56 protein-coding genes, 1 tRNA gene and 1 rRNA gene (1 of these 58 running past the window's edge) are annotated in these 57,671 nt (G+C 33.2%); 49 read left to right on the forward strand and 9 right to left on the reverse strand.

Annotation, left to right across the window (positions count from 1 at the left end):
* The first annotated feature begins 134 nt into the window (after positions 1–134).
* The 4 genes from rrf (at position 135) to ATO12_RS15960 (ending at position 3,838) form a co-directional block, all read left to right on the forward strand.
* Positions 135–242 (forward strand): 5S ribosomal RNA (gene rrf, locus ATO12_RS15945).
* 211 nt (positions 243–453) lie between these two features.
* A complete protein-coding gene (locus ATO12_RS15950; RefSeq protein WP_034243657.1) occupies positions 454–1,818 on the forward strand; it encodes a Gfo/Idh/MocA family protein in 1,365 nt (454 codons plus the stop codon).
* Between the two features lie 58 nt (positions 1,819–1,876).
* Positions 1,877–2,950, forward strand: coding sequence for a mevalonate kinase family protein (locus ATO12_RS15955; RefSeq protein ID WP_034243659.1), 1,074 nt, complete (start codon positions 1,877–1,879; stop codon positions 2,948–2,950).
* A gap of 15 nt (positions 2,951–2,965) precedes the next feature.
* Positions 2,966–3,838 carry a sugar phosphate nucleotidyltransferase gene (locus ATO12_RS15960; RefSeq protein WP_034243661.1) on the forward strand — a complete coding sequence of 291 codons (873 nt, stop codon included), beginning with the start codon at positions 2,966–2,968 and terminating at the stop codon, positions 3,836–3,838.
* A 218-nt stretch (positions 3,839–4,056) separates the two neighbouring features.
* On the opposite strand, the gene ATO12_RS15965 is transcribed toward ATO12_RS15960, so the two are convergent.
* Positions 4,057–5,199: an acyl-CoA dehydrogenase gene (locus tag ATO12_RS15965; RefSeq protein ID WP_034243663.1), complete on the reverse strand. Its 1,143-nt coding sequence runs from the start codon at positions 5,197–5,199 to the stop codon at positions 4,057–4,059.
* Between the two features lie 471 nt (positions 5,200–5,670).
* On the opposite strand from ATO12_RS15965, the gene ATO12_RS15970 reads away from it, so the two are divergent.
* From ATO12_RS15970 to ATO12_RS16000, 7 genes are all read left to right on the forward strand, one after another.
* The gene (locus ATO12_RS15970; RefSeq protein ID WP_034243665.1) at positions 5,671–6,897 is read left to right on the forward strand and encodes a Glu/Leu/Phe/Val dehydrogenase dimerization domain-containing protein; all 1,227 of its coding nucleotides are present in this window, start codon (positions 5,671–5,673) and stop codon (positions 6,895–6,897) included.
* Positions 6,898–6,924: 27 nt separating this feature from the next.
* Positions 6,925–8,394, forward strand: a complete 1,470-nt coding sequence (nhaB, locus tag ATO12_RS15975; RefSeq protein ID WP_034243668.1) for a sodium/proton antiporter NhaB — start codon at positions 6,925–6,927, stop codon at positions 8,392–8,394.
* Between the two features lie 67 nt (positions 8,395–8,461).
* Positions 8,462–9,163: a MotA/TolQ/ExbB proton channel family protein gene (locus tag ATO12_RS15980; protein WP_081802091.1), complete on the forward strand. Its 702-nt coding sequence runs from the start codon at positions 8,462–8,464 to the stop codon at positions 9,161–9,163.
* A gap of 1 nt (position 9,164) precedes the next feature.
* Positions 9,165–9,557 carry an ExbD/TolR family protein gene (locus ATO12_RS15985; RefSeq protein ID WP_025667309.1) on the forward strand — a complete coding sequence of 131 codons (393 nt, stop codon included), beginning with the start codon at positions 9,165–9,167 and terminating at the stop codon, positions 9,555–9,557.
* A 2-nt stretch (positions 9,558–9,559) separates the two neighbouring features.
* Positions 9,560–10,450, forward strand: a complete 891-nt coding sequence (locus tag ATO12_RS15990; protein ID WP_034243670.1) for a hypothetical protein — start codon at positions 9,560–9,562, stop codon at positions 10,448–10,450.
* An 8-nt stretch (positions 10,451–10,458) separates the two neighbouring features.
* Positions 10,459–11,676 (forward strand): bifunctional folylpolyglutamate synthase/dihydrofolate synthase, encoded by a 1,218-nt coding sequence (locus tag ATO12_RS15995; protein WP_034243672.1) that lies wholly within the window; start codon positions 10,459–10,461, stop codon positions 11,674–11,676.
* A 69-nt stretch (positions 11,677–11,745) separates the two neighbouring features.
* Positions 11,746–11,823, forward strand: a tRNA-Val gene (locus tag ATO12_RS16000).
* A gap of 141 nt (positions 11,824–11,964) precedes the next feature.
* Here the strand turns inward: ATO12_RS16000 and ATO12_RS16005 are convergent.
* Positions 11,965–12,552, reverse strand: coding sequence for an RNA polymerase sigma factor (locus ATO12_RS16005; RefSeq protein ID WP_034243675.1), 588 nt, complete (start codon positions 12,550–12,552; stop codon positions 11,965–11,967).
* A 138-nt stretch (positions 12,553–12,690) separates the two neighbouring features.
* Between ATO12_RS16005 and ATO12_RS16010 the strand changes: the two genes are divergently transcribed.
* The 10 genes from ATO12_RS16010 to ATO12_RS16055 all read left to right on the forward strand — a co-directional run bounded on the left by ATO12_RS16010 (position 12,691) and on the right by ATO12_RS16055 (position 27,354).
* On the forward strand, positions 12,691–13,809 hold the full coding sequence (locus ATO12_RS16010; RefSeq protein ID WP_034243678.1) for a FecR family protein: 1,119 nt from the start codon (positions 12,691–12,693) through the stop codon (positions 13,807–13,809).
* Between the two features lie 259 nt (positions 13,810–14,068).
* Positions 14,069–17,500, forward strand: a complete 3,432-nt coding sequence (locus ATO12_RS16015; protein ID WP_165583401.1) for a SusC/RagA family TonB-linked outer membrane protein — start codon at positions 14,069–14,071, stop codon at positions 17,498–17,500.
* Between the two features lie 21 nt (positions 17,501–17,521).
* The gene (locus tag ATO12_RS16020) at positions 17,522–19,087 is read left to right on the forward strand and encodes a SusD/RagB family nutrient-binding outer membrane lipoprotein (protein WP_034243682.1); all 1,566 of its coding nucleotides are present in this window, start codon (positions 17,522–17,524) and stop codon (positions 19,085–19,087) included.
* Between the two features lie 281 nt (positions 19,088–19,368).
* Positions 19,369–21,417, forward strand: a complete 2,049-nt coding sequence (locus tag ATO12_RS16025) for a beta-N-acetylhexosaminidase (RefSeq protein WP_081802093.1) — start codon at positions 19,369–19,371, stop codon at positions 21,415–21,417.
* 4 nt (positions 21,418–21,421) lie between these two features.
* The gene (locus ATO12_RS16030) at positions 21,422–22,294 is read left to right on the forward strand and encodes an SMP-30/gluconolactonase/LRE family protein (RefSeq protein ID WP_240486145.1); all 873 of its coding nucleotides are present in this window, start codon (positions 21,422–21,424) and stop codon (positions 22,292–22,294) included.
* Positions 22,295–22,359: 65 nt separating this feature from the next.
* Positions 22,360–23,184: a carboxylesterase family protein gene (locus ATO12_RS16035; protein WP_165583402.1), complete on the forward strand. Its 825-nt coding sequence runs from the start codon at positions 22,360–22,362 to the stop codon at positions 23,182–23,184.
* Positions 23,185–23,445: 261 nt separating this feature from the next.
* Positions 23,446–24,417 carry an aldo/keto reductase gene (locus ATO12_RS16040; RefSeq protein WP_034243687.1) on the forward strand — a complete coding sequence of 324 codons (972 nt, stop codon included), beginning with the start codon at positions 23,446–23,448 and terminating at the stop codon, positions 24,415–24,417.
* An 11-nt stretch (positions 24,418–24,428) separates the two neighbouring features.
* Positions 24,429–25,325, forward strand: coding sequence for a sugar phosphate isomerase/epimerase family protein (locus tag ATO12_RS16045; RefSeq protein ID WP_034244439.1), 897 nt, complete (start codon positions 24,429–24,431; stop codon positions 25,323–25,325).
* Positions 25,322–26,080 (forward strand): SDR family NAD(P)-dependent oxidoreductase, encoded by a 759-nt coding sequence (locus ATO12_RS16050; RefSeq protein WP_034243690.1) that lies wholly within the window; start codon positions 25,322–25,324, stop codon positions 26,078–26,080. Before ATO12_RS16045 ends, ATO12_RS16050 begins: the two co-directional genes overlap by 4 nt.
* Before the next feature lie 185 nt (positions 26,081–26,265).
* Positions 26,266–27,354, forward strand: coding sequence for a DUF2652 domain-containing protein (locus ATO12_RS16055; protein ID WP_034243692.1), 1,089 nt, complete (start codon positions 26,266–26,268; stop codon positions 27,352–27,354).
* Here ATO12_RS16055 and ATO12_RS16060 read toward each other — a convergent pair.
* Positions 27,351–28,628 (reverse strand): UDP-N-acetylmuramoyl-tripeptide--D-alanyl-D-alanine ligase, encoded by a 1,278-nt coding sequence (locus ATO12_RS16060; RefSeq protein ID WP_034243695.1) that lies wholly within the window; start codon positions 28,626–28,628, stop codon positions 27,351–27,353. The two genes, ATO12_RS16055 and ATO12_RS16060, sit on opposite strands and share 4 nt — an antisense overlap.
* A 77-nt stretch (positions 28,629–28,705) precedes the next feature.
* Positions 28,706–30,382 (reverse strand): gliding motility lipoprotein GldJ, encoded by a 1,677-nt coding sequence (gldJ, locus tag ATO12_RS16065; protein ID WP_034243696.1) that lies wholly within the window; start codon positions 30,380–30,382, stop codon positions 28,706–28,708.
* Between the two features lie 515 nt (positions 30,383–30,897).
* Here gldJ and porV point away from each other — a divergent pair.
* The 6 genes from porV (at position 30,898) to ATO12_RS16095 (ending at position 37,338) form a co-directional block, all read left to right on the forward strand.
* Positions 30,898–32,067 carry a type IX secretion system outer membrane channel protein PorV gene (gene porV / locus ATO12_RS16070; RefSeq protein WP_034243697.1) on the forward strand — a complete coding sequence of 390 codons (1,170 nt, stop codon included), beginning with the start codon at positions 30,898–30,900 and terminating at the stop codon, positions 32,065–32,067.
* A 225-nt stretch (positions 32,068–32,292) separates the two neighbouring features.
* Positions 32,293–32,775, forward strand: a complete 483-nt coding sequence (locus ATO12_RS16075) for a cytidine deaminase (protein ID WP_034243699.1) — start codon at positions 32,293–32,295, stop codon at positions 32,773–32,775.
* A gap of 148 nt (positions 32,776–32,923) precedes the next feature.
* On the forward strand, positions 32,924–33,925 hold the full coding sequence (gene pdhA, locus ATO12_RS16080; protein ID WP_034243701.1) for a pyruvate dehydrogenase (acetyl-transferring) E1 component subunit alpha: 1,002 nt from the start codon (positions 32,924–32,926) through the stop codon (positions 33,923–33,925).
* Between the two features lie 3 nt (positions 33,926–33,928).
* Positions 33,929–35,539 carry a pyruvate dehydrogenase complex dihydrolipoamide acetyltransferase gene (locus tag ATO12_RS16085; protein WP_034243703.1) on the forward strand — a complete coding sequence of 537 codons (1,611 nt, stop codon included), beginning with the start codon at positions 33,929–33,931 and terminating at the stop codon, positions 35,537–35,539.
* 80 nt (positions 35,540–35,619) lie between these two features.
* Entirely contained in the window at positions 35,620–36,591 is a 972-nt protein-coding gene (locus tag ATO12_RS16090; RefSeq protein WP_034243706.1) for a M28 family metallopeptidase, read from the forward strand.
* Between the two features lie 66 nt (positions 36,592–36,657).
* On the forward strand, positions 36,658–37,338 hold the full coding sequence (locus ATO12_RS16095; protein WP_034243708.1) for an SDR family NAD(P)-dependent oxidoreductase: 681 nt from the start codon (positions 36,658–36,660) through the stop codon (positions 37,336–37,338).
* Between the two features lie 144 nt (positions 37,339–37,482).
* Here ATO12_RS16095 and ATO12_RS16100 read toward each other — a convergent pair whose 3' ends face one another.
* On the reverse strand, positions 37,483–37,671 hold the full coding sequence (locus ATO12_RS16100; protein WP_034243711.1) for a hypothetical protein: 189 nt from the start codon (positions 37,669–37,671) through the stop codon (positions 37,483–37,485).
* Positions 37,672–38,054: 383 nt separating this feature from the next.
* On the opposite strand from ATO12_RS16100, the gene ATO12_RS16110 reads away from it, so the two are divergent.
* On the forward strand, positions 38,055–38,846 hold the full coding sequence (locus ATO12_RS16110) for a hypothetical protein (RefSeq protein ID WP_131248848.1): 792 nt from the start codon (positions 38,055–38,057) through the stop codon (positions 38,844–38,846).
* Positions 38,847–38,928: 82 nt separating this feature from the next.
* Here the strand turns inward: ATO12_RS16110 and ATO12_RS16115 are convergent, their stop codons facing one another.
* On the reverse strand, positions 38,929–39,387 hold the full coding sequence (locus ATO12_RS16115) for a hypothetical protein (protein WP_034243718.1): 459 nt from the start codon (positions 39,385–39,387) through the stop codon (positions 38,929–38,931).
* Positions 39,384–39,953 carry a hypothetical protein gene (locus ATO12_RS16120; protein WP_034243721.1) on the reverse strand — a complete coding sequence of 190 codons (570 nt, stop codon included), beginning with the start codon at positions 39,951–39,953 and terminating at the stop codon, positions 39,384–39,386. The genes ATO12_RS16115 and ATO12_RS16120 overlap by 4 nt, the downstream gene beginning before the upstream one ends.
* Before the next feature lie 470 nt (positions 39,954–40,423).
* Between ATO12_RS16120 and ATO12_RS16125 the strand changes: the two genes are divergently transcribed.
* The 18 genes from ATO12_RS16125 (at position 40,424) to ATO12_RS16210 (ending at position 53,651) form a co-directional block, all read left to right on the forward strand.
* Positions 40,424–41,311, forward strand: a complete 888-nt coding sequence (locus ATO12_RS16125; protein ID WP_034243723.1) for a DUF4349 domain-containing protein — start codon at positions 40,424–40,426, stop codon at positions 41,309–41,311.
* Positions 41,312–41,395: 84 nt separating this feature from the next.
* Entirely contained in the window at positions 41,396–41,992 is a 597-nt protein-coding gene (locus tag ATO12_RS16130; RefSeq protein WP_034243726.1) for a SprT-like domain-containing protein, read from the forward strand.
* Positions 41,993–41,994: 2 nt separating this feature from the next.
* Positions 41,995–43,074: a mannose-1-phosphate guanylyltransferase gene (locus ATO12_RS16135; RefSeq protein WP_034243728.1), complete on the forward strand. Its 1,080-nt coding sequence runs from the start codon at positions 41,995–41,997 to the stop codon at positions 43,072–43,074.
* A gap of 6 nt (positions 43,075–43,080) precedes the next feature.
* Positions 43,081–44,526: a DUF389 domain-containing protein gene (locus ATO12_RS16140; protein ID WP_034243730.1), complete on the forward strand. Its 1,446-nt coding sequence runs from the start codon at positions 43,081–43,083 to the stop codon at positions 44,524–44,526.
* A gap of 190 nt (positions 44,527–44,716) precedes the next feature.
* Complete coding sequence (locus tag ATO12_RS16145) at positions 44,717–45,163, forward strand: hypothetical protein (protein ID WP_034243732.1); 447 nt, start codon at positions 44,717–44,719, stop codon at positions 45,161–45,163.
* Position 45,164: 1 nt separating this feature from the next.
* Positions 45,165–45,377, forward strand: coding sequence for a helix-turn-helix transcriptional regulator (locus ATO12_RS16150; protein ID WP_025667350.1), 213 nt, complete (start codon positions 45,165–45,167; stop codon positions 45,375–45,377).
* A 5-nt stretch (positions 45,378–45,382) separates the two neighbouring features.
* Complete coding sequence (locus tag ATO12_RS16155; RefSeq protein ID WP_034243734.1) at positions 45,383–46,090, forward strand: DUF4386 domain-containing protein; 708 nt, start codon at positions 45,383–45,385, stop codon at positions 46,088–46,090.
* A 28-nt stretch (positions 46,091–46,118) separates the two neighbouring features.
* Positions 46,119–46,673, forward strand: coding sequence for a GNAT family N-acetyltransferase (locus ATO12_RS16160; RefSeq protein ID WP_034243736.1), 555 nt, complete (start codon positions 46,119–46,121; stop codon positions 46,671–46,673).
* Between the two features lie 336 nt (positions 46,674–47,009).
* Entirely contained in the window at positions 47,010–47,720 is a 711-nt protein-coding gene (locus ATO12_RS16165; protein WP_051575889.1) for a DUF4386 domain-containing protein, read from the forward strand.
* Positions 47,721–47,966: 246 nt separating this feature from the next.
* Positions 47,967–48,416 (forward strand): hypothetical protein, encoded by a 450-nt coding sequence (locus tag ATO12_RS16170; protein ID WP_034243738.1) that lies wholly within the window; start codon positions 47,967–47,969, stop codon positions 48,414–48,416.
* A gap of 168 nt (positions 48,417–48,584) precedes the next feature.
* Positions 48,585–49,109: a DUF4269 domain-containing protein gene (locus ATO12_RS16175; RefSeq protein ID WP_034243740.1), complete on the forward strand. Its 525-nt coding sequence runs from the start codon at positions 48,585–48,587 to the stop codon at positions 49,107–49,109.
* A 57-nt stretch (positions 49,110–49,166) separates the two neighbouring features.
* Positions 49,167–49,949, forward strand: coding sequence for an alpha/beta fold hydrolase (locus ATO12_RS16180; RefSeq protein ID WP_034243742.1), 783 nt, complete (start codon positions 49,167–49,169; stop codon positions 49,947–49,949).
* Between the two features lie 35 nt (positions 49,950–49,984).
* A complete protein-coding gene (locus ATO12_RS16185) occupies positions 49,985–50,860 on the forward strand; it encodes an AraC family transcriptional regulator (protein ID WP_051575890.1) in 876 nt (291 codons plus the stop codon).
* Between the two features lie 164 nt (positions 50,861–51,024).
* Positions 51,025–51,333 (forward strand): hypothetical protein, encoded by a 309-nt coding sequence (locus ATO12_RS16190; protein WP_034244451.1) that lies wholly within the window; start codon positions 51,025–51,027, stop codon positions 51,331–51,333.
* Between the two features lie 203 nt (positions 51,334–51,536).
* Complete coding sequence (locus tag ATO12_RS16195) at positions 51,537–51,869, forward strand: winged helix-turn-helix transcriptional regulator (RefSeq protein WP_034243747.1); 333 nt, start codon at positions 51,537–51,539, stop codon at positions 51,867–51,869.
* Positions 51,866–52,783, forward strand: a complete 918-nt coding sequence (nudC, locus tag ATO12_RS16200) for an NAD(+) diphosphatase (protein ID WP_051575891.1) — start codon at positions 51,866–51,868, stop codon at positions 52,781–52,783. Before ATO12_RS16195 ends, nudC begins: the two co-directional genes overlap by 4 nt.
* A complete protein-coding gene (locus tag ATO12_RS16205; RefSeq protein WP_051575892.1) occupies positions 52,780–53,352 on the forward strand; it encodes a DinB family protein in 573 nt (190 codons plus the stop codon). Before nudC ends, ATO12_RS16205 begins: the two co-directional genes overlap by 4 nt.
* Positions 53,353–53,363: 11 nt before the next feature.
* Positions 53,364–53,651 carry a YciI family protein gene (locus ATO12_RS16210; RefSeq protein ID WP_034243748.1) on the forward strand — a complete coding sequence of 96 codons (288 nt, stop codon included), beginning with the start codon at positions 53,364–53,366 and terminating at the stop codon, positions 53,649–53,651.
* Positions 53,652–53,683: 32 nt separating this feature from the next.
* Here the strand turns inward: ATO12_RS16210 and pdxR are convergent, their stop codons facing one another.
* Positions 53,684–55,099 (reverse strand): MocR-like pyridoxine biosynthesis transcription factor PdxR, encoded by a 1,416-nt coding sequence (gene pdxR / locus ATO12_RS16215; protein ID WP_034243750.1) that lies wholly within the window; start codon positions 55,097–55,099, stop codon positions 53,684–53,686.
* A gap of 99 nt (positions 55,100–55,198) precedes the next feature.
* On the opposite strand from pdxR, the gene ATO12_RS16220 reads away from it, so the two are divergent.
* The 3 genes from ATO12_RS16220 to ATO12_RS16230 all read left to right on the forward strand — a co-directional run bounded on the left by ATO12_RS16220 (position 55,199) and on the right by ATO12_RS16230 (position 57,352).
* Complete coding sequence (locus ATO12_RS16220) at positions 55,199–55,660, forward strand: cupin domain-containing protein (RefSeq protein ID WP_034243753.1); 462 nt, start codon at positions 55,199–55,201, stop codon at positions 55,658–55,660.
* 21 nt (positions 55,661–55,681) lie between these two features.
* Positions 55,682–56,587 (forward strand): dihydrodipicolinate synthase family protein, encoded by a 906-nt coding sequence (locus ATO12_RS16225; protein WP_034243755.1) that lies wholly within the window; start codon positions 55,682–55,684, stop codon positions 56,585–56,587.
* 135 nt (positions 56,588–56,722) lie between these two features.
* The gene (locus ATO12_RS16230) at positions 56,723–57,352 is read left to right on the forward strand and encodes a LysE family translocator (protein WP_034244460.1); all 630 of its coding nucleotides are present in this window, start codon (positions 56,723–56,725) and stop codon (positions 57,350–57,352) included.
* Between the two features lie 29 nt (positions 57,353–57,381).
* Here the strand turns inward: ATO12_RS16230 and ATO12_RS16235 are convergent, their stop codons facing one another.
* Positions 57,382–57,671, reverse strand: the end of a protein-coding gene (locus ATO12_RS16235; protein ID WP_034243757.1) for an ABC transporter ATP-binding protein. It continues 475 nt past the right edge of the window; only the last 290 of its 765 coding nucleotides appear in the window; its start codon lies off the right edge, out of view; its stop codon occupies positions 57,382–57,384.

Genomic DNA, 57,671 nt, shown 5'->3' on the forward strand with positions numbered 1-57,671 from the left:
TTTGCAAGCTATATTTAGTGTTCTTTTATCGTATATTAAATCAATATGTCAACAATATTGGTTGTTAGTTAGGTAGTTGTTAGTTGATAGTAAAAATCTATCAACAGTCAACTAAAAACTCTCAACAAACGACTTAAGGTGGTTATAGCATCGGGGCTCACCTCTTACCATTCCGAACAGAGAAGTTAAGCCCGTTAGCGCCAATGGTACTACAATCGTGGGAGAGTAGGTCACCGCCTTCTTTAAAACCCTTCATTACTAATGAAGGGTTTTTTTTATGATTAAATTGTAATTCAGTATACTTCAGAGATTACTATATCTAGCCTGTAACATAATGCCAAATAGAAAGTAAAAGCCTATAGTCTGCAGAGATGAAAAAAAGAAATGCATAGATTTTTTTAACTGTACGCTTTTCTATTATATTTAAAGAATGTAATAGAAAAACTAAACATCATGAGTACACACAAATCTAGACGAAACTTTATTAAAAAAACAGCAATAGCAGGAGCTGGTATTTCTGTGCTACCTAACTTAACTTTAGGGAAGGGGTATAGTCAAAAAGAAAAGCTTAAATTAGGGCTAATTGGTGTTGGTTTAAGAGGAACAAATCATTTAAGAAATGTACTTTTAAGGGATGATGTGTTAGTAACAGCAATTTGTGATATTGATCAAGCTAGAATAGACCTTTCTTTAGAAGCAATTAATAAAGCAGGAAAAACTAAACCGAAAGTATTTAGCAAAAATGAGTATGATTACAGAAATCTGCTGAGCCTGGAAGATGTAGATGCAGTGATTATATCTACTCCCTGGTTGTGGCATACCAGGATGGCTAAGGATTCGATGGTAGCAGGTAAATATACTGGCCTTGAAGTTTCTGCTGCGAATACTCTCGAAGAATGTTGGGACCTGGTAAATACCCATGAAGCTACAGGTACGCATCTTATGATTTTGGAAAATGTTAACTACAGGCGAGATATTCTGGCAGTCCTAAATATGGTTAGGCAAAATGTATTTGGAGAGTTGGTGCATTTTAGATGTGGATATCAACATGACCTGAGGTTTGTAAAACTAAATGATGGAAAAACTGCATATGGAAAAGGAGTGGAGTTTGGTGAAAAAGGTATTTCTGAATCAAAATGGAGAACACAGCACTCGGTAGCAAGAAATGCAGATGTATACCCTACCCATGGTGTAGGCCCTATGGCTACAATGTGTAATATTAATAGAGGTAATCGTTTTTCATCAATTACTTCTAACGCGACAAAAAGTATAGGTTTACATAATTATATTGTGAAAAATGGAGGCGAAAACCATCCAAATGCAAAAGTTAAGTTTAAACAAGGAGATGTTATTACTTCAACTATTGAGACTACAATGGGAGAAACCATCATAGTTACTCATGATTGTAACTTGCCTCGTCCGTATTCATTAGGGTTTAGAGTTCAGGGAGCCAATGGTTTATGGGAGGTTGATGGAAATAGAATATATATAGAAGGAAAATCAGAATCCCATAAATGGGATCAGGCAGATGAATGGCTGGCAAAATATGACCACCCTTTATGGAAAAAATACGGAGAACATGCGATGGGCGCTGGTCATGGTGGGATGGACTTTTTTGTTATTAATGCTTTTGTAGAATCTGCAAAACAAAATATAGCACCACCATTAGATGTGTATGATGCGGCTGCATGGAGTGCCATTACACCACTATCAGAAGTTTCTATAGAGAATAATGGAGAACCGCAGGATTTTCCGGATTTTACAAGAGGATTGTGGCTCAAAAGAAAACCTTACAATTGGATTAAGGATACCTATTAATTTTGATAGAGGTTATTGAGTTGGTTTACTATAAAACATACATTATTTAAAAGCAATTTTGAAAAAAATAAATATAATATCTCCGGGAAGAACTTGCTTGTTTGGAGATCATCAGGATTATCTTGGACTACCCGTTATTGCATGTGCGATAGATAAATATATCACACTAAATGCTATTGAAAATACAACCACGCTTTTCAGGATAAAATTACCTGATATTGGAGAAGAGAGAGAGATTCTTATAGATGAAAAATTTGAACAGATCGAGCATAGGGATTATTTTGCTTCATCTCTTAGAGTGCTAAGACGATATGGCTGCGTCCCAGATCAAGGTTATGATATAGAGATAAAAGGAGATTTACCACTTAATGCTGGGGTTTCAAGTTCTTCTGCACTAATAGTAGCATGGATAAGATTTCTGCTGAAAGCATTTGGAGCAAGCCAGGAAGTAACCCAAATACTGGTTTCCAGAATTGCTTATGAAGCCGAAGTTTTGGAACATAACGAACCTGGGGGATTGATGGATCAATACTCAATTGGTTTAGGAGGAGTTTTGTTTATCGATACCAGTGAGGAAACATCTTATGAAAGGATACAGAATACGGTACCGGGATTAATTGTAGGAGAATCCGGGGTGAAAAAAGAAACCATAGGTACACTAGGAGATAGAAAAGAAAAAGCACTTAAAGCTATAGAATACGTAACACTAAAAAAACCTGATTTCAGTATTAAATCTACATTGCTGGAAGAATATGACGAATATGAAAAATACATTCCATCTGATTTAAAACCTTATTTTTTTGCGGCCCTAAAAAATCATTCTATAACGCTTGAAGCTTTACAGGAATTAAAAAAAGAAGTTCCGGATATGAAGTATTTGGGAGATTTGATGAATCAACATCACCATATTCTAAAAGATATCCTTAAAATAACGGTTCCTGTAATAGATAAAATGGTAGATAGTGCAATCCAAGCTGGGGCTTATGGAGTTAAGATTGTTGGGTCTGGGGGAGGAGGTAGTATTGTGACTATAGCCCCGAAAGATAAGGAACAACAAGTTGTTGAAGCTATTAAACGAGAAGGTAAAACAGCCTATGTTGTAAATGTAGACTCTGGAGCAAGAGTTTTGTAATGAGAAAATAGAAATATGCACGAAAATTTAATCATTTTGGCAGGAGGAGCGTCTTCGAGAATGAAGAAGGCGATAAAAACCGAATTAAGTACCGATTTGACAGCGCAAGCAAATACGCGGTCAAAATCTCTTATTAGTATAGATGCAACTGGGAGACCTGTAATGGATTATCTTTTGTATAATGCTAAACAGGCAGGATATAAACATGTATTCATTGTTATCGGAGAAAAAGAAAACCTGATAAAAGAGTTTTATGGGGATAATCTTAAGGGGAATAGTTTTTATGGCCTCACTATTAATTATGCAATCCAATATATTCCAAAAGATAGAGAGAAACCTTTTGGAACTGCAGATGCTCTCCATCAGGCAATTACACAATATCCAGAATTGAATTCTAAAACCTATACCGTTTGTAACAGTGATAATCTGTATTCTGAGGTTGCTTTAAAGGCTTTACGCTCTACAGATCATGCAAATGCTTTTGTGAGTTATGATAGAGATGCATTACAGTTTAGTTTAGAACGTATAGCTCGGTTTGCTCTGGTGTCTTTGAATGAAGAAGGATTTTTGAAGAATATAATTGAAAAACCATCAGTCGAGGACAGCGAACTCTATAAAGATGGGGCAGGTAAACTTAGGGTAAGTATGAACATTTTTAAATTTAATGGAGCCATGTTTCAGGAATATGTAGTGAATTGCCCGGTTAATGAAAAAAGGAATGAAAAAGAACTTCCTACAGCACTATTAAATATGGTAAAAGAACACCCTGCATCAGTAATTGGGATACCGATATCAGAACATGTACCGGATCTAACATCAAAAGAAGATATTACTATCCTTAAAGAATATATTGAGAAACACTATGTCAACATGGATTGGAACCGATAGGGTATTTTATATGATCTTAAAAAAAATGTTTTAAAAGAGGTACAAAGGATTCTTCTTTTTGAAATGTTCTAATTAAAGAATGATATTGGGATGTAGCGTAAATGACTTTATTTCAAAACGGTATTGATCAAGCTTGACTATCAATAAAATTTAATAAAAAAAGCCCAGTTTGTACAATGTAAACTGGACTTTCTTTTATATTAGAGAGTTTTAACTAATTAATCTCTAAGAATACTTCTTGATATTACAATTTTTTGTATTTCGCTGGTACCTTCATAAATCTGTGTAATTTTTGCATCCCTCATTAATCGTTCTACGTGATATTCTTTAACAAAACCATTACCTCCATGAATTTGTACCGCTTCTATACTCACATCCATTGCAGCTTGAGACGCAGCTAGTTTTGCCATAGCACCAGATAAATCATAGTTTTCATGGTTATCTTTGTCCATTGCTGCTTTATAAACTAACATACGAGCAGCTTCAATCTGTACATGCATATCGGCAAGCTTAAAAGCAATTGCCTGGTGATTCATAATTTCTGTTCCAAAAGCTTTACGAACCTTAGCATATTCTTTTGCCAATTCATAAGCTCCCGAAGCGATTCCTAATGCTTGTGCTGCAATTCCTATACGGCCACCAGCCAATGTTTTCATAGCAAACTTAAACCCGAAACCATCTTCTCCAATTCGATTTTCCTTAGGAACTTTTACATCATTAAAGATAAGAGAATGTGTGTCACTTCCTCGTATCCCTAATTTATCTTCTTTTGGTCCAACTTCAAATCCTTCCCATCCTTTTTCAACTATAAAAGCATTAATACCTTTGTGCTTTTTTTCTTTGTCGGTTTGAGCAATAACTAAGTAATAATCAGCAGAATTACCATTGGTAATCCAGTTTTTTGTTCCGTTCAGTACATAGTGATCCCCTTTGTCAATAGCCGTTGTTTTTTGAGAAGTAGCATCACTACCAGCTTCTGGTTCAGATAAACAAAAAGCACCTATAGATTCACCTGTAGCAAGCTTAGTTAAATACTTTTCTTTTTGCTCAGCGTTTCCGTAAGTATCAAGACCCCAACATACCAAAGAATTGTTTACTGATACAATTACAGAACAAGAAGCATCTACTTTGGATAACTCTTCCATGGCTAAAACATAAGAAATAGTATCCATTCCACCACCACCATACTCTGGAGAAGCCATCATGCCTAAAAATCCAAGCTCTCCCATTCTTTTTACCTGTTCTTTAGGAAATTCTTGTTTGTTATCGCGTTCGATTACACCTGGTAATAGTTCTGTTTTAGCAAAATCACGAGCTGCGTCGCGTATCATTAACTGCTCTTCGGATAATTTGAAGTCCATAATTTTCTTTATAATTTACTGTGCGTGCATAACACGAAATTTTCACTTTCAATGAAAATAAATCGAGATAATCACGATTTTGTTATTAATTCTACAAATATAAGCTATAATATGATAGTTTTACTGTTTTTTTGATTTTTTGAGAAAATCATTTTTCAAGATAAAGTTTAGAAGATTTTTATCAGAGATATAAAAATACCATGGATTATTTTTTTTGAAGCGAAAAAACTGTTACTTAATTACCATAATTTTATTTTTATTTAAGCTTTTGCCATGTTTAGTTTTTTATATTTGTGAAGTCGAATTTTGACGATAGTTCGATTTATTGTAATATCTGGTAATATGACTCAACTCTAACCTCCGTAATGGAGGATTATTTTTAATTAAAAAGATAGGATAAAATAAGTATGTTGTTTTTTGAAATGTTTTTTAAAAACACAATTGGTTATTCAATAAATTGAAATTTTAAAAATGAAAGAGTTATTAAATAAATACGAAAATAAAACACCCGAAATAGTTTTTAATTGGAAAGATGCTGAAACTGAAGCAGAAGGGTGGACAGTTATAAATTCATTGAGAGGCGGTGCTGCAGGCGGGGGAACCAGAATGCGTAAAGGATTAGATATGAATGAGGTCCTTTCTTTGGCAAAAACAATGGAGGTTAAATTTACAGTATCTGGCCCTGCAATAGGAGGAGCTAAATCTGGTATTAATTTTGATCCCGATGATCCACGTAAAAAAGGAGTTCTTAAACGATGGTATAAAGCTGTATCTCCTTTATTAAAGAGTTATTACGGTACAGGAGGAGACCTTAATGTAGACGAAATTCATGAAGTTATACCTATAACCGAAGAATGTGGAGTTTGGCACCCGCAAGAAGGAGTATTTAATGGTCATTTTCAGCCTACCGAAGCCGATAAAATAAATAGAATAGGGCAACTGCGTCAGGGGGTTATTAAAGTATTAGAAAATACTATGTTTTCTCCCGATGTTACCCAAAAATATACTGTGGCAGATATGATTACAGGATATGGAGTTGCAGAGGCTGTACGACACTATTATACTATTTATGGGGGTGAAGTAAAAGGAAAAAAAGCAGTAGTACAAGGCTTTGGTAATGTAGGATCTGCAGCAGCATACTATCTTTCTGAGATGGGAGCAAAGATTGTGGGGATAATTGATCATGCCGGAGGACTTATAAACGAAGATGGTTTTTCATTTGAAGAAATAAAAGAATTGTATTTAAATAAAAGGGGAAATAAGCTGTATAGCGAACAGCGTATTCCTTTTGATGAAATGAATGAAAGAATATGGTCTTTGCAAACCGAAATCTTTGCTCCTTGTGCAGCATCCAGATTGATTACTAAAGATCAAATCACTAAAATGATTGATTCTGGCTTGGAAGTGATTTCATGTGGAGCCAATGTGCCTTTTGCAGATAGTGAAATATTTTTTGGTCCAATAATGGAATATACCGATGAGCGTGTAAGTTTGATTCCAGATTTTATTTCTAACTGTGGAATGGCAAGAGTTTTTGCTTATTTTATGGAGCGAAAAGTACAAATGACTGATGAAGCTATTTTTAAGGATACCTCAGAAACTATAAAGAAGGCGATTCAGGATACGTATAATGAAAAACAAACAGAAACCAATATCAGTAAAACAGCGTTTGAGATAGCTCTCAGACAGCTGATATAATATTAATTGTATTAACCAAGTAAAATTATGTTTAAGTATTTTTTAGGGAGTAGTCCGAAATGGTTTAAAACCGTAATGATCGGATTTTTGATTTTTAATATATTTTCTTATTTCCTTTTAGGACCCATGGTAACCGCATGGTTGTTTATAGGGGAGTTCATTTTTACCCTTGCGATGGCACTTAAATGCTATCCATTACAATCAGGAGGATTATTAGCAATAGAAATTTTGGCATTAAATCTTACTACACCAAAAAAAGCGTATCACGAAGTAGATCAGAACTTAGAGGTAGTTTTACTATTGGTTTTTATGGTTGCAGGGATTTATTTTATGAAGCCCTTACTGATGTATATTTTTAGTAAAGTATTTACCAAAATAAAATCTAAGATGGTATTGTCGCTATTATTTGTATTTCTAGCGGCAGTACTTTCTGCATTTTTAGATGCCTTAACAGTAACAGCTGTTTTAATAAGTGTTGCTGTAGGGTTTTATGGCGTATATCATAAAATTCATTCCGGATCTGGAGATTTTGATGAGAGTGGGGTTTTGGATAGAAAGGAGTTGAGTGGAGAAACCTTAGAACAGTTTAGAAGTTTCTTAAGAAGTTTAGTAATGCACGGGGTAGTAGGAACAGCATTAGGAGGTGTGTGTACCTTGGTAGGAGAGCCGCAAAACTTACTTATCGGAGAACGAATGGGGTGGGATTTTATACAATTCTTTTTAAAAATGGCACCAATTTCAATACCTGTTCTGGGAGCAGGATTGGTTACAACAATGGTTTTAGAAAGTACAAAAACATTTGGTTTTGGAGAAAAATTACCAGAAGTAGCAAGAAAAATTATAGAAAGCTACACAGAAGATGAAGATGCAAACAGATCTGATAAATCTAAATATGGATTAATTGTACAAGCAGTATCTGCAATCCTTTTGATTATAGGTTTAGCATTACACTTGGCACCTGTTGGTTTTATAGGTTTGGCATTGATTATTGTTCAGACTGCATTTATGGGGATTACAGAAGAACATCAACTAGGGAAAGCTTTTGAAGAAGCACTTCCGTTTACCGGCCTGATAGTGGTTTTCTTTGTGATCGTAGCGATGATCCATGATCAGCATCTTTTTAAACCAATTATTGATTGGGCATTATCTTTAGACCCAGGTCAGCAACCTTCTATGTTTTATGTTGCTAATGGGGTTTTATCGATGATTAGTGATAACGTTTTTGTCGCAACGGTATATATAGGTGAAGTAGAACAAGCATTTACTAATGGAGCAATATCACGAGAACAGTTTGAGAAATTAGCAATTGCAATTAATACAGGAACAAATTTGCCTAGTGTTGCAACACCTAATGGTCAAGCAGCGTTCTTATTTTTACTAACCTCTTCCTTGGCACCGTTAATTGGATTGTCCTATACTAAAATGGTAAAAATGGCTTTTCCGTATACAATAGTACTGGGAGGTATTGGTTTATTAGGAATTATATATGTATTATAAGAATAAAGAATATACTTAACCTACAGAAATAACGTTAGTATACTAACACTAAATTAACAAAATCAAAATGACGTATTTATCAATACTTGGTGCTTTAGCCCAAAATACCCCAGAAATTGATCCGCAAGTAGAAGAAAATACATTATCCATTATGGACCTTTTACTTAGTGGCGGAACAGGAGCAATCGTAATCATATCGATTCTTTTTGTATTACTATTTGTCGCTGTGTATATTTATTTTGAAAGAATTTTTGCAATTAAAGCAGCTTCAAAATATGATGAAAGTTTTATGGATAAGATTAGAGATAGCGTGGTGAATGGTAAAATTGAAGCCGCAAAAATTTTGTGTGCACAGACGAATAATCCCATAGCGAGATTAACAGAAAAAGGAATTTCGAGAATAGGTCATTCATTAGAAGATATTAATAAGGCGATCGAAAATGCTGGTAGACTTGAAGTATATAAATTAGAAAAAAATGTAAGTATTCTAGCCACGGTAGCAGGAGCTGCTCCTATGATTGGTTTCCTGGGAACAGTAATTGGTATGATTTTGGCATTCCATAATCTGGCATCAAGTTCAGGAACAGCAGATATGGGGGTCTTAGCCGAAGGTATTTATACGGCAATGACAACAACTGTTGGTGGACTAGTAGTTGGGATTGTAGCTTATATAGGATATAATCACTTGGTGGTTCGTACAGATAAGGTGATCCACAGTATGGAAGCTAATGCTGTAGATTTCTTAGACTTGTTAAACGAACCTGCGTAATATGAATTTAAGAGGAAGAAATAAAGTTAGCCCAGAGTTTAGTATGTCTTCTATGACAGATATTGTATTTCTGTTATTAGTTTTCTTTTTACTAACATCTCCAGCGATTACTCCAGAAGCCTTGGATTTAATATTACCAAAAGCCAAAGGAAAGAGTTCTAATGCACAAAATATATCGGTAAGTATTACTAATAAATTACAATACTATATCGATGAAGAACGTATAAGTCAAAGTAGTTTAGAATCTACATTATTATCACGATTACAAGGAAAAAATGAACCTACTATTATTCTAAGAGCAGAAGAAGGGGTTCCTATAGAAAAGGCAGTTGGAGTCATGGATATTGCCAATAGAAATAAATTTAAAGTAATATTAGCCGTTAGGCCCGAATAAAAATGATAAAGCTCGATACAAAACATAAAAAGAAATCCTTTGTACTTACGATACTGGTACACGTAGCGATTATCTTTTTATTGTTTTATCTAAGCTTAAATTATATGGAGCCCGAAGAAGAAGGTGGTATTGCTGTAAACTTTGGGACTACAGCAACCGGTTCGGGTAAAATCCAACCTAATAAACCTATTAAATCATCACCCAGGCAAACTACTCCAGAAACTACATCGTCGACTCCAGAGCCACAAGAAGAATCACCTCAAATAAAAGATAAAGTGGTTACCCAAGAGCTCGAAGATGCACCGGTGATAGAAAAAAAACCAAAAAAGAAACCAAAAAAGAAAACAGAGAAGCCTAAAGAAAAACCGAAACCTTCGGATCAGAAGCCTTCAAAAAATACAACAGAAAAACCCGTTAAAAAGGTAGAAGAAAAAAAACCAGATCCAAAACCAGATAAATCTACTTTGGATATCCTAAATAGTTTTTCTAATGGCCCAAAGAATGATGGCAAAGCAAAGGGAGGAGAAGGGGATGACAAATCGCCAGGAGATAAAGGAAGCCCGAATGGAGATCCTAACGCCAGATCGTACTATGGAACCGGTAAAGGTTTAGATGGAGATGGTAATTATCGATTAGGCGGTAGAAAAGCTCTTAATAAAGAAAAATTTGTTCAGGATTGTAATGAGTCGGGCATTGTGGTGGTAAAAATAGAAGTTAACCAAAGCGGAAAAGTAACTAGAGCCACTCCAGGAGTTAAAGGAACGACCAATAGCGCTTCATGCTTAATGGGGCCAGCAAAAAGAGCAGCTTTGGCTACTCGGTTTAATAGCGATTCTAAAGCTCCGGCAAAACAAGTAGGAACAATTATTTATCAGTTTAAACTTTCTGAATAATACAAAGAATGAACTATAAGGAGACCCTCGATTGGATGTTTACCCAATTACCAATGTATCAGCGCCAGGGTGCCAGTGCATACAAAGTAGATCTTCATAATACGATACAATTAGCAGCTTATCTGGGAAATCCAGAAACTCAATTTAAGAGTATACATGTTGCGGGAACAAATGGTAAAGGCTCTACTAGCCATATGCTAGCTTCAATACTACAGGAAGCAGGTTATAAAGTTGGGTTGTATACTTCGCCTCACCTCAAAGATTTTAGAGAACGCATTCGAATTAACGGAGTTACTGTATCTGAAGAATATGTGATTGATTTTATTTCAAAACATCAACCTTATTTCGAATCGAATCAACTTTCTTTTTTTGAAATGACCGTAGGAATGGCATTTCAGTATTTTGCAGAATCTAAAGTAGATATAGCAGTGGTAGAAGTTGGACTGGGAGGAAGATTAGATTCTACTAATATTATTACTCCAGAAATTTCTGTAATTACTAATATAGGATTAGATCATACTCGCTTTCTTGGGAATACTTTAGCAGCAATAGCTTCAGAAAAAGTTGGGATCATTAAAGAAGGTGTACCGGTTGTTATAGGAAGGAATGCAGAAGAAACCTCAAAAGTTTTTATAGAGGCCGCTAAAGCATCCCAAAGTCCTTTGTATTTTGCCGAAGACTGTAACAGTACACTATATTCGTCTGACCTAAAAGGAAGTTATCAAAAAGAAAATATAAGGACTGTTTTACAAACTATAGATTTGATGAAATCAAAAGGTTGGAACATATCTGAAGATAATATTAAAAAAGGACTTCAGAATGTAGTAAAAAACACTCATTTGTTAGGAAGATGGCAAATATTACAAGAAAAACCTAAAGTAATATGTGATACTGCTCATAACGAAGATGGATTGAAGATGGTGATGAAACAATTGATTGAAGAAGAATATGATCATCTTCATATAGTATTAGGGGTGGTTGATGATAAAGATTTAGATGCTATTTTACCTTTATTTCCTGTTCAAGCTCGATATTATTTTTCTCAACCTGATATTTTAAGAGGGCTTGATGAGAAAAAATTAAAAAAAGAAGCTTTAAAGTTTAACTTAATAGGAGAGGAGTATGTCTCGGTAAAAGAAGCGTATAAAGCTGCGTTACAGCAGGCTACAGGGAAAGATGTCGTTTATGTGGGAGGAAGTACATTTGTTGTTGCAGAAATAATTTAATTTTTCTTTAAAATTCTTTTGGTAGACTATAAAACTGTCTTATATTTGCATCCGCAATCGCAAGATAGCGGGCGCGTAGCTCAGTTGGTTCAGAGCACTTGGTTTACACCCAAGGGGTCAGGGGTTCGAATCCCTTCGCGCCCACCAAAAGGAATCTTCATTCTTAGAATGTTGATTCCTTTTTTTTATTTCTTATAAATCACCTAGTATTATTTAAGATAACAATACATAGGAAATAGTAATAAGGAGTGATGAAAAAAAATTACACTTTGTTAGAAGTACCTCTTTTTAGTCTAAATATTTTAATGAACGTTTTTTAAACATTGAAATAAATAAAATGATTTTCTCATTTTTAAAACTATCCCTAATTTTTTGAAAAGCTATTCGCATTTGAGATTCAACGGTTTTTACAGATACATCTAATTTTTCAGCAATCTCTTTATACTTTATGCCATCTCTTTTATTTAGTAATAAAATCTGTTTACAGCGTGGAGGAAGCTCTTCAATAACTGCTAGAATCTTTTTTACCCTTAATTGCCGTTCTGTAGAATCACTATATTCGATTTGATTTTTTAAAACACTTAGTTTTAATTCATCCATTGCTTTGTTTCTTATTTGATCTTTACGATATTGATCAATATATAATCTGTAGCAAACTGTGAAAAGGTAATTTTTTAAAGAAGACTCTTCAGATAAAATTTCTCGTTTATTCCATAAAATAATAAAAGAATTCTGAACAATATCCTTAGCTTTTTCTGTATCGTATGTTAAAGTTGTTACATAAGCTAGTAAAGGCTTATACAATTCATTGAAAATTAATTTAAATGCATCTTCATCATTTTTCTTAATTTTTAAAACCAAACTACTGTCATTCATACTAAATTCAACGTTATTCCTGAAATGTGAATTACAAATATGCAAAAAAAAAAAAGAATTTTCTTTTAAGGGTTTTTGGTAAACCATACGTTTAATCAATAAAGAATAGGTAGTTAGTGTTGAAAAAAAAGCAGAAACTTGAAAAAATTAATTGAAAAATATTTAACCAATACGATTAACTCATCAGAAATGATGGATTTATCTAATTGGTTAAAGAAAGATGAAAATAAAGAAATTTTTAAAGTATATATACTACAATATTATGATCTAAATTATGCCTTACAAGATGTAGATATTGAACAAGAATATATGACATTGATGAAATCTATTAGTAAACAAAAAAATAGTTATAAAACGTGGTATAAATGGGCTGCTATTTTTGTGGGCATAATTGGGCTTAGTAGTCTATATCTTTTAAATACTTCTAATGAAGTAGTTACTGAAGATAATGAGATTACTTTAAAATTAGAAAATGGAGATATAAAAGTTATTCGAGAGAATAGCAATGAAAAAATAGTGAATAAAGAAGGAACAATAGTAAGTGTATATCAGGATGATAAACTCGAATATAAGAATACTAAAGTAAATGACAAGGAGCTTGTGTATAATGAGCTATCTATTCCTTATGGCAAAAAACTACAACTTGTTTTATCCGATGGGAGTATGGTTCATTTAAATGCGGGCAGTTCATTAAAATATCCAGTAAAGTTTTTAAAAGGTAAAGATCGAAAAGTATTTTTAAGCGGAGAAGCATATTTTGTTATAGCAAAAGATAAACAACATCCCTTTATTGTAAATACCCAGGATGTAAATGTTCAAGCTTTGGGGACTACATTTAATGTTAATTCTTACAGAGAAGATGATGAAATGAATACTGTTTTGGTAGAAGGATCAGTTGGAGTTTATAAAGTAGATGAGAAATTTGATACAAATACTTCTACTATATTACAGCCAGGTTATAAATTTACATGGAATAAATCTCAGCAGAGTATTGATGTAAAAGAGGTTGATGTTAGTGAGTACACCGCTTGGACTAAAGGAGAGTTGTTGTTTAAAATGAAACCATTTTCTGAAATTATTAAAATATTAGAAAGAAATTATGATGTCGTTATTATAAACAATTATAGTTCTCTAAATGAAAAACGTTTTTTAGCAAAATTTGATACAGAAACTATAGAACAAATATTAATATCTTTTCAGAGTAGTGAAGAATTTTCTTTTACAATAGAAGAAAATAGAATAACGATCAACAAATGATAATTTTATTAACCACTAAACCATTAAATTAAAGTAATGCCTATGATATAAACTTTTAATAAAAATCTATTGATTGAATAAAAAATGTATTGCAAAAAAATCGAGAAATAGTGACGTATTTCCCGATTATAGAATACGATTTAATCAATATGAATCATTTCGACATGAGTCTTATTATTAACTAAATCATCACAAAAATATGAAAAAATTCTTTACCTCAGGGGCGTGTTTATATACTCCCCCTAAATTGAATTTAAAAATGAAACTAACACTGTTATTAACATTCATTTCTCTCTTTAAAATTCAAGCTGAATCATATTCTCAAAATACTAGGATTACTATTAACTTAGAATCTGTAAAAGTTATAAAAGTATTAGAGACTATAGAGTCATTATCTGAGTTTAAATTTTTGGCAAATGAAAATGTAATAGATCAAAACCGTTTGGTTTCGATTAAAATGAAAAATAAAAAGATTTATAAAATATTAAATCAACTATTTGACAAACAAGGGGTAACGTATAAAGTTATAGATCGCCAAATTATTTTAGTCAAAAATAAACTAAATAATGAAGCTGTCAAAAAGTTAATCCCAGAACCAGTTAAAAAGACAAAACAGGAAAAAGAAATCAATGGTACTGTAAAAGATCAATTAGGGGTTCCGTTGACAGGTGTGAATATAATTATATCAGGAACGACTAGAGGAGTGCAAACAGATTTTGATGGGAGATATACTATAAAAGCTTCAATAGGAGATGTATTAGATTTTTCATTTATAGGAATGAAAACAGTTTCAATCGCAGTAGGAGATTCATCAACTATCGATGTCGTTATGGAAGATGACACTGCAAGTTTAGAAGAGGTAGTAGTAACTGCATTAGGAATTAAAAGGGAGGCCAAAAAATTAGGATACTCAATACAAACCGTAGAAGGCGAAGATTTAACAAAAGTTAGAAATGTTAATGTAGTTAATAATCTTGCAGGTAGAGTAACAGGAGTCCAGGTTAATCAAAATGGAACTGGTATAGGAGGATCTGCATCGGTTACCGTTAGAGGTGTTACCTCATTAGTGCCGGGGCAAAACTCGGCGTTGATTGTTGTAGATGGTGTTATTCTGGATGGAGGTAGTTTGGGAGAAGGAAGCTTTGCAGGAGGCCTGGATTATGGAAATGCATTATCTGATATAAATTCTGATGATATAGAAAGTATTAACATTTTAAAAGGAGGAAATGCCACTGCACTTTATGGATATAGAGGCGCTCCAGGAGTTATTGTAATTACGACAAAGAAAGGTAAAGCCGGTAGAGTTAGAGTTGATTTATCTTCTTCGGTGACTTTTGATAATGTATTAATTGCCCCTAAGCTACAGAATAGTTATGGGCAAGGTCGTTTTGATGCTGCTACAGGACAGTTGGTTTATGATATTACCAGACCCGGTAGTTGGGGACCTGCACTAGACGGTAGTCAGCAAACACGATTTGATGGTGTAGGTACAGCTGCTTATAGTGGTAATCCCGGTGATTTTAAAGATTTTTACGGAACAGGTTTAACCATGATAAATTCTGTAGGCTTATCAGGAGGGTCTGATGTTATAGATTATAGATTGTCCTATTCTAATTTATTTAATAAGCCTGTTTTATCGGGTAGTGATTATAAACGTCAATCTTTGTCGTTAAATACTAATGCTAATGTGACCGATAAATTAAAAGTACAAGCTAAGATTGCGTATGTAAAAAATACAGCAATTAATAGAGCAGATATAACAGATGGACAGGCAAATACAGTTCGAAGCTTGATCTTAAAACCCAGAAACATTTCTAATGCAGATTTAGAAGCTAATTATATTAATCCCGATGGTACGCCAAATAATTTTGGAGGATCTTCATTTACAATGAACCCATATTATGCAATTAATACTAAGTTGAATGAAGATACCAAAAACAGGTATACAGGATTAATAAGTGCAACATATAAACTTACAGATGATTTATCTGCTACTGCTAGGTATTCTCAGGATCAAAGTAATTATGCAGCCTCTATATTCAAAGGTCGCGGAGTTTTTGATAATGCACCTTCAGGGCAATTAGTAGAAATCACACAGCAAACTACCACATCAAATTATGATTTCTTATTATCATATAATGGGTATGTAACAGAAAAAATATCTGTAAACTCAACTGTAGGATATAGTGGTTTTGAAAACAAAGCAAAATCTACAACTGTGCAAGCATCAGATTTATTAGATCCTTCGCTTTTTTCAGTAAATAATTTTGGAACTAAGGGAGTTAGTACGAGATTAAGTAATCTTAAATCTCAATCTTTATTTGGTTCTGTACAATTTGGATTTAATGATTTTGCATTTGTTGAGGTAACTGGGAGAAATGATTGGAGTTCTACATTACCAGTAGATAGTTTTTCATTTTTTTATCCTTCTGTAGGAACAAGTTTTCTATTGCATGATATTTTTGGTATAGATAGCGATAAGGTTAATCTTATAAAACTTAGAGCTAGTTGGGCAAAAACTGGAAATGCAACACAGCCATACAGATTGGCACCAGTATATAATGTATCTTCTGCTCCGTATGATGGACTTACATTATTTTATTTTGGGGATCCTAATTTAACACAGGGACAAGCAGAAGAAGGAGCAGCTCCAGGAACCGTAATACCTAATAAAAATCTAAAAGCCGAATTGTCATCAGAATATGAGTTGGGTATGGATGTTAAACTATTCAATAATCGATTAGGATTAGATTTTACCTACTATAATAAGGAGACAAAAAACCAGATATTATCAATCTCTTTGCCTTCTACCACAGGAGCACAGAGCAAAATAATTAATGCAGGTTTGGTCTCTAATAAGGGAGTAGAGGTCGCTTTAACAGCAACCCCTATAAAATCGACAAATTTTGAATGGAATACAGCTTTTAATTTTAGTAAGAATGAAAATAGAATAGAAAAACTTGTACCAGAGCTACCAACTGCTATTATAGCAAGACAATTTAATGATGTTATACAATTAACTGCCACCGAAGGGAATGTGTATGGAGATTTGGTTGGACCATCATTTTCTCGGGATGATCAGGGACGTGTGATTTATGATAGTGATGGCTTACCAGTTGTAGGAGAAAACAAAATTATAGGAAATGTTACTCCGGACTTCTTACTGGGAATTAATAATTCATTTTCATATAAAAACATAGAACTTGGATTTTTGATTGATATTAAATCAGGAGGAGATGTGTTCTCATTTACTGATTTTGTGGCCAGTACAAATGGTAACGATATTAGAACCTTAGAAGGAAGAGAATTTTATTCAGGAGGTAATGGTATTATGGTACCAAGTGACGCCGTTGTAGACGGTACATTATCTCCAAGTGTTGCCGCTAGAGGAGTTGATCCAGCAACATATTATCAAAGATTAGGTAATATCTCTGAAAACTGGATTTCTGATGGTAGTTACGTTAAGCTAAGACAAGTATCATTAACGTATAACTTTCCATCTAGAATTTTAGATAGATTTTCGATTGCAAATATGTCTATAAGCTATATCGGAAGAAACTTAGCAATTCTTCATAAGAATACACAGAATTTTGATCCAGAAGTTGGTTTTAATACCTCTATCCAAGGAATTGAAATTTATGATTTCCCTTCTACCTCTAGCCATGGTGTAAAGTTAAACTTGTCATTTTAATACTAAATAATTTAAAATATTATGAAAAACATTAATCATAAAAATTATTCAAACATTAAAAGACAATTTTTTGCTATTGTATTAATGTTTGGTTGCTTAACGTCTTCATGTACTAAAGACTTTGAAGAAATAAATACCAATCCCAATTTGCCCGAAGAAAGTGGAGCAGATAATATTATGGGAGGAGTGCAATATTTTACCTTTGCAGAACCTAGGTTTGTAGCATGGAGAGGTAATTTGTTATATTCATCACAATTTTCTCATCAATTTTCAACAAGCGTTGCAGGAAGCTGGTGGGCTGGTGGTGATATATATGATAATGATCAAGGTTGGACCAATGCTGTGTTTGATAAATCATTTACAAAGAGTAGTTTGAATCTACGTAATTTATTAATCAAGTTTGGCGAATTAGAAGATACCAATGGTCAAGCCGCGGCTAAAATTATGATGTCTCTTTTTTATCAAAAAATGACTGATATCTTTGGAAATGTCCCTTATACCGAAGTTATAGTACCCGAATTTGAAGTGAGTCCTCCAAAATACGATACTCAAAAAGTTATTTATAGAAGCATTTTAGAAAATCTAAAAGCACAGATGGATGTTATAGGAAACTCAACAACGACTATTAGTGGTGATAGAGGAGATTTTATCTATGAAGGAGATCCTCAAAAGTGGAAAATTTTAGCAAATACATTACGATTGCGCATGGCATTACGAAGTAGAGATGCATTTATTGCTGATGGTGATGGCGCTTTTATTGATGGTGTCATAGCAGATTGTTTATTAAATCCATTAATAGACGAAACTAATGAGGCTACATTGCTTAGATCTCGTGACCCTCTGGTTAATGGTAACCTTGATGGTGGTTTTGAAGATGTTTATTGGGGATTTGGAACGGGGGCCGGAGGTAATGGAGTTACAGGTTCTAAATGGATTTTAACAGATAGACTTGTAAATCTTATGCAAGATAATAACGATCCAAGATTACCAGAAATTGCAATTGAAGCAGAAAATGGTGGGTATGCCGGAGGTATGCCTAATGTAAGAGTTTCTCCAGCTTGGGAAGATATGTCTAAGCCTGGACCAAAAATAGTAGGAACGTCTTTTTCTGATATTAAAGATCAAGTACCTGTAATGGTATTAACAGCTGCAGAATCCTATTTTTTACAAGCAGAAGCTGCATTGTTAGGATATGGAGGAGATGCTAATAGTTTATACCAAAGTGGTATACTAGCTAGTATTGATTTCTGGGGAGGTCAAGATGCTGGTGATTTTATAACAAACGAACCTATCGCTACATTAAGTGGCGCTACTCAGGATCAGCTTAATCAGGTTTATAACCAAAGATGGTTAGCATCCTTAACAAACGGATATGAGAGTTGGGCGTTAGTAAGAAGGGTAGATATGATACCGCAAATAACCGATAATGTTAATTTTTGGGTAAGCCAGCCTAATAATGGTAACGTTCCTAAGAGGTTGCAATATTCTAGTACAGAATTAATCTCTAATAGTGTTAATGTGCAAGAAGCAATTAATGCTCAAGGTCCTGATGTAATGTCTACGGCTCTTTGGTGGGATGTAAATTAATTTACCATTTATAATAGAAGTATAAATAAATGCCAGATTAAGTTTTTAAGAATGGCTATTTTTCAGTATTAATTTCAGAAAATAGAAATGTGTTTTTTGTAGTCATGATTATTGCAAATTTTGCATAAAAATAATGATATAAAAAAATTACAATATGCATATAGCAAGCTTAGTCTGGTAATTTATCCTTTAATTAAAGCTTTTGATATATAGAAGAGATCATCATTTTCAATATTTAATCATTAAACCGCAGAAATTTGAAGTAAAATGCAATACGAGTTATGAAAAATGTTAAAAGAATTATATTATTTTTTGTTTTTATAGCATCATATTTTCACACTAATGCACAAGTAGAGTTGTTAGAGAAATATGATTTAATGCCTTGGCCAAAAGAAATTAAAGAGAACGGTCAAAAATTTATGATTAATGAAAATTTTACGATTGCAGTAAATAAAGATAATATTAATCCTAAAATAGCTAACGCAACAACCAAATTTCTAAGGAGATTGTCTGGTAGAACAGGTGTATTTATTGACGAAGGGTTTGCAACAATTGCTTCTAAAAGTAAAGAGCCATCTTTAGTTATAAATTATACCAGAGAAGGTAAACTAGAGTTAAATGAAGACGAATCTTATGAACTTTCAGTAGTAAACGACCAAATAAACTTAACAGCTATAACAGATATAGGTATAATAAGAGGATTAGAAACCTTATTACAGCTTAATGATCACACTACAACCGAATATTTTTTTCATGGAGTTGATATTAAAGATGCACCCAGATTTTCCTGGAGAGGTTTAATGATAGATGTAGCTAGACATTATGAACCACTAGAAGTGCTAAAAAATAACTTAGATGCCATGGCTGCTGTAAAAATGAATGTTTTTCATTGGCATTTAACCGAAGATCAGGGGTTTAGAGTAGAGGTGAAATCAAGGCCTAAATTTCATCAATTAGCATCGGATGGACAATACTATACCCATGAACAGATAAAAGAATTAGTAGCGTATGCATCTAATTTGGGAATTAGAGTTGTTCCCGAATTTGATATACCGGGTCATGCTACTTCCTGGTTAGTGGCATATCCAGAAATGGCAAGTAAAGATACCATCTATAAAATAGAAAGACATGCAGGTATTTTTGATCCTACTTTGGATCCTACAAAAGAAGTTACCTACGAAATTATTACTGATGTGTTTTCAGAAATAGCCCCACTTTTCCCGGATAAATATTTCCACATTGGAGGTGATGAAAATGAAGGCAAGCATTGGGATGAAAACGATAAAATTCAGGAGTTTAAGAAGAAAAATAATATAAAAGATAACCATGAATTACAAGCGTATTTTAATATCAAAATTCAAAAAATATTAAAGGAGCAAGGAAAAATCATGATGGGATGGGACGAAATTTTGCAACCAACTTTACCCAAAGATGTTGTTATACATTCCTGGAGAGGTAAAGAAGCGATGTTAAAAGCAGCTAAACAAGGCTATAAAACGGTGTTGTCCAAGGGATATTATATAGATTTACTAAAATCGATTAGACATCATTATGCAAATGAACCTATTTCAAAAGGTCATGGTTTAACAGAAGAGCAACTAAAAAATATCTTGGGAGGAGAAGCAACAATGTGGGGAGAATTAGTTACCCCTGTTTCTATAGATTCTAGAATTTGGCCTAGAACAGCTGCAATTGCAGAAAAACTATGGTCATCTATTGAGATTGATGATGCAGATAATATGCTTAAAAGATTAGAGAGTGTTAATTATAGATTAGAAGAACTAGGCATTTCTCATATAAGAAATAGAAATGTGATTTTAAGGAACATTAGTAATAATCAAGAATTAAAATCATTGATTACTCTTACAAAAATTTGCGAACCGTTAAAGGCATACCAAAGAAATAAAGGAGGAGTTGAGTATAAATCGTATTCACCATTTACGCAATTTGTAGACGCATGTAATACAGATGCTATTGATGCTATACGATTTAATAAAAGTGTAAAAAAATATTTAAAATCTAATGTAGATGCTGATAAACAAGAAATTATAGTGTTACTCAATAAGTGGATAACAAACCATACTGATTTTAGCAAAATAAATAATAACCCAACATTAGCAAAATTAGAACCTTTATCCTCAAAACTAGCAGAACTATCATCCATTCTAAAAAATGGATTAACTAAAGGAAGTATAAACAAAGCCGAGCATCAAAAATCAATAGTTATCATTGATTTTCTTAGCAAACCAATTGCCGACACAGAACTCGTAATAATACCAGCAATTAAAAAGCTAATCTCAGCTATAGAAATTAGAAACGTAAAACCCTAATAAATTGAAAAATACCATAGTTTTTGTAGTAATGCTTTTAGGAGCAATGATTCTTAATTCGTGTAATAAAAAAGAAAAATCTATAGATAATAGTACAGATTTTACTAAAGAACACGAGTTTACCAAAGGTATTGAAGGACCGGCAGTAGATAGCAAAGGAAATCTATATGCAGTTAATTTTAAAGAAGAAGGCACAATAGGTATTGTTAATCCTAAAGGAGAAAGTTCTTTATTTGTAAAATTACCTACAGGTAGCATTGGTAATGGAATTCGTTTTGATGCATCCGATAATATGTATATCGCAGATTATACAAATCATAACATATTGTATATAAAAAAGAACTCAAAAGAAGTTGCTGTTTTTGCTCATGACTCTACGATGAACCAACCAAATGATGTTGCTATTTCTCCTAATAGAACTCTGTATGCAAGTGATCCTAACTGGAAAAATGGAACAGGTAATTTATGGATGACTTCTAATCGAAAGCTTGTTTTGGTAGAAAAAAATATGGGAACAACCAATGGTATAGAAGTTAGTCCCGATGGAAAGAAATTGTATGTTAATGAATCTATACAACGAAATATTTGGATCTATGATATAACAGATAATGGCAAACCTATTAATAAAAGAATATTTAAGACATTTAAGGATTTTGGCTTAGATGGTATGAGATGTGATGCAAAAGGAAACCTGTATGTGTGTCGATATGATAAAGGAACTGTATTAGTATTATCTCCTGAAGGTAAAGAACTAAGAGAAGTGCAACTAAAAGGGAAAAAACCAACTAATATCACTTTTGGAGGGGAAAATAATACTCAATGTTTTGTAACAATGGCAGATAGAGGGTGTTTTGAGACATTTTTTTCTCAAAAATGATATGTGTTTTTATAATATAGATCAGTATGGTGCCCACTATTATTAAAAAAAGGAGTTGTTTATTTTTGTTAACTATTCAACTACTTGTAAATTGTAGTTCAAGTGATAGTGTTATAGATACAAATAGAGAAACAAATAATCTTGTTGGGTTAAACACTATCCAGCCTGGTGTGCAGGTGGCATATCCAAAAGGATCTACAAAATCCCAATATGGATTCTATGTATATGTTCCTTCTGAATATAATATCGCCAATGCAGAAAAATATCCTTTATTAATCCACTTACATGGAGGTGGAGCAAGAGGTGATAGTGCTGTAAATCCAAATGATTTAAATTCTATTTTATTCGATGGCCCTCCGTCATTAATACATAAAAATCAATGGAATCCTAAACATCCTATGATTGTCGTATCACCCCAATCCCCATCTATTTGGAATACAGAAAACTTACACAATTTTATTACTTTCTTAATTGATAACCTAAAGATAGATACGCAGCGAATATACATGACAGGATTTAGTATGGGAGGGAAAGGTTGCTATGATTATATTTCTTCAAAAGGAAGTAATTCATATGTAGTAGCCATAGTGCCTATCGCAGGATGGGGAAATGTATCAACAGGAAATCAATTTACTAATATTCCTGTTTGGGCATTTCATGGAGATGCAGATAGGATTATTTCATATGATAAATCGATTTCAATGGTTAATGCAATTAATGCAGAAAACCCAACAACAAAAGCCAAGATAACCATATACTCTGGTATCGATCATGACTCTTGGTCCAGAACTTATGATAATACAGGGAGAGGTAGTGCAAACAGTGCTTATGACCCCTTTGATATCAGCATTTATGAGTGGATGTATTTATACAAAAAAACCGATTTATAAATAGATATTTCTAATAAAGAATTATAATCTATACAGAGTTAGTTATTTATGGCTTGCTTTTTTTTTGCCTCTGAGAAGAATTCTTTTATTTATTACTTATCACAATGCCAAATCAATAAAATGAAAAGTAGAATTTGTAAAAAAAAACGAACAAGGAGGGATTATATTTTGACAATTTAATGGAGATAGCGGAACACTTTTGAATGCAATTTTTAATAATTTGTATATAGAAAAGTAACAATTTTGGAAAGCATAGATAAAATGAAATATAAAAAATTTGGAAAGTTAGATTGGAATATAAGCCAGGTAGGATATGGTATGTGGGGCATGGCGGGTTGGTCAGAGTCAGATGATAAAATATCTAATAAGTCATTAGATAGAGCTGTTGAATTAGGTTGTAATTTTTTTGATACCGCATGGGGATATGCAGAAGGAAGAAGCGAGAAAATTTTAGCAGGATTATTAAAAAGACACTCAGAAAAAAGACTGTATACGGCAACAAAAATTCCTCCTAAAATTGATGAATGGCCGCCAAGTAAATCATCAACATTAAAAGATATATACCCATCAAATCATATGGTAGAGTATACAGAAAAGAGTTTGAAGAATTTAGGGGTTGAAACCATTGATTTACAGCAGTTTCATGTGTGGGAAGATAGTTGGGCAGAACGAGACGAATGGAAAGAAATGGTGCTAAAACTAAAACAAGAAGGGAAAGTACAGTCTTTTGGGATTAGTGTAAACCGATGGGAACCTGCTAATTGCTTGAAAGCGCTAGAGTCGGGATTAATCGACTCGATACAAGTTATTTATAATATTTTCGATCAATCCCCTGAAGATGTATTATTTCCGTATTGCGAAAAGAATGATATTGCAGTTATAGCTCGTGTTCCATTTGATGAAGGTTCTCTTACCGGAAAACTTACTTTAGCTTCTAAATGGGATATTGGTGATTTTAGAAACATTTATTTTGGTCCCGAAAATTTGCCACCTACTATAAAACGTATTGAAAAATTAAAAGAACTGGTTCAGAATGAAATGCCATTAGCAGAATTAGCATTGCGTTTTATTGCAGCACATCCTGCAGTTACTACTATGATTCCTGGTATGCGTCAACTACGTAATGTAGAAGCTAATATGCGTATAGGCGATGGACAAGGACTTTCGCAAGAGTGGATAGATAAACTTAGAGATCATCGTTGGGATCGCTTGCCAACAAACTGGTCTTGCTAATCGATAAGAATATGCACAGAAGAACTTTTATAAAAAAAACTTCAAATACAGCTTTAGGTATGGGGTTAGCATTATCATTTTCATCTGGTACCATCGTAAAAGAAGAAGCCTTATTTTTTAAAATATCACTTGCTCAATGGTCATTACATAGAAGTTTACGTTCAGGAAAACTTTCAACATTCGATTTTCCTGCGAAAGCTAAAAATGATTTTGATATTCATGCTGTAGAATATGTTAATCAGTTTTTTATAGATAAAGCTAAAGATCATAAATATCTTAAAGAATTAAAACAACGTACGTTAGATCTTAATGTAGAAAATGTTTTGATTATGGTTGATGCTGAAGGTGAATTGGGTAATCAAGACAAAAAAGCAAGATTACAAGCTATAGAAAATCATTATAAATGGGTAGAAGCAGCAAAGTTTTTGGGGTGTAGTTCTATTCGTGTAAATCTGCATGGAGAAGGAAGTAGGATAGATGTAGCAAAGGCAGGAGAGGATAGTTTAGTTCAATTATCCGATTTTGCGAAAGACTACGCTATCAATATAATAGTCGAAAACCATCAAAGCTATTCTACACATGGCGATTGGTTATCCAAAATTATGAAAAATGTTAACCTTAAGAATTGTGGTACGTTACCAGATTTTGGCAATTTTTATGAATATGACAGATATCAAGGCGTAAAGGATATGATGCCTTTTGCCAAAGGAGTTAGTGCCAAATCGAATAATTTTGATAAGCAGGGGAACGAAACGGAAATCGACTATATCAAAATGCTTCAAATTGTAAAAAATGCTGGTTATACTGGTTACATTGGTATTGAATACGAAGGAACTAATGATGACGAAGATAAAGGTATTCGATTGACAAAAGAGCTATTGATAAAAACTGCAAGAGAGCTAAAATGAAATTAGAAGACCAGGTATTTGTTATTACGGGAGCTACAAGTGGCATGGGCAAAGCCATTGCTGTTTTATATGCAAAAGAAGGGGCTAAATTAGTGCTGAGTGGTAGAAATATAGAAAGAGGAAATGCACTTGTAGAAGAGTTAAAGTTGATATCTACGGATGCTATATTTCATGCAGGTGATATAGGAATTCCTAAAGTGAATAAAGAACTGGTTTCCAAAGCAATTACCAAGTATGGAAAACTTAATGGTATAGTAAGTAATGCAGGAGTCTTAGGGTTGGGAAGTCTTACCGAGATTAGTATTGAAAACTGGCATGAAACTCTGAATATAAATTTTAATTCGTTTTTTTATTTATGCAAATATGCTATTCCATATATCAAAAAAGAGAAAGGAATTATTATTGCTAATGCATCAATAGCTGCATTTAAGAGTTTCCCAAGCCATGCTGCCTATTGTGCATCAAAAGCAGCGTTGGTTTCTTTGGTTAAGCAAGCAGCATTAGATTATGGCCCCGAAATACGCATTAATGCTATTTGTCCCGGCCCAGTAGATACACCTCTGATTTGGGATTCTGCAAAAGCATTTAAAAACCCAGATGAAGCTGTTGATAATGTAAAAAATGCTACCATATTAAAACGTTTAGGTACACCAGAAGATATTGCTAAACTGGCATTGTTTTTGGCATCAGAAGATGCTTCGTGGATGACAGGTTCTGCCTTAACTATTGATGGAGGAATTATGGCAACCTCTTAGAAGAAATGAGGTATAGAGTTAAATATTCTATTGACATATTGATGATCCATAATGATTTGTATATTGTTAGTTATAAAGAAAAATACCTACTACCTATGCATAAAAATAGTCGGTCAATGATCTGAAAAGTATAAAAGAGCTATACTTCTCTCTCATTTTAATCAAAATAAATACTATATTTTCTAATGGCAAAATCATTACTCTTTATACCTGATATTTCTGGTTTTACACATTTTGTTCAGAACACCGAGGTGGAGCACAGTCAGCATGTGATTTCTGAGTTGTTAGAGGTTTTGATTAATGCTAATACAGAAGGTTTAAAACTGGCAGAGATAGAGGGAGATGCATTGTTTTTCTATAAAGAAAATGAAATCCCATCACAAGAAAAGCTTTTGGCTCAGATTGAAACAATGTTTATTGCGTTTTATAGCCATCTTAAACTTTTAGAGAAAAATCGTGTTTGCCCTTGTAACGCATGTGCTACAGCGCCTGGTTTACAGTTAAAAATAATAGTGCATTGTGGAGAGTTGCAATTTATTACTGTTCAGGAAAAACGTAAGCCTTTTGGTCAGGTAGTTATTGAGGCTCATAGATTACTTAAAAACTCAATTGTAAGTGATAACTATGCCTTGTTAAGTGATGAAGTGACTAACGTTATTGGACTTCCTGCTAATTATGAAAGTAAATTATACCGTTTTAGATCGGGTAAGGATGCTTATGATACCAAAGAAATTGTTTATTCGTTTTCTGAAATAAATAAAAACAATTTAAAACTTACTCCTTTTGCTACCCCAGAAGTGGTGAGTTTTCAACGTTCCCCGTCCGTAGTTTTAATGAGAGAATTCGAAATTCCTGAGGCACAATTATTAGAATATATTACTAATTATAGCTATAGACATTATTGGGCAAAGGGAGTTGATAAATTCGAGTATAACCCGGGAGAGGTTACTCGATTAGGCACCGAACATGTCTGTGTAATTGATGGGAAACGACTCAATTTTACAACAGTGACCAAGAAAGCGGGTGTAAATGAAATTGTCTATGGAGAGCGTACTACAGATGCTCCTTTGCATGAATTGTATCAATTTTTTATTATAAAATCATTGCCTGGTAATCGATGTTTGTTAACTGTAGAGGGATATCCTGTGGCAAAATCACTATTGCATAAGTTGATGTTGTTTCTTTTGATAAAAAGAGCCATTAGAAAGTCTATAAAAGCATCTATAGATAATCTTGAAGCATTTGTTAGAAATAATGACACTCTAACGAGTTAAAGAAGGTCTAAAATTCTTTCTAGCTTCATACCTCGAGATCCTTTGATTAGAATTACATCTTTTTGATTTTTTAGAGTCCAATTGGCCTCGAGATCTTCGTAAGATTTAAATTTATGAACATTAGGATTGGTACATTTAGTGGCAAAAAAATGATTCCCGATTAAATATACTTCCTCTGTTTCTGTATTACTTATCTTATCTGTTATTTTTTGATGCTCTAAAGCAGCATCATTGCCCAATTCGAACATATCTCCCAAAAAAACAATTTTAGTGTTATATTGTAATTGAACGAAATTATGGATGGCAGCCTCCATACTTGATGGATTTGCATTATAGGCATCCAGAATAATGGTATGCTCTCCTTTTTTAATGATTTGTGAACGATTATTTGTAGGGGTATAGGATTCTATTGCATGTTTGATTTTGCTTAAACTAATCTTAAAATGAGACCCAATAGCTATAGCAGCTGCAATATTTGTAAAGTTGTACTGTCCTATTAGGTTACTGTGTATAATGCTATCTTGATAAGAAATAATCACATTAGGGTCGGTACCCTCTAATTTAATCATTACATCACTTGCGTTGGATTGTGAAAAACTATACGTTTTTATTCCAGAAGATGCATTAACCAGCTTTTGGTCTTCAAGATTAAGAAAAACTAATTTGTTGTGTCTTTTTAGGTAATCATAGAGCTCTGTTTTTCCTTTTAAAACACCTTCGATACTTCCAAAACCTTCCAGGTGAGCTTTACCAATATTGGTAATATAACCATAATCTGGTGTGGCAATAGAACATAAAAACGCAATTTCTTCCAGGTGATTGGCTCCCATTTCTACAATTCCTATTTGAGTTTCCTTTGTCATTGATAAAAGTGTAAGAGGAACTCCGATGTGATTATTGAGGTTACCTATCGTTGCAGTGGTCTTAAAAGAAGAAGAAAGCACACTATTGATTAATTCTTTTGTGGTGGTTTTTCCATTACTTCCGGTTAAAGCTATAATAGGAATATTTAGATGCTTACGATGAAACGAAGCTAAGTCTTGTAGGGTTTGCAGGACATTATCTACAAGAATATGTTTTTCTGTTGTTTTAAACGCTGCTTCATCGATTATAGCATATGCTGCTCCATGTTCTATGGCTTTTTGTGCATAGGTATTTCCATTAAAATTTTCGCCCTTTAAAGCAAAAAAAATGACATTAGGCTCTATTTTTCGGGTATCTGTGCATACGCCATTGCTGGCTAGGAATAATTGATGTATTTGGGTAATGGTCATTAAATTACATGATATTAAAAAGCCCCGACAAATATGTACAGGGCTTTTGGTATTTATAACGAACTTTAATTAAATTCTTATCCTTTTGGTTTCTGGTGTCTTGGTGTTTTTTTCTTTCTGGCTTTAGTACCAACACGAGACATTGCATTTCTGAAACCAATATAATCGGTGGCCATATCTTGTGGTAAGAACCTTCTTTGTGCCGGATCTAACCAATAGGCTCTGTCTTTCCATGAACCACCTTTGTATACACGTACTTCATCATCAACGATTGTAGTTCTTTTACTAGACTCATCGTATCTTCTGTCCATTTTTGTGCTATCTTCTGCATCAGGACCTACGTAATGGATAGGTGCATTATACATTCTTCTGTTAGGAGTAGCCTGATCCTGAAATCCTTCGTAATATCTAGAAGAACTTTTATCACCATCCCTATAATTTCTGTTATCACTATCATTAAAATTAGTTCTCATGTATGTTTCCTGCTCATCGATAGGAACTTGTAAAATTCCACCAGGTAATACTCGAGCTATAATTTTACCATTACTAAGTGTATCGTATACGATAGAATCTGTCATAACGATTTTTACAGTTCCATCAGGATTGATAGCATTTTTGGTATATACATTCCCTCTATAGTAGTTAAAATCATTATATTCATCATCTACAATAGGTCTGTAAACATCGGCTACCCATTCTGCAACATTTCCTGCCATATCATATAAACCGTAATCGTTAGGGTTATAAGATTTTACAGGAGCAGTAATATCTGCACCATCATCACTCCATCCAGCGATTCCACCATAATCACCATCACCTTGCTTAAAGTTAGCTAATTGATCTCCACGAGTTCTTCTTTTTCCAGAACGTGTATATTTTCCAGTCCATGGATATTTTTTTCTACCTCTATAGATGTTATAACTTCTAATTTCTACTAACCCTAAAGCAGCATATTCCCATTCAGCTTCAGTTGGAAGTCTGTATTTGGGTAAAAGTAATCCGTCTTTACGTTGTATATATAGTCCTGTAGAGTCGTTTGTTTTTGCGTATCTTTCTGATGCTCTACCACCTCTGATAGCTTCATCATTACCTCCATAAGTTTGCGTAGGAGCATTTAAATATGTATCTGTGTCAAAAGTGCTTTCTGCAGAAACATCTTCAAAAGGAGCATTCTTTTTAATTACATCTTCTTCTTCAAGAATTCTTTCATTAACGCGGTTAGTTCTCCAATTACTGAATTCTATTGCTTGAATCCAATTTACCCCTACAACAGGATAATTAGCATACGCAGGGTGACGTAAGTAATTATTGGTCATCATTTCGTTAAAACCAAGTCGATTTCTCCAAACTAAAGTGTCAGGAAGAGCACCATAATATATGTTTCTGTATTTTGGTTCTGTAGGAGGGTATACTCCTTTTAACCAATCAAGGTATTCCAAATACATTACATTGGTAACTTCGGTTTCATCCATATAAAAGGATTGAACGTGTTGCTGAGTTGGAGTATTGTTCCAGTCATGCATTACATCGTCTTGTACACGTCCCATAGTGAATGTACCTCCTTCAATAAATACTAAACCAGGGCCAGTTTCTTGCTCTTTGTAATTTGTCTGTACCTGAAATCCACCATCTTTGGAATTGTATTTCCAACCTGTGGCTCTAGAACTGCTCCCATAATCGTTCTTAGAACAACTAAACAGTAAAACACTAATGGAAAGCGCCATTAGCGACTTAAAAATAAACGCGTTTTTCATAATCTTAAGTTCGTTTAAGTAGAAATTAGGGCTTGCAATATAAATAATAAACGTTAAAATTACCCTAATTTTTTCAAAATATTATCAATTCACATTTTTTTATGAATTTATAACGACTCTGGTTTAACGCAATATTTGTGAGTTTATTATTTGAGATGTAATAAAAACAAGAATTTTAAAATATTAAAAAAACATGGGACTTAATTTTTTTTCAAATAATCATGTTTCTTAATAAAACGTTAAATAATATGATTATTTAACATTATTTTCACTTCTTGTAGTGTGAAATCTTATAAAGAGATGAGATGGGCAATTGTTTGAAATTTAAAAGCTTACAAAGGATTTAAGGGTGTATATTTGGGGTGTTTTAATAAAAATTAATCACGGAAACTAAAATGAAATATAAGATATCCTTAAAATCAGCGTTTATAAACCATCAACTTAAAAAAATTAAGAACTCACTATTCTTACTAACTAAATAACTATATATTTGTCAAACTCAATTTTTAAAGGATATGAAAAGATTATTAACCCTTAGCCTATTGTGTGTTACAGTTTTCACTTTTAAAACTCAGGCTCAGGAACAAAACAGAGCAATAACAACTGCTACTCCATTTTTATTAATAGCTGCAGATGCAAGAGCGGCTGGTTTAGCAGACCAGGGGGTTGCTACTTCTCCAGATGCATTTTCACAACAATGGAATCCAGCTAAATATGCATTCATAAAAAATAAGCAAGGGGTTGGGGTTAACTATACTCCCTATTTAAGTAATCTGGTTAATGATATATTCTTGGGGAATGTAAATTATTATAATCGTCTTAATGAGCGAAGTGCTGTAGCAGCGAGTTTTAGATATTTTAGCTTAGGAGATATAGAGTTTAGACAAGGACCTAATGATGAGCCTAATGTTCAAAAGCCAAATGAATTAACGCTTGATGTTTCATATGCGTTAAAACTTAGTGATAGGTTCTCTATGGCTGTAGCAGGTCGCTATTTACGTTCTGATCTTAGGCTACAAGGTTTGGGAGCAGATGCTAGTGCAGCTGGAAGTTTTGGAGTAGATATCGCTGGTTTTTATAGAAGTGATGAGATTGCTTTTAATTCTTTTAATGGTAGATGGAGAGCAGGAGCTACAATTTCTAATATAGGACCAAAAATAAAATATGATGATGCAGGTCAGGAAAACTTTATACCTACTAATTTTAGATTAGGAGCTGCATTCGATTTTATTCTTAATGAAGATAATCGAATTACACCCTCGTTAGAGTTTAGTAAATTACTTGTGCCAACTCCGTTAGATCCAGACACTAATGGTGATGGTGAGATTACGGCAGAAGAACAACAGGCTGCAAACGATGAGTATAATGATAAAAGTGCATTTGGATCTATATTTTCTTCTTGGGGAGATGCGCCAGATGGGTTTAGCGAAGAATTAAAAGAAATTACCTGGGCATTAGGTGCAGAATATATGTATCGTGATGTATTTGCTTTTAGAGCAGGATACTTTAATGAGGCTGAAGAAAAAGGAGCACGTAAATTCTTATCTCTAGGTGCAGGTTTCAGATATAATATTGTAAACTTAGATATATCTTATTTATTTTCTACTTCTAAAGTTAGAAGTCCACTTGAAGGAACACTACGTTTTGGTCTTTCCTTTAATTTTGGAGACGAATATTACGACTAGAAAATATCGTATACTACTATAAAAAAGTATCAAGCCGAAGGGTTTGATACTTTTTTTGTTTATAGTACATTGTAATACTTTTATTTGTAGTTCAAATTTAGGAATACGATATGCTTTGTAGGGTGTTTGAAGGCTAAGTGAGCTAAATAATACTGTATGAAGAGTTAGAAAGTAATATTAATAACGCATGAAAAGAGCATTAAGAAATTACTAAAATTTAAACGTGTGAAAGAAATAGAAATAAAATCTGTCTTACAGGTATATGATTCATTTGATGAGTTGCCAGAAAATATCCAGGAATTGATGCGGCAATCTATTGCTATTAGAGATAAGGCATATGCTCCTTACTCTGAGTTTTTGGTTGGAGCAGCCCTTTTATTAGAGAATGGAGAGGTGGTTTTAGGAAATAACCAGGAAAATGCGTGTTATCCTTCGGGATTGTGTGCAGAACGTACAGCTATATATTATGCCGGAGCTAATTTTCCAGGTGTTCCTGTTGTTACTATGGCACTTTCTGCCAAATCTTTAAAATATCAATTGTTAACCCCTACACCTCCTTGCGGTGCTTGTAGGCAGGCAATAGCAGAATATGAGATAAAACAAAATATGCCAATAGCTATTTATTTTATGGGAGAAACAGGAAAAGTGGTTAAATCTTCCTCTTTATCTAATATATTACCGCTTATTTTTGATAATTCATATTTATAACGTTTTCGTTGATTTTATCTGCAAACTCCTTTTTCCTTAATTTCGAATATGTTATTTTTGTTTTTCGTTCTCTTAAAAAATAAGAGAAAAAATTAAATAATGGCTAGTTTTGTAGCTAGTTTTTTTAGACATACATCAGTACAACTAAATGAAAAAGATAACCAAAGATGTTTACCTAAATTGGTACGAAGAAATGCTTTTCTGGAGAAAATTCGAGGATAAGTTAGCTCAAGTTTATATTCAACAAAAAGTAAGAGGTTTTTTACACTTATACAATGGTCAGGAAGCAATTTTGGCGGGGGCATTGCATGCTATGGACCTTACCAAGGATCGTATGATTACAGCATACCGTAATCACGTGCAACCTATTGGTATGGGTGTTGATCCAAAACGGGTAATGGCAGAGTTATATGGTAAAGGTACCGGTACTTCTCAAGGTTTAGGAGGATCAATGCATATTTTTTCTAAAGAACATCGATTCTATGGAGGACATGGAATTGTAGGAGGACAAATCCCTTTAGGAGCAGGTTTAGCTTTTGCAGATAAGTATAATAAAAGAGACTCGGTTACGCTAACTTTTATGGGAGATGGAGCTACCAGACAAGGATCGTTACATGAGACGTTTAACTTAGCAATGCTTTGGAATTTACCAGTAGTATTTTGTGTAGAAAATAACGGCTATGCAATGGGGACATCTGTAGAAAGAACAGCTAATCACCCAGATATATGGAAGTTAGGATTAGGATACGAAATGCCATGTGGACCGGTAGATGCAATGAATCCAATAAAGGTTGCTGAAGCAATGGATGAAGCAATTACCAGAGCACGAACAGGTGGTGGACCAACATTTTTAGAGCTGAAAACGTATAGATATAGAGGGCATTCTATGAGTGATGCACAAAAATATCGTACCAAAGAAGAGGTGGCAGAGTATCAAAAAATAGATCCGATCACTCAGGTTTTGGATATTATTAAAGATAAAAAATATGCTACCGATGAAGAAATTGCAGTAATAGATAAACGAGTAAAAGATAGAGTGGCAGAATGTCAAAAATTTGCCGAAGAATCACCATTCCCAGAAAAGAATGTGATGTATGACGTTGTATACGAACAGGATAATTATCCATTTTTACCACACAAACCACAATAGATTATGGCTACAGTAATTAATATGCCGCGATTGAGCGATACCATGGAAGAAGGAGTGGTTGCGAAGTGGCTTGTTGAAAAAGGAGATAAAATTAGTGAAGGAGATATCCTTGCTGAAATAGAAACAGATAAAGCAACAATGGAGTTTGAATCCTTTTATGAAGGAACACTGCTTCATGTAGGGATCGAAGAAGGAGAGACAGCTCCGGTAGATCAATTACTCGCAATTATCGGAGAAGAAAATGAAGATATTTCTGATTTATTAAACGGAAATACAACACCTAATGCAGAATCGGTAAAAGAAGAAAAAGTAGAAGAATCAGCTCCCGTTTCTAATCAAACTACTACTATTCCTGATGGCGTAGAGGTTATTACTATGCCACGTCTTAGTGATACAATGGAAGAAGGAACTGTAGCTACCTGGTTAAAAAAAGTAGGAGATACTGTTGAAGAAGGAGATATCCTAGCCGAAATAGAGACAGATAAAGCTACTATGGAGTTTGAGTCATTCTATAACGGAACCTTGTTGCATATCGGAATAGAAGAAGGACAAACTGCTCCTGTAGATGTTTTATTGGCAATAATTGGTCCCGCAGGAACAGATATATCTGCGCTTAAAGATGGTGTTCCTGCAACAGCAGCAGTACAAGATGCTACGCCTGCAAAAGAAGAAAAAGTAGAAACGACAGTTGTAACTTCTCAAGGAAATGGCACATCAGGAGGACGAATATTTGCTTCTCCGTTAGCAAAGAAAATAGCAGCTGATAAAGGAATTGACCTATCTCTGGTAAAAGGAACAGGCGAAAACGGGCGTGTTGTTAAGAAAGATGTAGAATCATTTACACCTTCCGCAGTAGCTAGTACTAGTACTTCACAACCGGACAAAGAAACAACGTCTACTCCTGTAGTACAAACATATACTCCAGCAGGAGAAGAAAGTTTTGAAGAAGTGAAAAATTCGCAGATGCGTAAAGCTATTGCAAAAAGTCTTTCGGCTTCAAAATTTAATGCGCCACACTACTACCTTACCATCGAGGTAAATATGGAAAATGCAATGACATCGCGTAAGAAGATTAATGAATTACCAGATGTTAAAGTATCTTTTAATGATATGGTAGTTAAAGCATGTGCATTGGCACTTCGTAAACACCCACAGGTTAATACGCAGTGGACAGATGTAGCTACCAGATATGCTAAACATATTAATGTAGGGGTTGCTGTAGCGGTACCTGATGGATTGGTAGTTCCTGTTTTACCTTTTACAGATCAGATGTCTCTTACGCAGATAGGAGCTAAGGTTAAAGATTTGGCAGGTAGAGCCCGTAACAAAAAATTAACTCCTCAAGAAATGAGTGGTAGTACATTTACGGTATCTAATCTAGGGATGTTTGGAATCCAGGAATTTACTTCTATTATTAATCAGCCTAATTCAGCTATACTTTCGGTTGGTGCAATTGTAGAAAAACCAGTTGTTAAAGATGGTCAGATTGTAGTTGGTAATACAATGAAAGTGACCTTAGCTTGTGATCACAGAACTGTAGATGGAGCAACAGGAGCTCAGTTTTTACAAACGTTAAAACAGTATCTCGAAAATCCGGTTACTATGCTTGCGTAGATGACTGCTAGTATAATATTCATATTCAATCCTGCTTCTAATGAAGCGGGATTTTTTATCTTTATCCAAAACATATTTTTATGACAAAGAACATATTGATCATCCTGATTTCGATTTTATTTATCAATTGTAAGCAAGGAACAATAGCTCAATCACAAACTAAAACAGTAGAAAATGCTTCTGCAGAAAAAACTAAAGTTTCTGATGTTGCAGCTATAATGAATTTTTTAGCTAGTGATGAGCTAGAAGGAAGAGATACTGGAAGTGAAGGTTTAGAAAAAGCCGCGAAATTTATTGAAGAAGAGTTTAAAAAAAATAAGATAGCACCTTATTTTGAAACCTATAGAGATGCTTTTGATGCAAAAGGAACAGCAACATATAACGTTGTAGGGTTTCTTAAAGGTACAGATGATGAATTATCGAAAGAATTTATTATAGTAGGAGCACATTTTGATCATATAGGTACAGGAAAAGAAGTTAATGGTGATGTAATTGCTAATGGTGCTAATGATAATGCAGCAGGAAGCAGTGCGGTAATTTCACTGGCTAAACAATTTGCTCGATTAAAAAATAACAAACGTAGTATTCTTTTTGTGCTGTTTGGCGCAGAGGAAAGAGGATTATTGGGATCTGCACATCTGGCAAAGGTGTTAAAAGAAAAGAATATTAATGTGTATGCTATGGTTAATTTTGAAATGATAGGAGTACCATTAAATGATAAACCATATAAAGCCTATATCACAGGATATGAAATGTCTAATATGGCTCAGAAAATGAATGAATATGCAGGCTCAGAACTGATAGGATATTTGCCAAAAGCAAAAGAGTTTCAATTGTTTAGAAGAAGCGATAATTATCCGTTCTATGAGCAGTTTAAAGTGCCATGTCAGACCATTTCTACTTTCGATTTTACTAACTATGACTATTACCACCATGTAGATGATGAAATATCTGAAATGAATTTTGAGTTTATGGCAGAGCTTATTAATAGCTGCTTTCCTGTACTTACAAAAATGGCAAATACATCGGATAAAGAAATTAAGTTAAATTAATAAAAAGAGATGGTCTGAAAAGTCAAAAAATATACGATTTTTCATATGACTTAATTCTAGCGAAGAATGAAAAATATTATCATAACGGGTGCAAGTAGGGGTATTGGGTATGAAATGGCAAAACTATTTGCCGACGAAGGTCACCAGGTGTTGGCATTATCGAGGAATGAAAAACCTATAGATGCTCTTCAACATAAAAATATACATACATTTTCTTTTGATATCTGTAACCCCAAAGACCTTGAAAAGATGAGTAACTACATCTCTTCTTCTTGGAAACAGGTAGATATTTTGATCAATAACGCCGGTAAATTACTAAATAAACCTTTTGGTGAAATCTCTACTCAGGATTTTGAAGAAGTGTATAAGGTAAATGTTTTTGGAGTAGCCGAAATTACGCGTTTAACTTTACCACATATGAAACCCGGTAGTCATGTAGTTACAGTGAGTAGTATGGGAGGTATACAAGGAAGTATGAAATTTCCTGGGTTAGCCGCTTATAGTTCTAGTAAAGGTGCAGTGATTACCTTAAACGAACTATTGGCAGAAGAATATAAAGAAAGTGGTATTGGTTTTAATGTTCTTGCTCTTGGAGCTGTGCAAACCGAAATGTTGGAAGAAGCATTTCCCGGGTATCAGGCACCTTTAACAGCTATAGAAATGGCAGAATATATAAAAGGATTCTCCTTAACCGGAAATAAATTTTATAACGGAAAAGTCCTTCAGGTATCTAGTAGTACACCTTAAAAATTAGTATATAGCTCTGAAATACATAAGAACTCAGAAAAAGATATCCGGATTATGGTACGAAGTACATAATCCGGATAAATTCTAACGCAAAAACACTTTAGTGTTTTGATGTAAATAGGTAAAGAATTATAGGTGATACCTTTATAGAGGTACACAAATTCCTGATCCTCCAATTCTGCGAGAACAATCCCAGTCAAACTCCCCTGTCACTCTTATGCAATCTGCTCTTGTTCTACAGCCTATAGGGAATTGTATTTCTCCCCCGTTAATTAGTTTTTGTTCGCTTTTGGTAAGTGTTTTACCATTTAAATTTAGAATTTTGTTTAACATGATTTATGATTTAAAGATTAATAAATTGTTCTATTTCAAATGTATATTTCATTTATTAATAAAATGCTACAAAAAACATACTCTTCCTTGTACTTTTATGACCAGAAGCGATAGTTGATTTTTTAATAAAACAGATAATGGTTATTCATTAGATAAGTAATGGGTAACCATTATCTGTTTTGATGGATATGCATATAATGTGTAAGGTGTTCTTTTGTAAAAAAGGGGATATTTCCCCCTTTTTGCTCAAAGGAAAAAGAATACATTTACATATGCTATTAAGAGTTTTAAAGGCGCCAAAAATGATTAATAGCACCCTAACCAAAACTATAGGCGAACTCCGAAAAGCCTTAAATAGAGTAGGAATCTTAAAACCATAAAAAATGAAACTAATTATTAAACTCTGTGCAGTGTCAGTTATGATGCTTTTTGTCTTTACAAGTTGTAATAAAGACGAATTAACTATCGAAGAATCTGGTGTAGAATCAACTAAAGATCTTCAGAATAAAGCTCCCGAACGAGGAATTGTAGAAATCGTACACAATTATGATTATTACGGGGAAAAATTTAAAGTCCTTTATGTTTTAGACACCAAGGAATCTGAAATAGTAAAAGTAGACGGAGATGTACAAATGGCAGAACGTATTTTTGGAAAAAAAGATGCTCCTCAAGGATTGTTTTTTGAAGATCAAAAAGAAGGAGAAACAACCATTAATGTAAAAGTTTTTAATACTAATGATGAGGTAGATGAATATATAGCTAAACTAGCAGGAGATTTTCCTAAAGAAAGATCAGAACAGCGAGGTACAAAAGGAGCTTGTGTTGATGGGTCTATTAATGGTACCGGAAACTTTTATTTCTATTATCATATTAACTATGTTACAGAAATGACAGGTATACGAAGAACTAATAAATACTATTACAAAGATTGGAATTTGGGAGGGTACAATGACCATATGTCTTCTCTTAGACTTACTAAACCGTGGGGAAGAAGAGCATATGTAAGATTATATCAACATAGTTGTTATAACGGTAGAACCTTGAATTTTTATTCTCCATATTATCAAACTGCTGCCGGAGCAAATGATTTAAGAAATTATACTTTATCGGGATGGTGGTTCTGGAAAAAATCATGGAATGATAAAACATCATCATATAGAGTTTGGGCCTGGTAAACAGATTCTTGGCCTTACTACAACTCTGATGTTGTAAATAGAATTAGAAAAGCCATCGATTATACCGTAATCGATGGCTTTATTAATTCTGAACACCTTCTGTCTTTTCGAACTCTATTTTATGGGTTTTAAAAACTTCGTTGTCAATAGTAATCGTAGATGTTTTGATCAATGTAATAATAGTATCTGTTTGGTGTTCAAGAACAACTTGTGTGGCTACTTTTTTTACAGAGTCTGAAACCGTTTCAAAAGGAGTGATAAAATTAATATGTTTAAGCTGTGCCCCTTCTTCTGTAGAGAATAATTTATTTTTATGGGTATCGATAGTAAAATCGGGATTGGTCTTGGCTAATGTTTTTCTGTCTAGATATTCCTGGAGTTTTTGAGTAATAATAATAGTGTAGGCATCGTCTTCAGAAAGATCAGATTGTTCTTCAATTTTTTCAAAGCTTTCTACAGCATCCATTTCCATAGATTTAGACGCATTATTGGCACAGCCTAATGAGCATAAAAGCACTATGATATAGATGAATTTTTTCATGATTTTATCCTGAATTTTAGTTTAACAATCTGTCCATTTAATCTTCGGGACTCTATAATCTCAATATTTTTTAGGCTTTGTGTTGGTGTGGTTAGTTTATTTATAAATTCATCTTTGGCATACATTTCAATACCTAATCGCTGCGGTAGTATCTGAAAAATGGTGGCGTCATTAGCAATTATTCTGGATAATTCTTTTCGTCTGTTTTTCCAATCATTCACTTTTCCGTTGGCATAATAATGAAGCATTAAGGCGTAATCATCTGTTTTAATATGTACATCTTCACGGCGATCTGAAGAAGCTATTCGATATATAGTATCGGTCTTATGGTAAGGAGACTGGACTACAAAACGAATAAAATCATCTTTGGTTTTCCAGGTAAAACAACCGGTACTATCACTTTTTGAAAAAAAAGGAGATTCTTCATTGTTTAGTATAATAATATCAATAGGAATCTTAGTAATGGGTCGATTTCTATCCTGATCGATAAAACAAAAACTAAAGGTGTTCTGTTTAGGAATTATGAAGTATACGAGGATCAATATGCCTAGACTTAAAGGTGCCATCCATAACCATTTAGGGATATTTATTGTATTTGCAGGGTTTGAAGAAATGGTATGATTACTTTTAAAGTCATTCCAGTTTTTGTATTCACAATATTGTGAGAGTAGATTAAGGATATCAACACGAGGTAATTTTTCTGAAGAATTTTTAAAATAACTATAGAAAGATTTTTCGCTAATAGAAGCTTTTACTTGTTTTTGTAAATCTTCCTGAAACCATATAATATCCTGTCCTTTCCATTCAGAAATATCATAACTCGAAGCAGTATTCTCCTTCAGGAACCGTTGCGCAACAGCTTTTTTAAGGAGATCGAATAATATTTTTTCTTCAGAAGTTATAGCTTTAATGTTTTGATAATGAAATATTTGTGTTTTGTAAAATGTTTTACAATCCCTTTACAAGTATTCTACAATAGATAAATAAGGTTAGCTTTTAAGTTTGTTTTCAGTTTAACAAGATAAAAAATATAAAAATGAAAACGAACAAATTTAGAATAAGCAGAATAATAATTTTAGTAGGAGTTATATTATTAGGATATTCTTGCGCTAATAGTGAAAACAAATATGCATTAGACTCAGAACACATTATGCTTGAAGATACAGGAGAAACTCCTGTGTTATCGAGTATCGAATCTGAAGAACAAACAAAAGAAGTAGCGCTACTGGGTAGTGATAGAATAAAAACTAAAAAAAATAATGTCGATGCTACACTAAAGATTATTAAAAATGCGAATTGTCGGATTAAAGTGAAAGATGTTGAGGAGGCAACGGTATTGGCTAAAAAAATTGCTTTAACCTATCATGGATATATATCTGATGAGCGATTTACAAATACAAATTATACCAAAGAAAATCGTTTTACGATCAGAATTCCTCAAAACCAGTTTGATGTTGTTTTGGATAGTGTATGTGGGTTGGCAGAATTTGTGGATTATAAAAATATATCTACAGTAGATGTAACCGAAGAATATATTGATATTACATCGCGATTACAAACAAAGTTGGATGTAAAAAAGCGTTATGAAACCATCCTAAGAACAAGAGCTAAAACGGTAGAAGACATTTTAAAGACCGAAGAAAAGCTTAGTTTGCTTCAGGAAGAAATCGAATCTGCTCAAGGAAGATTGCACTATTTAAGCAATAAGGTATCTTATAGTACAGTTCAGGTAGATGTATATCAAACTATAATTCCAAAAGATGAACCTGCAGGGTACGAACCTAATTTTTTAGACAAAGCAAAACAAGGGTTGTCTTTTGGTTGGTCGATTATAGAAAACCTGACATTACTATTGTTCTATATCTGGCCATTGCTTGTATTAGGAAGTGTAATCTTTGTGTATTTTAAATGGATAAGAAAGTAAAAAATATTAAATTAAGCGTGCTATTCTGGTGCGCTTAATTTTGTATTTTGCGCAAGTAAAAAGAAGATTAATAATTTTGGGCATTTGAAAGAAATATTAAGGAAATATATTCCAGAACGATCTGTAGATAAGGTATTTGATCTTATCATAAAATGCAATGTACACCTTAAAATCGTAAATGAAAGAGTTACACGACATGGGGATTATCGCAAAATGCCAGATGGTAGACACCAAATTACCGTAAATGCATCTCTTAATAAATACCGTTTTCTTATTACATTGATTCATGAAATAGCTCATCTTGTAGCTTTTGAAAAATATGGGCGTTATATCAAACCACATGGGATAGAATGGAAAAGAACCTTTCAGCAATTAATGTTACCCTATATTAATCCCGAAGTATTTCCAGCCAAATTATTACCTGTTATAGCACATCATTTTAAAAACCCAAGAGCTAGTAGTGATACTGATGAAAAATTATCATTAGCGTTAAAACAATATGACCCTGCTAATGATAAAAATTATATCTTTGAGTTACCCCTCGGAAGTGTCTTCCGTTTATACAATGGAAAAGTCTTTAAGAAAGGTAATAAGAAAGTAAAACGTTATGAATGCGTAGAACTCAATACAGGCAGAATTTACCTTTTTAACCCCAACGCAGAAGTTGAATTATTAAATTGATTATGAACAAAGATTATTATGCAATATTGATGGCGGGAGGAGTTGGGTCAAGGTTTTGGCCTGTAAGCACTTCAGAATTCCCAAAACAGTTCCACGATATGTTAGGAACAGGAGAAACACTGATCCAACGTACGTTTTCACGCCTGGCTAAGGTTGTTCCCAAAGAAAATATATTTGTTCTTACTAACGAACGATATAATGATCTGGTTTTAAAACAGCTACCAGAAGCAGAGCAAAGACAGGTAGTAACCGAGCCTGCAATGCGTAATACAGCACCATGTATTCTATATGCAGCATTAAAGATCCAGAAGGATAACCCCGATGCAGTAATGGTAGTTGCGCCTAGTGATCATTGGATAGAGGATGAAGATGCATTTATAGCAAATCTAGAATTTAGTTTTACAGCATGTTTAGAACATGATATTTTGATGACCTTAGGAATTCAACCTACGTTTCCTAATACGGGATATGGTTATATTCAATATGATAAAGAAAGCCAAGAAGCTAAGAAAAAAGTGGCTCAGTTTAGAGAAAAACCAGATTATGACACTGCCAAAAAGTTTTTAAGTGAAGGAAACTATTTATGGAATGCCGGGATTTTTATCTGGAGTGTCCAAAGTATTATAGCTGCTTTTGCAAAATTTCAGCAGCAAATGGTCGCTTTATTCGAAAAAGGGTCAGTTGTCTATAATACGATGCAGGAGAACGATTTTATACAAAAAAATTATCCGCTGGCAGAGAACATATCTATCGATTATGCTATTTTGGAGAAAGCAGATAATGTATACGTGCTTCCGGCAACTTTTGATTGGAATGATTTGGGAACCTGGGGGTCGTTATACGATAAATTGAATAAAACAGAAGCTGGTAATGCTATAGTTAATGCCAGAGTATTACCCGAAGATGCTTCTGGTAATATGATTAGAACATCTGATGATAAAATTGTGGTAGTTGATGGGCTTAAGGATTATATCATTATAGATAAGGAAGAAGTACTTTTGATTTATCCCAAAAAGAAAGAACAGGATATTAAAAAGGTGCTTAAAAAAGTAAAAGAAACCTATGGAGAACAATACGGATAAAGTACAATGATAGAAAATACAAATCAACCCGTTCCTGATCAGGATGAGATGGCAGAAACAGTAAAGAGAGATGCCAAAGGCCTTTTTGCAAGTGCTAATACATTTGTTAGAGAACTATTAGATATAAGATCAGAGACAGATAAGGATCAAACCATAGAAGATGTTAAAAATGATATCCCTTTTAAAGGACATAATGCCTGGATTCTTATTTTTTCGGTATTTGTAGCATCTATTGGTCTTAATGTAAGTTCTACAGCGGTAGTGATAGGAGCGATGTTAATTTCTCCGTTAATGGGACCAATTGTTGGAGTTGGATTATCTATTGCTATTAATGATATTGATACGTTAAAAAGATCTCTGGTTAATCTGGGGGTGATGGTAGGTCTAAGTGTTCTTGCTGCTACATTATATTTTTGGGTTTCTCCTTTAACAGAATTAACTCCTGAGTTAGAATCCAGAACAGCACCTACTATTCTGGATGTATTAGTTGCAGTTTTTGGAGGTTTGGCACTAATTGTCGCCAAATCTAAAAAAGGAACAATGCCTAATGCTATTGCAGGAGTAGCTATTGCTACTGCATTAATGCCACCACTATGTACGGTAGGATATGGTATTGCAGAGTGGAAATTAGAGTATGCCCTGGGAGCACTATATTTGTTTTCTATTAATGCTACATTTATTGCATTATCTACATTTATCGTTTCTAAATTATTACGTTTTCCGATGTTGCGATACGCTAATTCCGCAAAAAGAAAGCGTATAGCACGACTTGCCTCTTTACTGGCAATATTGGTAATGATACCTGCGAGTTATACATTTTATGTAACTCTTAATGAAAGTAATGCAGAACGGGATTATAAAGCATTTAAAGCTAATGAAATTGATGCTAATGAAAACTTGTACCTCAGAAAAGATTTCTATGATTATAATAATGAATCTATAAAATTATATTTTGATGGAGAGATTAATGAGGCAACTGTGAGTGATTTGCAAAATGAAATTAAAAAATACACAAGCATTAGTGATTTTACATTGGCAATAAATGGTAATAAGTCGAGAGGAATTGATCAGATATCCAAAGCGTATGATAGGTCTATAGTGCAGTTAAATCGTGTAGAAAAAGAAAATGATAAGCTTCTTGATGAAATTGAAGACCTTAAGATCAAGATAGCCGGTTTGGAAACTCAGCTTAAAGAAGCGAATAAGGTAGTCCCGGTAACTGTAATGCCATATGCCAGTATAGCCAAAGATGCAAAAATACGATTCCCGGACCTGGCAGAGCTAGGATACGGCGAAGTACAAAAATCTAATTTCTTAAAAGTAGATACTGTGCAAGTTATCTTCCCTAGATGGAAATTTCAGGTGTCTGATAGTCTTAATACTGTTAGGGTAAACAAATTGCGAGAATGGATTACCAAGGAAATGAAAGCAGATACATTGTATGTAGAATAAACTATAGAGAGAATTTTTTATGCCCTTATAATGCCTGTAATCTCTAGGTATTCTTAATAACCAATTAAAATATTTTTAAATTTTATTCTTAGTAAACGGTAAATAAATATCACTCAATGTTAAAAATATTTTACATTAGGTAAAAAATTATTACCTTTGTGTTGTATTTTGTTAACTTATATAAAAACATATGACAACACAAGAAAAACGACCGATTGTATTTTTGACTATTGATATTATTACATTTTTAAGTTATTATATGATGCTGCTAAATGTCTATAGTAGCAAAGTCATGTCTATGGGAGAATTACCTTTTTGGGGAGCTTCGATACTGCTATTTATTCCCATAATGATTATTTCACGAATTGTTTTGTACGTGCTATACAGCATAATGAATTCTGTTGTAACTAAAAAAGAAGAGGATAGATTTCTTACCGATGAGTTTGGCCAATTGATCAAACTTAGGGCTACTCGAAATTTCAACAACACATTTATGATTGGCTTTGTGATAACGATGGGACTTCTCATTCTGGGAATATCAATTACAACCATGTTCAAACTTCTATTCCTTTCAATATTTGCTGCTTTTGTAGTCCAGAATCTATCTGAATTTTATTATGCAAAAAAAAGTATTTAGCATGAAAGACATTAAAATCACTAATACCATTAGAACATTGCGTTTTCTCGACAAGGAAATGACACAGCAAGAACTGGCAGAAAAAGTGGGAGTTACAAGGCATACAATAATGGCAATCGAAAAAGGAAAATACTCTCCTACATTAGAGTTGGCTTTCAAGATAGCCGAAGTTTTTAATAAGCCATTAGAAGAAGTATTCACTTATGAAAAATAAATAAAATGAAAAACATCGAAAATATTGAATTGAAGAAAAATGCATTAGTGGCAGGATTTTTTTATTTAACACTTATTATAGTGGGGCTATATGGTTTTGTTTATGCTTTACCTCAAATAAAAATAGAAGGAGACATTTCGCAAACCGTAGATAATATTAAAAACAACTCGTTTATGTTTCGAATAGGAATATTTAGTATTCTAGTTATGAATGTAATTAGTATTTTACTTGTGACTTATCTCTACAAACTATTATCACCACTTAATAAAACAATGGGATTATCTATGTTAATCTTAATGCTATTAGGGGCAGGTGTTTCTCTGGTTAATGAGGTTAATCATTTTGCTATGATAGTAATCAATAGTATGGATGACCTCTCGATAACAGAAAGTCAAAATCTCACCGAGCTATTTTCGACCATTTACGAATACGGCGCACATATTGCTGTAATTTTTTGGGGACTATGGCTTTTTCCACTCGGTCTTTTGGTCTTTAAATTAGATACTCGAATTTCTGAGTTTATAGGAGTAATGTTAATGATTGCAGGTGTGGGGTATACACTAGATTCAATATTCTTGTTTCTCTATCCAAATCTGCAAGTACCTACTCTTTCTGACTACACTTTTTTGGGTGAATTTTTATTAACAATATGGCTCCTGGCTAAAAGTAAGACTATAGAAAAATTAGCATTAAGTCGAATGTATAAAATTTAACTTTTATAAAAAACGATAAAAGAAAAAAATGATCAGAATCGAAATAGTAACAGAAAGAACAAAATTAAGGCTAATCACGTTATCAGATTTGGATGCGATTCATGAATTACATTCTTTGCCAGAAACCGATGAATATAATACCTTGGGAATTCCAGTACATATAGAAGAAACTAAATCTATAATAGAGCCCTGGATTAAAGAAAATCAACTACATGAGATAAAGAATTATACTTTAGCAATTGAAACTAAATCTGAAGGAAAATTCATAGGCTTGTTTGGATTAAAAATCGGAAATAAAAAATATAACAGAGGAGAAGTTTGGTATAAGATACATTCTGATTATTGGAAAAAAGGATATGCTACAGAATCTTTAAGAGCAGTAATAGATTTCGGATTTGAAACCCTTAAATTACATCGAATAGAAGCTGGATGTGCTGTAGATAATATTGGTTCTATAAAAGTTCTTGAAAAAGCAGGGATGATAAGAGAAGGAAGAAGTAGACAAATATTGCCTTTAAAATCTGGATGGTCAGACAATTTTGGATATGCAATACTTGAAACAGATAAAAGAAAAAATAACTAAGCAATAAAGGTCTTTGTACAGACTTAGATTTGCCATAAAATAACGTATTATAAACCTCTTTATAGAGGTTTTTTTGCTCCTGAACAGGAAATATCATATTTCAAAGATAAAAACTACAAGATCTATTTTTATTTGATATCGTTTTTTGCTCTATTACTACCATCCTTTTTTATGTTATTATCATCAAAAGAGATGAAAATTGAATTTTTTCTAAAGAGATTTGATGCAGTTTTGGATAATTAAATATTAAGTAAATAGATAATATCCATTAGAATTAAAAAAGCGCAAAGTAACAAAACTTCATTAACTCAGTCTTACTAAAAAGATCATATCAAAATGGATACAATTGAAACAGATAATATAGTTATCAAGAATCAAATTTCTTTAGCCAAAGCAGCTTTAGTAGCAGGATTAGGGTTGTTGCTAATGGCATTGACTGTTCCTTTCGCAGAATTTTATATTTTTCCTGAACTCATCAGTGATGATGTAATAGAGACGATGAATAATGTTTTAAGCAATAAAATGCTGTTTACAATAAGTATTTTTCTTCATTTTATTACACTAATTTGTGACATCATTGTGGCTTGGGCTCTTTATATATTTCTTAAACCCGTAATGAAAAACTTTTCTTTACTTACGTCCTGGTTTAGGTTGATATATACTGCAATGTATTTGATCGCTCTAACAAATTTGATTAAAATTTTGAGTGTTGTTGAAGGTTCCGGTACAATTCAAAATAATCAATTTGCCGATTCGATCATGTTTTATTTCAATTCATTTCAACTTGAGTGGTCTTTTGGACTAGTGATTTTTGGAATATATCTTTTGTTTTTAGGTTATTTGGTTTGCAAATCTTCTTATGTTCCAAATATATTTGGAATTCTACTATTAATTGCTGGATTTGGATATTTGACTCATACACTTGGAACCTTTTTTGTTCCAAGTTGGAATTTGGATTTTTTATTTTTTACCTTTTTTGGAGAACTGATTTTTATGATATGGCTTTTAGTGAAAGGAAGAAAAATAGATTCAATAATACCTGCTTAGAACAGATATGAGAATACTGATACTCGTTCACAAACTTATAGTTTACTATAAGCCTAAATCTTGCGTTTAAATTAGAATCATAACTCTGTTTTTTTACTTGAAGTAGCTAAGAACTATTGGAGTCATCACTTTTTAATGTCTAATCTTCATAAAGCTGATCAGTATCACGATATGATTGTTTTTATCCTTGATATTTGGTAATGGCACAAAGTGTTATTATTTTGTATAGCTTCAAAAAAAACTCCGATGATTAAAAAAATAGATATAAAGCTTAGTGTCATTCTTCTTTTGATTATGGTAATCATGATTTCTAGTGCGCAAGAAAGAAAAATTGGTGAAGTAATAAAAGATCAAAATATGACTACTTGTACTAATTTTGAATGCCTTGAAAAAAACAAAAATAAACGAATACTTATTAAAGGAATACTTAGAACATATACTCCTAATACAACAGGAAAAGGAGCAGGTCATATGTTTTGGGACTGGGAAATACTATTGGATAACAAAATAACGATACCTGTAATAAGTAAGGATCAAAGATTAGATCTATCTGCGTACAATAAAAAGAACGTACTAATTGATGGTGATGTGTTTTATGGTATAGTGATAGGGGATCCAGAAGGACAAAATGCAACAGGGTATAGAATAGATGCTCACTCAATACAAGAACAAGCTATAAGCAGCAACAAAAAGTAGGATTTGGTATGAGTAGTCCAATGAATTATTGAGGTGGGTTACAAAGAATATTGCTGTAGTAGAAGTGAGATGATCAAATGATTATTTTGGCAGGTATTAACTTAATTTTATAACATTTTTTTTAGCCGTTTTATACCTTAGACTGATCGTAGTTTTGTTTCATCTGCCATGATAGATTTTAGAAATATAGAGTATTTAAAATTCGGAAATATTCGACAAAGAAAAGCATATGATACCCTGCTGAGGTTAGATATCATGAAGATATTGAGAGCATATACTCCTATTCTTACAGGAACTATACCGATTGCTATTGATGTACCACAAAGCGATCTGGATATTATTTGCGAATGCAAAGATCATGCAAAGTTTACCAATTTAATTACTGAGTCATTTGAAAAAGAAAAAGACTTTGTGGTTACGACTCGAACCTATGATGAAACAAAAAGAACGGTTTGCCGGTTTCAATCCAATGGGTTTGATATAGAGATTTTTGGGCAAAATATTCCTGCCGAACAACAGGATGCATATAGGCATATGATTGTAGAATATAAGATTTTGAAAGAAAAAGGAGTCGAATTTCGGTCCAAAATAAAGGAATTAAAATCTAATGGAGTGAAAACCGAACAAGCATTTGCTAAACTGTTAGGTTTGAAAGGGGATCCTTATAAAGAACTGTTAAATCTGAAATACTAAAAAAACAGGAAGCTGTAGCGTTTAAAAACGATAATCTTTACATTTAAAAAGAAACATATGAAAATAAAAGTCCTTGACGGTATCTTCATAAGATATAATATTGTAGATAAAACCAAACAATCGATTTGGTTTTTACATGGATTTGCCGATTCTGGTTTAGCATATACAGAGGTTTTTAGCTCTGATCTTGCATCAGAATTTAATCTTTATGTTGTAGATCTTCCTGGGTTTGGGGTTAGTCCTGTAAATTCTAACTATGTATCGATTAAAGAGCAAGCAGGTTTACTTTCGCAGGTAATAGAAAAAGAAACAGAGAACAATGTAGAAATAAATATTGTTGCACATTCGATTGGCGCACTTATAGGAACCTGGGTTTGCCAACAATTAGCAAGTAAAATTAATCATTATATAAATATAGAAGGAAATCTAACAGAGGCAGATAGCTATTTTTCAAGCAAACCTTTACAATATAATACAGCAGAAGAATTTACCCGATTTTTCGAAAAAAAGATTTTTGAAAAAGCAACAAAAGAAGAACGATATAAAAGATATTATTGCAGCTTTAGACTTTCTGAACCACAGGGAATGCGTAACTGGGGGATTACAAGCCAGGAGCACATTAAGGATAACCAATGTGGGTTTGAGTTCAAAGATTTAACCTGTAATAAGGTGTATATATGGGGTGATTTGGATACTCCAAAAGACACCCAGAATTTTATAAAAGAACATAATATCCCAAACAAACTGTATAAGGGTGTAGGGCACTGGCATATGTTAGAAAATGCAAAGCATTTCTACACTGATATAAGTGAAATGATAAAAAAAGTATACTTTATATAACAAATCCCCCCTTGGGATAGTATGAAGCAAAAATGATGTCAGAACAAAAAATCGAAAAGTATCATTTTCTAAAAGATGAACCCCAAAAGAGGCAGTTTGATATTTATGATTTGGCCGAATATCAAAAAATACATTCCCAACACTCTTCAAAGCCACATACACATAGTTTTTACCAAATTATTTGGTTTAAAAGCAATAAAGGAAAACACTTTATAGATTTTGAAGAGTATGATATTAAAAAAAACAGGATTTTTTTTATCGCCAAAAATCAGATTCATTTTTTTGAACAACGCCAGGATTATAACGGTTTGTTACTTCATTTTAATGAGTCATTTATTTTAAATAACGAAACCGACATCAACTTTTTTCTTACCTACTCTATATTTAATAATCATCAAGAACCCTTCTATCAGGTTTCTAGTGAGCAGGAACACCAGATTTTAAGCTATTTTCAGCAAATAGAAAATGAAACGAAAAATAGTGGTGAATTTGGTAACCAAATGATTCTATCTAATGTGCTAAAAGCTTTTTTGCTTCGTATAGAACGTGAGAAGCGAAAAAATGATACAACAATCAAAACAGATTCAAGCCGCAATTTTACATATCTTAAGTTTAGAGATCTTTTAGAACATAATTTTAATCAAAATTGGTCTGTATCTAATTATGCAGATCGGCTTTCGGTTTCAACAAAAACACTTAATTCTATTATTAAATCCGAAATGGGAAAAACAACTTCACAAGTGATTACCGATAGAATTCTTTTAGAAGTCAAAAGAAAATTAGTGCATACTAATGCACGAATAAACCAAATAGGATATGATTTGGGATTTCAAGATCCTTATTATTTTATCAAGTATTTTAAAAAACATCTTAAGATCTCCCCCTCAGAGTTTAGAAAAACGATTTCCTAAATTTACTAATTATAGTAGGTTTTGTCCATTTTCTTGGGTTTCGTTGCGAGCTACTTTTGTTCTGTAACAAAATAATGAGTGCAATGAAATCAAAATTTAAATTTTCAATCAGACTATTGCCAATATTTGCGACAATAGTGTTATTAACGTTAACATCAATGACAATGGACAAAAAAGCAGAAACAAATGCCTATTTACAAATTACTCTGAAAATCAAATCAGAAAATCGAGAACGTGCTGCGGGTATATATCTTAGATACAAAGAGCCATTTTTAAAACAAATCAAAGGAGCAGTATCAAAAGAATTGATTTTAAGAACAGAAGATGTACAGGTGATGCATGGTTTTAAATCTGAAGCAGATGCAAAAGCATACCTGTCATCGAACTTATTCGAAAAAGACGTGGTTAGAGAATTAAAACCTTATTTAGAAAGCGCCCCAGATGTTAGAGTTTATGCTGTTTTTAGAAATTAGAACCTACCCTCTTTAGAAAAAGAGAAACCTATTGGCTGTTTTTTTATGCAATAGAAGGCAATTTGAGTTTGGGATCAAATTGTCTTCTGTTTTTTGCTATGCAATACTACTGATAACGCTACCTGTACACATAAATATTATTTTTATTGATTTATCGCTACACTTTGTGTAGCTTTGCTATCAAATATGTAGCAATTTGTAATATGGCAACACCAAAACCAGGAAAACCAGTTAGAGGATCAAAAACCGGACAACCTATCATGGCTCTTTTTGATTTGTTAGGAAGAAGTTGGGCTATGGGAATAATATGGCATCTGTATAGAGGTCCAAGTACATTTAGGAAGTTACAAGAGTATTGTGAATCAATTTCTCCCACTACGTTAAATAAGAGATTAAAGGAGTTGACGGAATCTCATCTTATAGAACGTTCTATTGATGGATATGTGCTAACTGAGCAAGGAAAAGAGTTGTTCGAATTATTATCTCCACTAGGTAAATGGGCAAAAACCTGGGCAAATAATTATACCTCGAAATGAAAAAACAATACTATAGTAATCCATTTTTTGATAGAGCTGCCGAAAAGAGAAGAACTCCTTCAGCAGTTTCTGCAAATGATGTTTTGATTATCTCGTTTCAGCATAAATTTTACTTCTTTCAAGAAAGGGAAAGAAAAGAATTAGCCATGTTTCCATTAGAACTCTTTGATCAGATCTCACTCAACAGCTCTTTTTTAGGAGTGCAGAAAGACAAAAAAATATGGACAGCCGAGTTAACAGAAGCAAATGTAAAAAGTGTTTCAAAAATTTTAAAAGCAGGTCAGTTTTATGATATTAGAGATTTAGTAGGTCAATTAGAAAATGAACAAGCAGCGCTTTTGGCGTATGCCTTGGGGATTAATAAGTGGCATGAGGTAACCAGGTTTTGTGGTGCTTGTGGAGCAGATACTAAAAGTTGGGAAAATGGGCATAGTAAAAAATGTAAAAACCCAAAATGCTCTACTATTTTCTACCCACAAATCTCTCCAGCTATCATCGTACTTATTGAATATAAACCAAAAGAAGGACAACCCTTATGTCTATTGAATAAAAGAAAAATTGATAATGGATATATGTGTTCCACATTTGCAGGGTTTGTAGAAATTGGCGAAAGCCTTGAAGATGCTGTGGTAAGAGAAATGAAAGAAGAAGTGAATGTAGATGTAACTAATTTACGTTACGTTGATTCCCAACCATGGTCATTTTCATCTTCCTTAATGATGGGATTTGTTGCCGAGGTAGACCACACAGAATTTGTGGTAGATGGCGAAGAAATTAAAGAAGCAGCCTGGTTTTCGGCAGAACAAATACATAAGAGCGTATTAAAAGAAGAGCTAACACTTTCAAGGCCAGATTCTATAGCCAGATTTTTAATAGAAACCTGGGCGAATGATAATCTAAACAAAATGTTATGAGGAAAATTGATAAACCTGTTTCTGGTGAGTTTCCTGCTTACTCTAGTATATATATGGACTTGTTGCAGGATGATGGCGAAGTTTTAAATCATTTGTGGGATAATTTTATTACCATCAAAAACTTTATATACAATTTGCCAGAAGAAAAACTGTATCACAGGTATGCTAAGAATAAGTGGACTATTAAAGAGATCCTGGTACATATTATTGATGATGAACGTATTTTTTCGTATCGAGCATTACGATATGCAAGAAATGATAAAACACCTTTGCCTGGATTTGAAGAAAAGGATTATGCAGTTTATTCTAAAGCCAATGAGCGAAGCTTAGAAAGTATATTTGATGAATATGAGATGGTAAGAAAATCAACCATAGCGCTTTTTAAATATTTACCAGATGATTGTTTTATGAGAAGTGGCACGTCTGTTGGGAATATTAATAATAGAACTGTTAGAGGGTTAGCATACCACATAGCAGGGCATGAACTAAGACATTTCAATATCATAAAAGAACGGTATTTAGATATAAATCAAGATAGTTTAGATACCAAAGTAATAACCAAGAACTAAAAAAGTATACAATGTTTATTATCAATTTTAATTTTGTTAAACCAATAGAAGAAGTTAATCGTTTTACTGAAGATCACCGTAATTATATTTCAGAACAATACAACACAGGGAAATTTATAATAGGAGGGCCTAAATCACCTAGAACAGGAGGAATTGTAATTGCTAATTGCGACTCAAAAGAAGAAGTTTATGAAATATTAGATAAAGATCCGTTAATACAAAAAGAAGTAGCAGAATATAGTATAATAGAGTTTACTCCTGTAATGAGTACAACAGATTTAAATCATTATCATCAATAAGAACAGAATGATTGGGGTTGTGTGATATATTACTATAATAATTTAGAAAGTGCAATAATCCCTTTTTTTAAAAGCTCTTCAGATAATGATGCATATCCTAAACGGAAACCATGTATGGGTTTGTTAAAACTAAATTTATTAGGTGTAATGATATCTATACCTTGCATGTTTAGCTTTTTGACAACCTGAAAAACATCTACTTCTTTTTTAGGCATTAGCCAAAAAGCAAGCCCTCCATCTGGTTTACTAAAAGATACTTTTTCTTTTAAATATGTATGAAGCAGGGTTTCGAAATAATCTCTTTTGGCTTTGTATATCGCAGAAGTCTTTTTTAAATGACGTTTTACTTCTCCGTCTTTTATTAATTGTAAAATAGCTTGCTCCATGATATTATCACCCTGTACATCAATAATTTTACGAAGATTTCCTGCCTTTTTTATAAAACTTTGACTTCCTACCAAATAACCAATCCGTAGGGCAGGAGCAATGATCTTACTTAATGTTCCTATATAAATAAAATGCTGGACGTTATCAAAACTAGAAATCGGTAAAACTGGTCTGTATCCAAAGTGAAATTCATTATCATAATCATCCTCAATAATGGTAAATCCGTATTGATTAGATAATGAGATTAACTCCAAACGTCTTTGTAAGCTCATTGTTACAGTTGTAGGAAATTGATGATGAGGAGTGGTGTATATTGCTTTTATCTTTTTATACTTTTTTAAATAATACTTTACATCATCGATACTTAATCCTTGATTATCTACCGAAACAGGAAGAAGATTGGCGCCGATACTTTCAAAAGCTTGCCATGCTGGTTTATAACCTGGATTTTCTATTAATACAAAATCATTTTTTTCTAATAAACACTGACTGGTTAAATACATTGCCATTTGGCTGCCTCTGGTGATGCAAATTTCATGAATTGAAATATTCATGCCTCGCTTAAAATTTAGCATTTGTACCATTGCATTTCTAAACTCAGAATCTCCCAGTTCATTACTGTATCCCATCATTTGCCAACGAGCTTTGCGGTTAAAAATCTGCCTGTATGCTCTTGCTAATGCTACAGTTGGAGCAAGTCTACTATCGGGAAATCCATCATCAAAAACGATTAATGGTTTTGATAAATGCTCATCATCAATAGTATTTTTCCTGTATATGCTTTTATGTTGATCCTGTTTAGGAAAGACATTGGCTACAAATGTTCCTTTTCTTTCTTTAGAAACAAGCCATCCTTCTGCAATTAAGACATTTAAACCTTCGACAACTGTATTCCTATTTACTTCTATTAATTCTGCTAGTTGTCTGCTTCCTGGCAAGGCCTGGTTTTTATGTAATTGCTCATTTTTAATCGCATCAATAATAGCATCTGCAATTTGTAGATATATAGCTTTCTTACTGGTAAGATCGATTTTAATTTGAAGTTTCCAAGGTCTAAGCATCTGGACTATCTATTTATGTATTTTCTGTACCATAAAGATAGTCCAAATATCAAATACTTTTATGTCGTAATAATACAATGAACAAAAAATTAGAAAACAATGGAAACTAAAGAAAAAAAATTCAGTTCAAAAGATTTTCATGAAACTTTTGCAAGACCAAAATTTGTAATGCCTGATACATTAATACATAAAAATGTAGAAAATGCAGGGGTACATGATCAGTTCTCTACAGAAAGAAAACATCCTGTTTTTTTTATCGATCTACCTAGTAAAAATGTAAGTATGACGATTGGTGGTTTGTTGCCAGATCAAATGACAAACAAACACAGGCATACGTATGAAACATTACTATATGTAATCGAAGGAGAGGGGTATACCGAAATAGAAGATAAGAGGGTAGATTGGAAAGCAGGAGATGCTGTTTACATTCCCAGTTGGACCTGGCATCGCCATAAAAATTTGAGTAGTACAAAAAGTGCAAAATACATTGCTAGTGAAAATGCGCCTCAGCTTCAAAACCTAGGTGTAGCACTTCGCGAAGAAGAAGGAAGAGATTTATAAATCATCAAAAAAATATACACAATGAAAAATGTACCATTTAAAGGCGTGATTGCTTATCCTATTACACCATTCGATACTAATGAAAAAGTAGATATTGATTTATTTAAAAAACTTTTAGAACGATTAATAAGAAATGGATCTCATGGTATTGCTCCTTTAGGAAGTACAGGTGTACTTCCATACCTTACAGATCAGGAAAAAGAAGCGATAACCGAAGCAACAATTCAACAAGTTAATCAACGACTTCCTGTTTTGGTTGGAGTTTCGAATCTAACAACAGAAAGGACGGTGCATCATGCTAAGTTTGCAGAAAAAGCTGGTGCTACAGCGGTTATGATTATCCCAATGAGTTACTGGAAATTAACAGATGATGAAATCGTTAGGCATTATGACACGGTAGCAAAGCAGATTTCTATTCCGATTATGGCTTATAATAACCCTGCTACAAGTGGAGTAGACATGTCACCTGCATTACTAAAACGTTTGTTGGAGATTCCTAATGTCACCATGATTAAAGAAAGTACAGGTGATGTGCAGCGTATGCACTATTTAAGAAAAGAATTAGGCGAGGATGTGGCTTTTTACAATGGCTCGAACCCTTTGGCATTAGCAGCTCTTTCTGCTGGTGCAATGGGATGGTGTACAGCGGCACCAAACCTTATCCCCGAACTTAATATTGCATTGTATGATGCTATTCAGGAAAATGACTTACGATATGCGCAGGACATATTTTATAAGCAGATTAATCTTCTGAAATTTATAGTAAACAAAGGGTTACCAAGAGCAGTTAAGGCAGGTTTAGCTATTTTAGGAGAAGAAGGAGGAAACTTGAGAAGCCCATTAAAGCCATTAACCGATATAGAAAAGAGTGAACTAAAAACCATTTTAGAAAAATCGAAACATGGTATCGAAAATGTAATAGGATGAAGTAAAAGAAAAATTGAATACCTTTAAGCAAATAGGTAAGTAGAATAGTTAGGTTTTACTTACCTATTTTATTACTAATCCTAGATTTACAATTGTAATTGTGCTATTTTTAAGGTAATTTATAAAATGATCGATATGAATCTTACACTTTGGATTTCGTTTATAGGAACGGTTTTTATTATTGCAGTGACTCCTGGGCCAAGCGTATTGCTCGCTTCTGCGAATAGTATGAATTATGGAGCAAAAAAAACAGTTGGAACGATATTAGGAGATTTATCGGCAAATGCTATACAGATATTTTTATCCTCGCTGGGATTGGCATCTATTGTTATTTCTTCGGGAGAAATTTTTGGCCTGATAAAATGGATTGGTGTTGGATATTTGGTATATATGGGAGTGACAAAAATTATTTCAAAACCAAACGTCGAACAATTCAAAAAAAAGAATAGAGAAAAGAGCTTTTTAAAATTATATAGTGAAGGTTTTTTTATGTCTGCATCAAATCCAAAAGCAATTGTATTTTTCGCTGCATTATTTCCTTTGTTTATTGATGAAAGTCTTGCTTTTGCACCACAAGTATTAGTATTAGGAATAACCTATTTGGTAATTGATGGCATCAGTCTTTTTATGTATGTTAGATTTGCATCCCGATTAAAAAAATATCTTGAAAATAAGGAAAAGATTCACTTGCAAAATAAAATCATAGGAACACTATTAATTTTTAGCGGAGCGATGTTATCGATGGTAAGGCGAACTAATACTTAATAAGGATAATTTTTATTGATTTTATGTTACTATAGCCCTTTTAACTGGGCATCTCGAACTTTTTTAAATAAATTAGAAGAGTATACAAAATCGGTTACTGCTTTATTGTCGGTTTTAAATATTTGAGTCTTATCACCTTCCCATTCTAGATTACCATTTTTTAGGAAAACAATTTTTTCTCCAATTTCCATTACCGAATTCATATCATGCGTATTAATTACGGTAGTGATATTGTTTTCTTCGGTGATTTCTTTAATAAGATTATCTATAACAATAGCTGTTCTGGGGTCTAGTCCAGAGTTAGGTTCATCACAAAATA

It is taken from the genome of Aquimarina atlantica (genome assembly GCF_000626715.1).
Lineage (GTDB): Bacteria > Bacteroidota > Bacteroidia > Flavobacteriales > Flavobacteriaceae > Aquimarina > Aquimarina atlantica.

What these genes read in the sequence shown, in the direction of transcription:
- ATO12_RS15950 (WP_034243657.1), top strand. Translation starts at nt 454, where the DNA reads ATGAGTACACACAAATCTAGACGAAACTTTATTAAAAAAACAGCAATA.
- ATO12_RS15960 (WP_034243661.1), top strand. Translation starts at nt 2,966, where the DNA reads ATGCACGAAAATTTAATCATTTTGGCAGGAGGAGCGTCTTCGAGAATG.
- ATO12_RS15965 (WP_034243663.1), bottom strand. Translation starts at nt 5,199, where the DNA reads ATGGACTTCAAATTATCCGAAGAGCAGTTAATGATACGCGACGCAGCT.
- ATO12_RS15970 (WP_034243665.1), top strand. Translation starts at nt 5,671, where the DNA reads ATGAAAGAGTTATTAAATAAATACGAAAATAAAACACCCGAAATAGTT.
- nhaB (WP_034243668.1), top strand. Translation starts at nt 6,925, where the DNA reads ATGTTTAAGTATTTTTTAGGGAGTAGTCCGAAATGGTTTAAAACCGTA.
- ATO12_RS15980 (WP_081802091.1), top strand. Translation starts at nt 8,462, where the DNA reads ATGACGTATTTATCAATACTTGGTGCTTTAGCCCAAAATACCCCAGAA.
- ATO12_RS15985 (WP_025667309.1), top strand. Translation starts at nt 9,165, where the DNA reads ATGAATTTAAGAGGAAGAAATAAAGTTAGCCCAGAGTTTAGTATGTCT.
- ATO12_RS15990 (WP_034243670.1), top strand. Translation starts at nt 9,560, where the DNA reads ATGATAAAGCTCGATACAAAACATAAAAAGAAATCCTTTGTACTTACG.
- ATO12_RS15995 (WP_034243672.1), top strand. Translation starts at nt 10,459, where the DNA reads ATGAACTATAAGGAGACCCTCGATTGGATGTTTACCCAATTACCAATG.
- ATO12_RS16005 (WP_034243675.1), bottom strand. Translation starts at nt 12,552, where the DNA reads ATGAATGACAGTAGTTTGGTTTTAAAAATTAAGAAAAATGATGAAGAT.
- ATO12_RS16015 (WP_165583401.1), top strand. Translation starts at nt 14,069, where the DNA reads ATGAAACTAACACTGTTATTAACATTCATTTCTCTCTTTAAAATTCAA.
- ATO12_RS16020 (WP_034243682.1), top strand. Translation starts at nt 17,522, where the DNA reads ATGAAAAACATTAATCATAAAAATTATTCAAACATTAAAAGACAATTT.
- ATO12_RS16025 (WP_081802093.1), top strand. Translation starts at nt 19,369, where the DNA reads ATGAAAAATGTTAAAAGAATTATATTATTTTTTGTTTTTATAGCATCA.
- ATO12_RS16040 (WP_034243687.1), top strand. Translation starts at nt 23,446, where the DNA reads ATGAAATATAAAAAATTTGGAAAGTTAGATTGGAATATAAGCCAGGTA.
- ATO12_RS16045 (WP_034244439.1), top strand. Translation starts at nt 24,429, where the DNA reads ATGCACAGAAGAACTTTTATAAAAAAAACTTCAAATACAGCTTTAGGT.
- ATO12_RS16050 (WP_034243690.1), top strand. Translation starts at nt 25,322, where the DNA reads ATGAAATTAGAAGACCAGGTATTTGTTATTACGGGAGCTACAAGTGGC.
- ATO12_RS16055 (WP_034243692.1), top strand. Translation starts at nt 26,266, where the DNA reads ATGGCAAAATCATTACTCTTTATACCTGATATTTCTGGTTTTACACAT.
- ATO12_RS16060 (WP_034243695.1), bottom strand. Translation starts at nt 28,628, where the DNA reads ATGACCATTACCCAAATACATCAATTATTCCTAGCCAGCAATGGCGTA.
- gldJ (WP_034243696.1), bottom strand. Translation starts at nt 30,382, where the DNA reads ATGAAAAACGCGTTTATTTTTAAGTCGCTAATGGCGCTTTCCATTAGT.
- porV (WP_034243697.1), top strand. Translation starts at nt 30,898, where the DNA reads ATGAAAAGATTATTAACCCTTAGCCTATTGTGTGTTACAGTTTTCACT.
- pdhA (WP_034243701.1), top strand. Translation starts at nt 32,924, where the DNA reads ATGAAAAAGATAACCAAAGATGTTTACCTAAATTGGTACGAAGAAATG.
- ATO12_RS16085 (WP_034243703.1), top strand. Translation starts at nt 33,929, where the DNA reads ATGGCTACAGTAATTAATATGCCGCGATTGAGCGATACCATGGAAGAA.
- ATO12_RS16090 (WP_034243706.1), top strand. Translation starts at nt 35,620, where the DNA reads ATGACAAAGAACATATTGATCATCCTGATTTCGATTTTATTTATCAAT.
- ATO12_RS16095 (WP_034243708.1), top strand. Translation starts at nt 36,658, where the DNA reads ATGAAAAATATTATCATAACGGGTGCAAGTAGGGGTATTGGGTATGAA.
- ATO12_RS16100 (WP_034243711.1), bottom strand. Translation starts at nt 37,671, where the DNA reads ATGTTAAACAAAATTCTAAATTTAAATGGTAAAACACTTACCAAAAGC.
- ATO12_RS16110 (WP_131248848.1), top strand. Translation starts at nt 38,055, where the DNA reads ATGAAACTAATTATTAAACTCTGTGCAGTGTCAGTTATGATGCTTTTT.
- ATO12_RS16115 (WP_034243718.1), bottom strand. Translation starts at nt 39,387, where the DNA reads ATGAAAAAATTCATCTATATCATAGTGCTTTTATGCTCATTAGGCTGT.
- ATO12_RS16120 (WP_034243721.1), bottom strand. Translation starts at nt 39,953, where the DNA reads ATGGCACCTTTAAGTCTAGGCATATTGATCCTCGTATACTTCATAATT.
- ATO12_RS16125 (WP_034243723.1), top strand. Translation starts at nt 40,424, where the DNA reads ATGAAAACGAACAAATTTAGAATAAGCAGAATAATAATTTTAGTAGGA.
- ATO12_RS16135 (WP_034243728.1), top strand. Translation starts at nt 41,995, where the DNA reads ATGAACAAAGATTATTATGCAATATTGATGGCGGGAGGAGTTGGGTCA.
- ATO12_RS16140 (WP_034243730.1), top strand. Translation starts at nt 43,081, where the DNA reads ATGATAGAAAATACAAATCAACCCGTTCCTGATCAGGATGAGATGGCA.
- ATO12_RS16145 (WP_034243732.1), top strand. Translation starts at nt 44,717, where the DNA reads ATGACAACACAAGAAAAACGACCGATTGTATTTTTGACTATTGATATT.
- ATO12_RS16150 (WP_025667350.1), top strand. Translation starts at nt 45,165, where the DNA reads ATGAAAGACATTAAAATCACTAATACCATTAGAACATTGCGTTTTCTC.
- ATO12_RS16155 (WP_034243734.1), top strand. Translation starts at nt 45,383, where the DNA reads ATGAAAAACATCGAAAATATTGAATTGAAGAAAAATGCATTAGTGGCA.
- ATO12_RS16160 (WP_034243736.1), top strand. Translation starts at nt 46,119, where the DNA reads ATGATCAGAATCGAAATAGTAACAGAAAGAACAAAATTAAGGCTAATC.
- ATO12_RS16165 (WP_051575889.1), top strand. Translation starts at nt 47,010, where the DNA reads ATGGATACAATTGAAACAGATAATATAGTTATCAAGAATCAAATTTCT.
- ATO12_RS16170 (WP_034243738.1), top strand. Translation starts at nt 47,967, where the DNA reads ATGATTAAAAAAATAGATATAAAGCTTAGTGTCATTCTTCTTTTGATT.
- ATO12_RS16175 (WP_034243740.1), top strand. Translation starts at nt 48,585, where the DNA reads ATGATAGATTTTAGAAATATAGAGTATTTAAAATTCGGAAATATTCGA.
- ATO12_RS16180 (WP_034243742.1), top strand. Translation starts at nt 49,167, where the DNA reads ATGAAAATAAAAGTCCTTGACGGTATCTTCATAAGATATAATATTGTA.
- ATO12_RS16185 (WP_051575890.1), top strand. Translation starts at nt 49,985, where the DNA reads ATGTCAGAACAAAAAATCGAAAAGTATCATTTTCTAAAAGATGAACCC.
- ATO12_RS16190 (WP_034244451.1), top strand. Translation starts at nt 51,025, where the DNA reads ATGGACAAAAAAGCAGAAACAAATGCCTATTTACAAATTACTCTGAAA.
- ATO12_RS16195 (WP_034243747.1), top strand. Translation starts at nt 51,537, where the DNA reads ATGGCAACACCAAAACCAGGAAAACCAGTTAGAGGATCAAAAACCGGA.
- nudC (WP_051575891.1), top strand. Translation starts at nt 51,866, where the DNA reads ATGAAAAAACAATACTATAGTAATCCATTTTTTGATAGAGCTGCCGAA.
- ATO12_RS16205 (WP_051575892.1), top strand. Translation starts at nt 52,780, where the DNA reads ATGAGGAAAATTGATAAACCTGTTTCTGGTGAGTTTCCTGCTTACTCT.
- ATO12_RS16210 (WP_034243748.1), top strand. Translation starts at nt 53,364, where the DNA reads ATGTTTATTATCAATTTTAATTTTGTTAAACCAATAGAAGAAGTTAAT.
- pdxR (WP_034243750.1), bottom strand. Translation starts at nt 55,099, where the DNA reads ATGCTTAGACCTTGGAAACTTCAAATTAAAATCGATCTTACCAGTAAG.
- ATO12_RS16220 (WP_034243753.1), top strand. Translation starts at nt 55,199, where the DNA reads ATGGAAACTAAAGAAAAAAAATTCAGTTCAAAAGATTTTCATGAAACT.
- ATO12_RS16225 (WP_034243755.1), top strand. Translation starts at nt 55,682, where the DNA reads ATGAAAAATGTACCATTTAAAGGCGTGATTGCTTATCCTATTACACCA.
- ATO12_RS16230 (WP_034244460.1), top strand. Translation starts at nt 56,723, where the DNA reads ATGAATCTTACACTTTGGATTTCGTTTATAGGAACGGTTTTTATTATT.